The sequence below is a fragment of the Roseovarius atlanticus genome, assembly GCF_001441615.1.
Taxonomy (GTDB): domain Bacteria; phylum Pseudomonadota; class Alphaproteobacteria; order Rhodobacterales; family Rhodobacteraceae; genus Roseovarius; species Roseovarius atlanticus.
The window spans coordinates 112,188-167,828 of record NZ_LAXJ01000009.1 but is presented as its reverse complement, the minus strand read 5'-3'; the positions used below and the strand labels follow the sequence as shown (position 1 = coordinate 167,828).

Here is a 55,641-nt window from a genome sequence, read left to right as displayed (position 1 = left end):
GGCCGGTGATGACCTGCAGGACGTCCCAGTGCTCGACGATCCTGCCCATCTCGTCAAAACGGAAGATATCCATGCCGGCGTAATCGTCGCTGCCCGGCCATGTCTGGTGGCAATGCAGCACCACAAGGTCGCCCTCGGCCACAGCGCGGACAAACCGCACATGCTTGCCCGGATAGTCCCGCGCCATGCGCTCGAAATAGTCGATGAACGCGTCCTTGCCGTCGGCGACATGCGGATTGTGCTGGATATAGACGTCGCCCGCGTAAGCCTCGATAGCCTCGCGCGGGCGGCATTGATTGAACATCAGGTCGTAAAAGGCCATCGCGTTGGCCTTGTTGCGATCCGTCCGGCCGCTCACTCGGCGGCGACCGCCTTGGGATCGGCCAGCGTGACGATATCCATCATGATCGTGTTCAGCTCAAAATCCTTGGGCGTATAGACCCGCGCCACGCCCATCTCCAATAGGCGTTTGGAATCCTCCTCGGGGATGATCCCGCCGACGATCAGCGGCACGTGACCCAGTCCAGCCTCGCGCATCCGGTTCAGCAGGTCCTCGACCAGCGGCATGTGCGATCCCGACAGGATCGACAGGCCGATCACATGCGCTTCGTCCTCCAGCGCGGCGGTGACGATTTCCTCGGGCGTCAGGCGGATGCCCTCGTAAGAGATATCCATGCCACAATCGCGGGCGCGGAAGGCGATCTGCTCGGCGCCGTTCGAATGGCCGTCAAGCCCAGGCTTGCCCATCAGGAATTTCAGGCGGCGGCCCAGTTTCTTGCTGACCGCATCGACCGCCTCGCGGATATCGTCGAGGCCCTCGGTCCGGTTCGACGGGCTGCCGGACACCCCGGTGGGACCGCGATACTGGCCGTGGATCTGGCGCATCTGTTCGGCCCATTCGCCGGTCGTGACGCCCGCCTTGGCCGCCGCGATGGAGGCCGGCATGATGTTCTCGTTTTTTGAGGCCGCCTCGCGCAGCGCCGCCAGCGCGGTTTTCACGGCCTCGTCGTCGCGCTCTTCGCGCCAGGCGTTCAGGCGGTCGATCTGTTCGGCCTCGGTGGCGGGGTCGACGCGCATGATGCCGCCATCCCCGGATTGCAGGGGGCTGGGTTCCGTCGTGGTGAACTTGTTGACGCCAACCACCGTGGTCTCGCCCGCCTCGATCCGGCCCAGACGGTCGGCGTTGCTGTCCACCAGCCGCGCCTTCATGTATTCGATCGCGCCGATGGCGCCGCCCATGCCGTCCAGCATCTCCAGCTCGTGCCGCGCGCCTTCCTTCAGGGCCTCGACCTTGGCGTCGACGGCGGGGTTGCCATCGAAAAGGTCGTCGAATTCGAGGAGGTCGGTCTCGTAGGCCAGGATCTGCTGCATTCGCATCGACCATTGCTGATCCCACGGGCGCGGCAGGCCCAACGCCTCGTTCCAGGCGGGCAACTGTACCGCCCGGGCGCGGGCCTTTTTCGACAGCGTCACCGCCAGCATCTCGATCAGGATGCGGTAAACGTTGTTTTCCGGCTGCTGCTCGGTCAGACCGAGGCTGTTGACCTGCACGCCATAGCGAAAGCGGCGGAACTTGGGGTTCTCGATGCCATAGCGGTCGCGCAGGATCTCGTCCCACAGGTCGGCGAAGGCGCGCATCTTGCACATCTCTGTGACGAACCGGATGCCCGCGTTGACGAAGAAGCTGATCCGCCCCGCCAGGGCCGGGAAATCCTCCGCGGGCACGCGCGGTTTCAGTTCGTCCAGCACGGCACAGGCGGTGGCCAGCGCAAAGGCCAGCTCCTGCTGCGGCGTGGCGCCGGCCTCCTGTAGGTGGTAGGAACACACGTTCATCGGGTTCCACTTGGGGATGTGGGTGTAACAGTATTCGGCCACGTCCCCGATCATTTTCAGGCTGGGTTTCGGCGGGCAGATATAGGTGCCGCGGGAAAGGTATTCCTTGATCAGGTCGTTCTGCACCGTGCCTTGCAGGGCGCTGACATCCGCGCCCTGTTCCTCGGCCACGGCGATATAGAGCGCCAGCAGCCAGGGTGCCGTCGCATTGATGGTCATCGAGGTGTTCATCTGATCCAGCGGGATCTGGTCGAAAAGCGTGCGCATGTCGCCCAGGTGGCAGACCGGCACGCCGACCTTGCCGACCTCGCCGCGGCTGAGCACATGATCGCTGTCATAGCCCGTCTGCGTGGGCAGGTCGAACGCCACGCTGAGGCCCGTCTGCCCCTTGGCGAGGTTGCCGCGGTAAAGCGCGTTCGATGCCTTGGCGGTGGAGTGGCCCGCGTAGGTGCGGATCAGCCACGGATGATCGGCTTGGCGATCGGACGCATCAACCTTTTTGTCTCTGGTGTGCTCTTGCTGCATCTGCGACATCGGGCGGCCTCGTGAATCGGTTTGCGAAATTTTCTTTCAACAGCGGCAAACTATTCGGAATTATGTGACGCTGTCAATTCGCTGCGTTGCGGCAATTCGGGGCGGGGTGGGTTTGAGAGGCCCCGTCGAACTGAAACGGCAGGTCTTTATCTCTCGCGCGGAATCAAGGCCGAAGGCCGCCGCGCGATCGTCCGCTGACCGAAAGGCGATTGCACGCAATCGCCGAAAGGGGGGCCGCCCCCCGGTCTGGCGATCGGTTACCGTAAGCGCTTCAGTTTGAAGCTCCTCGGAGGTGGCGGGGATAAAGTGCTTTGAACTTCTGTTGGTTCGCCAGCCCGCGGTCTGGTAATCGCGCGGCCCCCCCAACCCGTTTTCCTTTGTACCCCTTCACGCGGGCTGGCATTGTGCGGGCAATGACGCAAACGGTCGAACTTCCCCTCTGGCTGCTGGTGCTGATCCTGCTTTTTGCGGCGGTCACCTTTGCCTCGCATTTCCTGTTCCCCTCGGTGCGCTGGTTCTTCCGCCGCCGGATGGAGCGTGTGGTCAATCGCCTGAACCAGCGGCTGGAGCGCAAGATCGAGCCGTTCAAGCTGGCGCGGCGCTATGACATGATCCAGCGGCTGATCTACGATCCCGAGGTCAGCAAGGCCATCGCCGAGCACGCGCGGGAAAACGGCATCCCCGAGAACGTGGCGTTCGAGAAGGCCAAGCGCTACGCGCGGGAGATCGTGCCCAGCTTTTCCGCCACCGCCTATTTCGGCATTGCGATCCGGCTGGCAAAGCTGTTGAGCACCGCGCTTTACCGCGTGCGGATGGGGCGGTTCGACGCCGAGGGGATCGGCAGGATCGACCCCGACGCCACGGTGATCTTCGTGATGAACCACCGCTCGAACATGGATTACGTGCTGGTCACGTGGCTGGCCGCCGAGCAGTCGGCGCTCAGCTACGCGGTGGGTGAATGGGCGCGGGTCTGGCCGCTCAGCCGGCTCATCCGAACCATGGGCGCCTATTTCATCCGGCGCCGGTCTCTCAACGCGCTCTATCGCCGTGTTCTGGCGCGCTACGTGGGCATGGCGACCGACGGCGGCGTCACGCAGGCAGTGTTCCCCGAGGGCGGGCTGAGCCTCGATGGCGCGCTGGCCAAGCCCAAGCTGGGCATCCTGAAATACATCATCGAGGAACGCGAGCCGGACGGGCGCGACGTGGTCTTCGTGCCGGTCGCCGTCAATTACGACCGGGTGTTCGAGGACCGCATCCTGGTGGCCGCGGGCAAGGCGGGCAAGCGCCGTTTTGGCGCGCGGATCAGCGTCGTGGCGGGCTTCGTGCTGAAGCAATTATGGCTGTGGATCACGCGCCGCTATCACCGCCACGGCTATGCCGCCGTCAGTTTCGGCGCGCCGGTGTCCCTGTCGGCGTTTCAGCGCGAACACCCCGGGGCTCCGGTCGAGAGGTTGGGCGAGCGCCTGATGGCGCGGATCGGGCAGGAGGTGCCGGTGCTGCCGGTGCCGATGGTCGCCCACGCCTTGCTGGCGGCCGGAACGCCGCTGCCCGAGGCCGAGCTGAGAGAGGTGCTGGCCGGGATGACCGACAGCCTGGGCCAGGCCCATATCCACATCCCGCGCGAGGATCTGGCCTATTCCGTCGAGGTCGGCCTGCGCATCCTGCGCAAGCGCGGGCTGGTCCGCGACACCGCGGAGGGTATCGAGATCGTGCCCGAAGAGCGTGACCTGCTGGTCTACTACGCCAATTCCATCCGGCAGTTTTTCGCAGATGCGGCGCAAAACGGCTGATTTTTCTGCGACTGCTGGGTTATAAAATTTCAAAAAACAACAAGTCGGCATTGCATTGTTGCGCGATGAAAGATATTTCAGTGCGGACACGCGCGATTCTGCATCGCGGCAAACGCTTATGAAGGAGGCCCCGATGGCTCTGGACACCGACACCGGAATCGCGCCCTACGACGCGCCCGAGAAAGACCTCTACGAAATCGGCGAGCTGCCGCCCCTGGGATATGTGCCGAAGCAGATGTATGCCTGGGCGATCCGCCGCGAACGGCATGGCGAGCCCGACAAGTCCTTCCAGGTCGAGGTGGTGGACACGCCGACGCTCGACAGCAACGAGGTGCTGGTGTTGGTGATGGCCGCCGGCGTCAACTACAACGGCATCTGGGCCGGCCTGGGCGAGCCGATCAGCCCCTTCGACGGGCATGGCGCGGATTATCACATCGCGGGCTCCGACGCGTCGGGCGTCGTGTGGGCGGTGGGCGACAAGGTGAAGAACTGGAAAGTGGGCGACGAGGTCGTGATCCACTGCAACCAGGACGACGGCAACGACGTGCACTGCAACGGCGGCGACCCGATGTTCTCGCCCACGCAGCGCATCTGGGGCTACGAGACGCCCGACGGCTCCTTCGCGCAGTTCACGAACGTGCAGGCTCAGCAGCTGATGCCGCGCCCCAAGCACCTGAGCTGGGAGGAAAGCGCCTGTTACACCCTGACGCTCGCCACCGCCTACCGGATGCTATTTGGCCACCACCCGCATGAGCTGAAGCCCGGCCAGAACGTGCTGGTCTGGGGCGCCTCGGGGGGCCTCGGCTCCTTCGCGATCCAGCTGGCCAACACCGTGGGCGCCAACGCGATCGGCGTGATCTCGGACGAGGACAAGCGCGATTTCGTGATGAGCCTCGGGGCCAAGGGCGTGATCAACCGTAAGGATTTCAACTGCTGGGGCCAGCTGCCCAAGGTGAACAGCCCGGAATACAAGGACTGGTTCACCGAGGCGCGCAAGTTCGGCAAGGCGATCTGGGACATCACCGGCAAGGGCAACAACGTCGACATCGTTTTCGAGCATCCCGGCGAGGCGACCTTCCCGGTCTCCACCCTGGTCTGCAAGAAAGGCGGCATGGTCGTGATCTGTGCCGGCACCACCGGCTTCAACTGCACCTTCGACGTGCGTTACATGTGGATGCACCAGAAGCGCCTTCAGGGCAGCCATTTCGCCCATCTGCAACAGGCCTCGTCGGCCAATCAGCTGGTGATTGAGCGCCGCATCGACCCCTGCATGTCCGAGGTGTTCCCGTGGGAGGAAATCCCCGGCGCGCACATGAAGATGCTGCGCAACGAGCACAAGCCGGGCAACATGGCGGTGCTGGTGCAATCGCCGCGCACCGGCCTGCGCACGGTCGAGGACGTGCTGGACGCCGGCAAGAAAGGTTAAAGACTTCTCCCTGACGGGCCGGTCCGGCCCGCATCTGGCCCGCGAATCGATACCCCGGTTCGCGGGCTTTTTTGCGTGTCGGGCTGCACATTCAAGGAAATCAGGCGATTGGAATTTCGTGCCTCGCTGTTTCTGGGGAGTGAAAAACCGCGAATACGGCCAGAATCGCAAACGTGTTAGAGTTGTGTTAACTTTTCGTTAACCACTCCCGGAGGAGGCTGTGATGCAGAACGAGTGGATACTGGATGTCCTGGCCGATCTCAGGACCTTCGCTCGTCAGAACGGTCTTGGGGAACTCGCCGAACAGATCGACGACACGAGACTCGTCGCAGCGGCGGAGCTGGCATCGAAATCGGCGCCGGCGCGGGAAGGGACGATTGGGTATGAACGTTCAACCGCCGCGGCGGCTCGAACCGATATTGGAAGACCTCGAACGCGCCCGTGACCCGGCGGATTTGCAAGACGTCGCCACACGCCTGCGCGACCTGTTTCACATCGATCATCTGGTTTATCACTGGGTCAGCGCGGCGGGCGATCAATACGGCTGCGGCACCTATGATCCGGCCTGGGTGGCGCGCTATGTCGAAAAGGACTATCTGCGCATAGACCCTGTTATCAAGGGCTGTTACCAGCGGTTCCACCCGGTCGACTGGAAGCGGCTGGACTGGTCCGGCAAACCCGCGCAGGCGTTTCTGAAAGAGGCGCTGGAGCATGGCCTGGGCAACCAGGGCTACTCGATCCCGTTGCGGGGGCCGAACGGACAATTCGCGCTCTTTACGGTGAACCATCGCTGTGACGACGACGCCTGGGCCGCCTTCACCGAGGCGCACCGCCGCGAATTGATCCTGTGCGCCCACACGTTCAACCAGAAAGCGCTGGAATTCGAGCCCGACCGCGCGCCCGCGCCCGCCCGCCAGCTCAGCCCGCGCGAAGTCGATGCGCTGACCCTGCTGGCGCTGGGCTATGGCCGGGCGCAGGTGGCCGACACGCTGTCGATCTCGGAGCACACGCTGCGTGTCTATATCGAATCCGCGCGCTTCAAGCTGAGCGCGATCAACACCGTGCACGCGGTGGCCCGCGCCATCAGCCAGGGGCTGATCGTGATCTGACACGGGGCCGGTGAACGCAACGCGCGGTACACGCACGAGCGCTTAACGAATTGTCGAGAATTTTCCTCTTATCGTCACGACAGAGGGGAATTCGACCATGCTGCGCTACCTTTACGCCGATCAATTGAGCCGTTTCGCAAAGCTGTCCGACGGCATGTTCCGCGACCGGGCCGACCAGTTCGGAACCCGGCTCGGCTGGAACGTCCGCGTCGATGCTGAAGGGTTCGAGCGGGATGAATACGACGCCCTCAACCCGCTTTACGTGATCTGGGAAGGGGCCGATGGCCGCCACAAGGGCTCGATGCGGTTCCTGCCCACCACCGGCCGGACGATGATCAACGAGCATTTCACCGGCATTCTGGGCGGCGGCACGATCGTCAGCCCGCATATATGGGAATGCACCCGGTTCTGCCTGGCGCGCGGCGCCGAAAGCCGAGTCGCCGCCGCGCTGATGCTGGGCGGGGGCGAGTTGATGCGCCATTTCGGGGTGCAGCATTTCGCGGGCGTGTTCGACGCTCGCATGGTGCGGATCTACCGCATGATCGGCTCCTCGCCCGAGGTTCTGGGCAGCACGGGCGCGGGCCGCGACCGGATCAGCGTAGGCTTGTGGGAATTCACAGATGCCGCCCGCGCGCAGGTGGCCCGCCGCGCCGGCGTGACACCGCAACTGAGCGAACAATGGTTCCGCCGCAGCTTTGGCGACGAACGCCAGCCTTTCGCGCAATCGGCCTGAGCGGGGCGCAACGGAATTTGCGCAAATTCCGGGCCGGAAAATTGCAATTTTCCGATCCGATTTCTTGCAAGAAATCGGCCCCCGCGCTGGCGCAGGAAGGGGCGCGGCTGTAGGGTCGCGCCATGTCCCAGACCGCGCTCACCTATTCCGACGACCAGGCCGAGGCCCATGACCGCATCGCCGCCGCGCTGCGCGAGGTGGGCGTCGATCTGGACGAGGGGATGCTGACCCCACCGCGCGAGGGGAAATCCCGCGTGATGGCCGTGGTGGGCAAGGCCGGCTCGGGCAAGACGCTGCTGCTGGCCGCGCTCTACCGCGCGCTGGAAGAGGCGGGTGTCGACGTCGTGTCGGGCGACTGGGAAGGCCGCCGCCGTCGCGACCGGCGCACTCTGGCCATCCTCGCCCCCACCAACAAGGCCGCCAGCGTTTTGCGGATGCGCGGCGTGCCCGCCACCACGATCCACCGCATCCTCTATACCCCCGTCTACGACCCCGAATACGAGCGCATCGCCGAATGGCTGGCCGGCAATGGCGACAAGCCCGAGATCGAGGGCCTGACCGAAGAGGCGCTGGAACGCGCGCGGCTGTTCTATGGCACCCACAAGTCCATCCCCGGGGCGTTGGCCGCCGCCGGTCTCAGGGGCAGCGATTTCATCACCGGCTGGAAGCGCCGTGAGGAGCCCTTGGATATCGGCTTTATCGACGAGGCCTCGATGCTCGATGAAAAGCAGTACGAGGATTTGCAGGAGATCTTCCCGACGCTCCTGCTCTTCGGTGACCCTGCGCAGCTGGCCCCCGTGAACCAGTCCGGCGCGATGGTCTTCGACGGGCTGCCCGCGCCGGCCAAGCTGACGCTCAACCGCATCCACCGGCAGGATGCCGACAACCCGATCCTCGACCTGGCCCACGCCTTGGGCGACCCCGAGGTGGGGTTTCAGGATTTCGAGAGGCTGGTCGAACAGAAGGCGGCGCAGGACGAGCGCGTGCAATGGGCGCAAAGGGTCGAGGTGGACCTGATGGCGCGCAGCCCCGTGCTTGTCTGGCGCAACGCCACGCGCATCCGCTTGATCAACGCCTTCCGCGCCGTGCATGGCGCGCCCGAAACCGAGCTTCTGGAAGGTGAGCCGCTCATTTGCGACGGGCTGGAACTGCCGCTCAAGCACCGCAAGAAACGGCTGGACCTCGAGGCGCGCGGCCTGATCAAGGGTGCGCAAGTGATCTATCTGGGCGCGGGCCGCAAGCCGGGCTTTTCCCGCCTGCACGTCATGGGGGCCGAGGACCCCCGCGTCAGTGCCGCCAGCATCGTCAAGATCGAGAAACCCGACGAGGAAGAGCCCTTCATCCCCTTCGCCGCCCGCATGGGCGCCACGTTTCTGCATGGCGCGGCGGTCACGATCCACAAGGCGCAAGGCTCGCAATGGCCCGATGTGCAGGTCTTCGCGCCCGACATCTACGCCGCCGCCCGCATGGGCCGGACCGAGGCGGGGCAACCGCTGTGGAAGCGTCTGGCCTACGTCGCCATCACCCGCGCCGAGGAGCGGCTGCACTGGGTGGTGCGCAACCGCCTGTCCAAACCCACAGGGGCCTTGCGCATCGACGACCTGCGCGCCGCCCCCGCGCCCCTGGAGCTGGAAGCGGAGGAAGAGGCATGAAATCCATCCTGATCACCGGCGCAAGCTCCGGCATCGGGCGGGCCACCACCGAGGTCTTTCTTGACGCAGGCTGGCGCGTGGGGGTGCTCGCCCGCCGCGCCGACCGGCTGGAAGAGGTGGCCGAGGGCCGCGCTGCCGTGGTTCTGCCCGCCGACGTGACCGACCCAGAGGCCATGGAAAGCGCGTTCGAGACGTTTCTGGCAAAGGCAGGGCGTCTGGATGTGGTCTTCAACAACGCCGGAATCTTCGGCCCCGCAACCACACCCGACGCGGTCAGCGTGGCCGAGTTCGACGAGGTCATGGCCGTCAACCTGCGCGGCATGTTCATCACCGCCCGGCTGGCCTTTGCCGCCATGCGTGCTCAGACGCCCCAGGGCGGGCGGATCATCAACAACGGCTCGCTCTCGGCTTACGTGCCGCGCCCCGGCTCGATCTGCTATACCACATCGAAACACGCGATCACCGGCATGACCCGGTCGCTGTCGCTGGATGGCCGTCCCTATGACATCGCTTGCGGGCAGATCGACATCGGCAACGCCGAAAGCGAACTGGTGGCGGGGCTGAAACAGGCCAATCCCGAGATGCACACGATGGACGTGGAAAACGCCGCCCGGTCGGTGTTGCACATGGCCGAAATGCCGCCCGAGGCAAACGTCCAGTTCCTGACGGTGATGGCGACGAAGATGCCCTATATCGGCCGGGGGTAGGGGCCGCGCGATTGCCAGACCGCGGGATGGCGAGCCGACACGTGTTCATGGCGCTTTATGGAAGCCGCATCCGTAAGACCTCTGATCGGCGCGCCACTGTCACCAAATCGCCAGCCCGTCCGGGCGGTCTGGCGATCGCGCGGCGGCGCGGCTTGGCCGCGCCTTGATTCCGCGCGGGGCCTCGGTAATCAACAACCTTTCACCCCCTAGATCCCAAGGCAGCTCCGGCATGACAGCGGCACCACCCAGCCGCCAGACCGGCACGATCCACAAATCCCTTGCCTCAACGCCCGTTTGCCGCAACTCTGAACGCATGACATTCCAACCCACCTCTCCGTTCCCGCCGCACGGCAGCGCGCAACAGGTGGCCTTCCACCGCACCGAGCTTGCCGCGATTCTGTCGGTCTATGGCCGCATGGTCGCCGCCGGCGAATGGCGCGACTACGGCATTTCCAGCCTACGGGACGTGGCCGTCTTCTCGGTTTTCCGCCGCACCGCCGAGAACCCGCTCTACCGGATCGAGAAACGCCCCAAGCTGCGCAGCCGGCAGGGGCAATACGCGGTGATCGGCATGGACGGGCAGGTGCTGAAACGCGGGCACGATCTGCGCACGGTCTTGCGCGTGCTGGAACGCAAGCTTATCCGCGCGGTGGACTGACCCAACAGGACACCACGCGATGACGACCTTGCCCGATTTCCGGCTGGAAACCCATTTCGCCAAGTGGGAATTCAAGGCCCGCCACCACATGACCGCCTCGGATGCCGAGAGCATGTCCCTTCCCGAACTGCTGGCCATGGCCAGCCCCGAAGACCGCGAGGGCTTCGAGAATATGTGGCTGGGCTATACCGAAACCTTCGGCGCGCCGGACCTGCGCGCGGCTATCGCGGCCACCTACGCAGACCAGAGCGCTGACAACATCCTCTGCTTTGCCGGGGCCAGCGAGGGCATCTTCGCAGCCAACACCGTGCTGCTGGATGCGGACAGCCACGCCATCGTGGTCACGCCCAACTATCAGTCGCATGAAAGCCTGCCCCTGGCGATCTGCGAGGCGACAGGCGTGCCGCTCGACCCGTATGACAACTGGTCGCTCGACATCGACCGGGTGCGCGAAGCGATCCGCCCCAACACCCGCCTGCTGACCATCAACTTCCCGCACAACCCCACGGGCGCGATCCTGCCGCGCGACCGCTATGACGCGCTGATCACGCTTTGCCGACAGCACGGTATCTGGATCCTGCATGACGAAATCTTCAACGGCCTTGGCCCCTCGGACGCGGACCATCTGCCGTTCATTGCCGATGTCTATGAACGCGGCTTGTCGCTGGGCGTGATGTCGAAATCCTACGGCCTGCCGGGGCTGCGCGTCGGCTGGATCGCCTGCCAGGACCGCGAGGTGCTCAGCCGGATGGAGCGGATGAAGCATTACCTGTCGATCTGCAATTCCGGCCCCAGCGAGCGGCTGGCGCTGATCGCGCTGAAGAACCGCGCGAAAATCCTGGCGCGCAACTGCGCCATCGTGGACGAGAACCTGCCCAAATGGGACGCGTTCTTTGCCCGTCATCCCGACCTTTTTGAATGGCAGCGCCCCGACGGCGCCTGCATGGGTTTCCCGCGCTATCTGGGCACCGACGGGGTCGAGGAATTCGCGCGCAAGTTGGTGGAACAGGCCGGCGTGCTGCTTTTGCCCAGCACGATCTATCGCTCCGACCTTGGCCCGACGCCCATTGACCGCTTCCGCCTTGGGTTCGGGCGGCGCGGACTGGACGACGGTCTGGCGGCGATGGAGGCGCACCTGGCGCGCGCCGGCTGATCGGCGCCCCACAAAATTCGTACGAATTTTGTGGGGCCTACCGCAAATCGTGCACCAGGCGCGGCAACATCCGGCCCGGCATCACCTCGGACGGGGCACTGCCCGCCGCGCGGCAGCCCATGGCGGTATAGAACGGCACCGCGCCGGGATCCGACTCGACGATCATTTCCGTGGCGCCCATGTCACGGGCCGTTTGGACCGCCCATGTGAACAGCCGCCGCCCCGTTCCCGCGCCCATATGCGCGGGGTCGACGAAGAGCTTTTGCAGGTAACAGCCCTCTTGCCTGTTCGAAACCTGAACCATGCCCAGAAATGTTCCACCCTCGACCTCGGTGATCGTCGGCGTGTCCTGCAATTCCGCCGCGGTCAGCGTCAGCACGGGGACGCAGGCGGCCATGAATTCCGCGTCATAACCCCAATAGGCCTTGGACCGCAGGCAAAGCGCCGTGAGGTCGTCGAGGTCTCGCAAGGAAGGGCGGCGCAATTCAGGCATGATGCAGTATATACCAAAAACGGGCGGGGATCACCCCGCCCGTTCATCAACATCATGCCCAGCCGTCTCAGTCGTATTTCGGACCCAGCGCCGTCAGGCCTTTGAGGATGTCGATGGCATAGGCCAGTTGGTAGTCCTCTTCCCGCAGCTTGGCGGCTTCCTCGGCCTTCTCGCGGTCTTCCTCGATCTGGCGGACCTCGTCCTCGCTCAGGCTGTCATTGTCCAGACGCCCGCGCAGGTCGGCCTCGGACCGGTCAAAGCGGTTGGCGGGGTTTTCCTCTTCGTCCTCTTCGCTTTCCTCGGCGCGGCGCGGCTGTTCCACGATGATGTCCGGGCTGACACCCAACGCCTGGATCGAGCGTCCCGACGGCGTGTAATACCGCGCCGTGGTCAGGCGCATCGCGCCGTCGCCGCGCAGGGGCATCACCGTCTGGACCGACCCCTTGCCGAAACTCTTGGTGCCCACCACGATGGCGCGGCGGTGATCCTGCAACGCACCGGCGACAATCTCGGAGGCCGAGGCAGACCCACCGTTGATCAGAACGACGATGGGCTTGCCCTCGGCCAGGTCGCCCGGCTTGGCGTTGAACCGCTCGCCATCCTCGGGCGCACGACCCCGTGTGCTGACGATCTCGCCCTTTTCAAGGAAGGCGTCGCTGACCTGGATCGCCTGGTTCAGCAGGCCGCCGGGGTTGTTGCGCAGGTCCAGCACGATGCCGCTGATATTGTCGATGCCGCCGGCCTCTTCGATCTGTTCGGCCAGCCCGCTTTCCAGGTTGCGGAAGGTCTGGTCGTTGAACGTGGTCACCCGCAGAACGACGCTCTGCTGCTCGGTGCGCACGCGCACGGCGGTCAGCTTGATCGTGTCGCGCACGATGGACACGTCGAACGGCTCCGCCTCGCCTTCGCGGACCACGGTGATGACGATCTCGCTGCCCACTGGGCCGCGCATCAGTTCCACCGCTTCGTCCAGGGTCAGGCCCAGCACGCTTTCGCTGTCCACATGGGTGATGAAATCTCCGGCCTCGATGCCGGCCGTTTCGGCCGGTGTGCCGTCGATGGGCGACACCACCTTCACGAATCCGTCTTCCTGGGTCACCTCGATGCCAAGCCCGCCGAACTCGCCGCGGGTCTGTACGCGCATGTCGGCGGCGTCATCGGGGCTGAGATAGCTGGAATGCGGGTCGAGCGAGGTCAACATGCCGTTGATGGCCGCCTCGATCAGCTCGCCTTCGTCCACTTCCTCGACATATTGCGAGCGGATGCGCTCGAAAATATCGCCAAAAAGATCAAGCTGTTCGTAGACATTCGTCGTCTTGGCCGCCTCCTGCGCCAGCAGGGGCGCCGCGACCTGGGTTGTCACGACCGCGCCGGTCAGGCTGCCGACGAGGGCGGCGATCAGAAACTTCTTCATCGGGTTGCTCATCCTTCGTTTGTCTCGAACCAGGTCTCCGGATCGACGGGTTCGTTGTCTTCTCGCACTTCTATATAAAGGGTTTGGCTTCGGGACGCACCCGCATCTTTGCCATTCTCGATCAAGAGCGCGTTAGTGTCGCGCCCATCCGCGCCCTCGGGGGCGCCCATCAGGCCGATGGGGCTGCCGCCCGGCAGAACCTCGCCGATGTCGCCATAGACCACGTCAAGCCCGGCGAACACCATCAACAGTCCCGCCTGCGGCTCCAGGATCACCACGTTGCCGTAATCCAGAAGCTCGCCGCGATAGCGCAGCGTGGCGGGCGCGGGCGTGGTCACCAGGGCGCGCGGGCGGGTGGCCATCACGATGCCCGGGCGCACGATCCCGGCGGCATCGGCCTCTCCGGCGCGGCGCAGGATGCGCCCCTCGACCGGCAGGCGCAGGCTGCCCTTGCGCGCGTCGATCCCGGGCAGAGATCCCGGCACCTCGTCCACCGCGATCTGGCTCAGCCCGCTGGCGAACCCTTCCAGCGTTTCGGTCGAGGCCACCAGCAGCGCGGTCTTGACCGGGTCCTCGTTGAACCGGCGGGGCAGGTCGGTGCGGTCGGCAATCGCCTGGCTCAGCGCGGTGCGGGCGTCCTGCGCGCCTTTCAGCCCCTCGCGCAGGGTGTCCAGGGCGCTTTCCTGAAGCGTCCGCAACACGGTGACCTCCTCCAGCTCGGCACGCAGCGCGGCGGCACGGGTTTCCAGCGCCGGTGTCACGTCGGATATGATCATGCCCGACCGCGCCGTACCGATCGGCCCCGAGGGATGCAACAACAGCACCGGTCCCTCGGATTGCGCCATGCTTTGCAACACGCCCAGCAGGCTGGCGATCTCGTCTTCGCGCGATTGCAGGCGGCGCGACAGCGCCTCTTCCTGAATGGCGGCGCGGCGCAGCCCTTCGCGCATCGCTTCCAGCCCGTCCTCATAGGCGCCCACCACCTCGGTCAGCGCCTTGACGCGGTTGGCCGCCCCATCGGCCGCCTCCATCAGCGCGGCGGCGCGGTTCAGGCGGTCCGACGCCGCGCGCGCATCGGCGCCCGGGTCCTGCGCAGTGGCCGGGGCAGCGGCCAGCAAGGCCAGCGATAAAAGCCCCGCGCGGATCATCGCAGCAGGCTCTGCCCGGTCATCTCGTCGGGCTTGGGCAGGCCCATCAGGTCCAGCACCGTGGGTGCCAGATCGGCCAGCCGCCCGTGGCGCAAGGTGGACCCCTCGGGCGCGCCCTTGACGATCACCGGCACCGGGTTGGTGGTGTGCGCGGTATGCGGCCCGCCGGTGACGGGGTCGATCATGGTCTCGCAATTGCCATGGTCGGCGGTCACGATGATGGCGCCGCCCGCGTCGTCCAGCGCCGCCAGCACGCGGCCCAGCCCCGCATCCACCGCCTCGCAGGCCCGGATCGCGGCGCCCAGGTCGCCGGTATGGCCCACCATGTCGGGGTTGGCATAGTTCACCACGATGAAATCGTATCCTTCGCCGATGGCCTCCACCAGGTGGTCGGTCACCTCGCCCGCCGACATCTCGGGCTGCAGGTCATAAGTGGCCACCTTGGGCGAGGCCGCCATGTAGCGCGCCTCGCCGTCCTCGGGCGTCTCGCGTCCCCCGGCCAGAAAGAACGTCACATGCGGGTACTTCTCGGTCTCGGCGGTGTGGAACTGGCGCTTGCCGTGTTTCGCCAGCCACGCGCTCAGCGTGTTCTCGGGCTGCTCGTCGGGAAAGATGCAGTCCATGTAGGCGCTGTGCCGGCGCGAATATTCGGTGAACCCGCTGACGGCGGAAAAGGCCGGGCGCCTGCCGGTCTCGAAATCGTCGAACTCGGGGTCGGCGAAGGCGGCCAGGATCTCGCGCGCCCGGTCGGCGCGGAAATTCAGGCACAACAGACCGTCGCCGTCCTTCATGCCGTCATAATCCCCCAGCACGCGCGGCTTGATGAACTCGTCGGTGCGGCCCTTGGCATAGGCCTCGTCGATGCCGCAGGCGGCGGTGTCGGCGGTGTACCCCTCGCCATGGGCCAGCGCCTCGTAGGCCAGCTGCACCCGGTCCCAGCGGTTGTCGCGGTCCATCGCGTAATACCGCCCCGAAACGGTGGCGATCCGAGCCCCCATGGGCAGCGCCGCGCGCAACGCCTCCAGGTATACCTTGGCCGAGGTCGGCGCCACGTCGCGCCCGTCGGTGAAGGCATGAATGGCCACCGGCACACCCCGTGCCGTCAGCGCGTTGGCCGCCGCGATCATGTGCCCGATATGGCTGTGCACCCCGCCATCCGACAGCACGCCCAGCAGGTGCGCGGTGCCCCCCGCGGCCTCGACCTTGTCGGCAAAACGAACGAACCCGGGCAGCGCGCCGAAGGTGCCGGTCTCTATCGCCCGGTCGATGCGCCGCAGATCCATCTCGATCACGCGGCCTGCGCCGATATTCAGGTGCCCGACCTCGGAATTGCCCATCTGCCCCTCGGGCAGGCCGACATCATGGCCATGCGTGATCAGCGTGGCATTCGGACAGGTTTCCATCAGCCGGTCGAAATGCGGCGTCGCGGCCAGCGCGGGCGCGTTCGCCTCGCGCTCCTCGCTCAGCCCCCAACCGTCGAGAATACACAGAACTACCGGTCTTGGCGCGCTCAATCCTGCCTCCTGAATCTTAGGCCGCTTCTAACCCGTCTGAACCGGGTGGTGAACCGCTTTCTTGCCCGCTTCCTCTGGCCCGAAATATCCCGGGGAGTTTGAGGGGCAGCGCCCCTCATCAATGCTATGAAGCGTGGCGCAGCCACTCCTTCGGATCACGCGCGGTGATACGGCGCCCCCGCCAGGATCGAGGCCGCGCGGTAAAGCTGCTCGGCCAGCATCACCCGGGCCAGCATGTGCGGCCAGACCATCTTGCCGAAGGACAGCGTGACCTCCGCCCGGTCCCGCAGCGCGGGCGCGATCCCGTCGGCGCCGCCGATCACGAAGGCCACGTCGCCCCGGCCCGTGTCGCGCCAGCCGGCCAGTTGTTGGGAAAATTCAGGAGATGTCAGCAGCTTGCCGCGCTCGTCCAGCGCCACGATCACCGCCCCCTTGGGCAAGGCGCGCTCCAGCAGCTGCGCCTTGGCCTCCACGCCGCCGCCCTTGCGGTCCTCGACCTCGTGCATCTCTGCCGGGCCAAGCCCCAGGCTGCGTCCGGTCCGGTCGAACCGGACCAGGTAATCATCAAGCAAGGCGCGTTCCGGGCCGGTCTTCATCCGGCCCACCGCGCAGATATGGACGCGCATTCAGCTCTTGGCGGCCTGGGCTGCCCCGTGACCCTGAAGCCACATCTTTTCAAGCTGATAGAAGTCCCGCACCTCGGGGCGGAAGACATGGACGATCACGTCGCCCGTGTCGATCAGCACCCAGTCGCCCGCGTCCTTGCCCTCGACCTTGGTCAGCACGCCCATTTCGGTTTTCAGCCGCTCCGAAAGCTTTTCGGCGATGGCCGTCACCTGGCGCGAGGACCGGCCCGAGCAGATCACCATGTAATCGCCGATCGCGGATTTGCCGCGAAGGTCGATCTGGACGATCTCTTCGGCCTTGTCTTCGTCGAGTGCGGAAAGGATGCGCGCAAGCTGTGCGTCACTGCTTGTCGCCATGTCGGACGCGCTCAAACCCGCGCCCCGTTCAGCGGCCGGAGCCGCGTCGATTGTAAGAGACAGGACATTGTCCTCCTTCTACTACGCACCGATCCGCCCCGGTGCCGAGCGTGACACGAAAATAGCAACTGGCGTGTCACAATTCAATGAAGGCTTTCCCGAAGCGCACGGGCCTGTGGCCCTCGCGCCCCGGAAAACGGCAGCGTCCCGCCACGTACACCCGACTGTGTAGGACACCGCGCCCTTACCAGCCTTCCTCGGTGTGGATGCGGTCGCCGGGAACGCCCAGCTCCTTCACCGCGTCGCGCATCGCGTCGACATAGCCTTGCGGCCCGCAGATATAGACCTGACCGGACAGATTCGCGTGAGCCTCCAGGAACGCCTTGTCGACCTTGCCATGATGCAGCCCGGACACGTCCTCGTCCGACAGCACATGATCGACCTTCAGGCCGTCCATCCCCTGCCATTCGTCGCGCAGGATGATGTCCTTCTCCTTGCTGTTGGAAAAGATCAGCTGACAGCCGTCCAGATCACCCTCTTTCGCCCGCTTCCGCAGGATCGCGATGAAAGGCGTGACGCCCGCACCCGCAGCCAGGAACAACCCCGGCCCCTCATCGGTGATCGCGCCGAAGGGTCCGTCCAGCGTGACGTGCTCGCCCGGCGCCAGGTCTGGCAACTTCTCGGTCACGCCATCATGCGACGGGTAGCTCTTGATCGTGAATTCCAAGTGACTGTCCGCGGGCAGCGATGTGAAGGTGAAGGGCCGCCCCTCGTCCTTCCATCCTTCGCGGCAGATCGCCAATTCCGCGGCCTGTCCCGGCTCGAAGTCAAAGCCTTTGGGACGGTCGAAGACATAGCGATGCGTGTCGTGGGTGACGCTTTCCTGCGATTGCAGGGTCAGTGTATGGGCCATCAGATTTCTCCTTTTGGCCCGGTAACGCCCCGTTCAGCCGCCCTGTTCCTCTGCCGTGCCGTCCTGCGGCGCTTTGCCCGGGTTGCCCCGGTCCAGCGCCCGCGTGCCCAGCTCCGAGCCTTCCAGCACCTTGACCTCGCGTTGCGGGAAGGGAATGGAAATGCCGTGTTCCTGGAACGCGTCCCACAGAGCCAGATAGACGTTGCCGCGAATGTTGGTCAGCCCGCCCGTCGGGTCGCTGATCCAGAACCGCAGGATGTAATCCACGCTGCTGTCGCCGAAGCCCACGATGTGGCACACCGGCGCCTTGAAGGACAGCACACGCTCCACGCCCTTGGCGGCCTCGATCGCCACCTTGCGCACCTGGTGCGGGTCGTCGCCATAGGCGGTGCCGAAATAGATATCCAGCCGCACGAACTCGTTGGAATGCGACCAGTTCACCACCTGCCCGGTGATCAGGTCCTCGTTCGGGATCAGGTATTCCTTGCCGTCCCGCGTGGTGATCGAGATATAGCGGGCGCCAAGGCTGTTGATCCAGCCGAAGGTCTCGCCCAGGCTGATGACGTCGCCGGGCTTGATCGACTTGTCCAGAAGGATGATCACCCCCGACACCAGGTTCGACACCACCTTCTGCAGGCCGAAACCAAGGCCCACACCGATGGCCCCCGACAGCACCGCAAGCCCGGTCAGGTCCACCCCCACGGCCCGCAGCCCGATGAAGAACGCCGCGCCATAGAGCAGGATCTGGATGACCTTTACCGCCAAGACCTGCATCGACGGCGAGATGTCCTTGTTCGACCGGATGCGCGAGGCCGAGGTGGTCGAGACGAACCGCGCCAGGAACATCAGGAGCGCGATCACCGCGATGGCCTGCAGCACCATCCAGACCGACAGGCGCATCTCGCCCATGTTGACCGCCGCGCTGTCGAGGATCTGGATCGTATCCTCGGTCAGGCCGAGGATCGACAGGGTCACCCACGTCCAGGCCGCGTAGCGCACTATGCCGCGCAGAAAGGCGTTGCCGATAAGACGCGTGATTATCGCGATGAACAGCCACGCGGTGGCAAGGCTCGCCATGACGCCGATCAGGTAGGACCGGCTGGGCCAGGTCACCTCCTGCATGACCAGGTAGACCGGCCATATGAGCAGCACCATGAAGATCAGCCGCAGCCGCCGGTGCATCATCACCAGAAAGCGCATCCGCCACTTGGGCCAACCTTCGCGCGTGCGCATCCAGTTATGCAAATGCGGGCCAAAGATCCGCGCCAGTACCGTCGCGGCGACCCACAGCCCAAGGATGATCCCCACTTGGTAAAGGCTCCATGGCCGCAGCAGGCCCGCCACGAACAGCTGCGCCTGTTCCCACAGCCCGATGGCGATGGTCTGCGCCTGCTCGATCGCGTCATTGGCCAGGTCCGGCGTCGCCTCGGCGGGCGAGCTCATTCCGGCGTCTTCGCCGGTGGCGGTGTCTGTGGCGGCATCCTCTTCCATGGCAATACCTTACACGCCCCCCGCGTGTGGACAAGTCGCGCTGGACAGTCGCCGCATGGCCTCTAAGCTGTTGTGAACATTCGGCGCGGCCCCGTCGCCGCCCCGAAACGCGTCAAAGAAGGAGGAGCCGCGCCCATGTCCACGCTACTTGTCACCCACGAGGACGGTCTCAACCACGTCACGCCCGACGGCCACCCCGAACGCGTGGCGCGGCTGGAACACCTGTGGCCCGCGCTCGACGGCAAGGACGTGATCCGGGCCGAGGCGCCGCTGGCGACCGATGCGGACCTGACGCTGTGTCATCCGCAGGATTACGTCAGCATGGTGCGCGAGGCGATTCCCGCGCAGGGCTTCAACCAGCTTGACGGCGACACGTGGCTGTCGCCCGGCTCGTTCGACTGCGCCTCGCGGGCCGTGGGCGGCACAATGCTGGCGGTGGACAAGGTGCTGGATGGCGAGGTCGGCAACGCCTTCGTCGCCATGCGCCCGCCGGGCCACCACGCCGAAACGGCGACGCCGATGGGCTTTTGCCTGTTCGGCACGGTGGCCATTGCCGCGAAACACGCGCTGGAACGGCACGGGTTGTCCCGCGTCGCGGTGGTGGATTTCGACGTGCATCACGGCAACGGCTCACAGGACCTCTTGCGCGGCGAGGCGCGCGCGCTTTTCATCTCGTCCCACCAGATGCCGCTCTGGCCCGGCTCGGGCGGCGCGCATGAAACCGGCGATCACGACAACGTGCTGAACGTGCCCTTGGCACCGGGCACGGCCGGGCAGGGCTTCCGGCAGGAATACGAAGGCCAGGTCTTTCCCCGGCTCGAAGAGTTCAAGCCCGAGCTGATCCTGATCTCGGCAGGCTTCGACGCCCATGCCGACGACCCGCTGGCCAACCTGAACCTGCGCGAAGACGATTTCGCCTGGGTCACGCGCCGCCTGTGCGAAATCGCGGCAGAGCAGTGCCAGGGGCGCGTGGTCTCCAGCCTCGAAGGCGGCTATGATTTGCGCGCGCTGGCCGCCAGCGGCGCGGTGCACGTCGACGAGTTGATCCGGGCGGCGGGCTGAGCAGCGGGCCGCCCTGCCGTGACGTAAATTAACGGTTTCACCGAAACTTCATGGAAAATGCCGCGCTGCGGCATTATCTTCGCATCAGGGAGGACACCTCTGCCCGGGCCCGGCCCGCGCCAAGGAGTCCAAGACCATGAATGCCGACGTCACTCATGATAAGATACTGATTCAGCCAGATATTCGCCGCCTGTGGCCGGCGGACAAGCGGCTTTTGCTGGACCATTTCGCAAGGCTCGACCGCGAAACCCGCCGCCTGCGCTTCGGCGCCAGCGTGACCGAAGACTTCGTCGCCGGGTATGCCGAAACCCTGCTTGGCCTCGACAGCGTCGTCTACGGTGCCTTCGTCGACGGCGACCTGCACGGCGTCGGCGAATTGCGGATGCTTCTGAACAGCTGGCCCGTGCGCGCAGAAATCGCGCTCAGCGTCGATCCCGACTGGCAACACGAGGGCATCGGCGACGCGCTTTTCGTACGGATGCTGGCGGCGGCGCAGAACCGGGGCGTGCGCTCGCTCTACATGATGTGCCTGCGCGAAAACGAACGGATGCAGCGCCTTGCGCGCCGTCACGACGCCACGCTGACCTTCGACATCGGCGAGGTCGAGGCCACGCTCGACCCGCCCTGGCCCACGGCCCTGTCGCTGGCCGAGGAGATGGTTGGCGAAACCCGCACCTACCTGCACGCGGTCCTGCGTCCACCGTTCTGATAAAACGCCGGAGCCCCAGAAAATTCGTACGAATTTTCTGGGGCTCAGATTATTCGCAGAATAATCTGCGCGACCCCCGGCGCCCTCACTCCGCCGCGTATCTCTGTCGCGCGGCACTTTCCTGCAACAGCCAATGCGCCACGATGGCGCTCTCGTGGCGCGGCTCCTCTCCTTGCCGCCGCAAAAGGTAATAGCCCGAGCGCGTGCGCACATGCTCGGCCCCCATGGGCCGGATCAGGTCACTCGACTCTAGGTGATGATCCACCAGGTGCCCCCAACCCAGCGCGATGCCAAGCCCGTCCCGCGCCGCCTGGATCGCCAGCGGATAGGTGTTGACCGACGCCGAGGGGCGCACCGTGTCGGGGTCGGCCCCCTTCCGGTCCAGCCAGGTGCGCCAGTTCAGCCATTCGGTGTGGTTGTTCCTGACCTCGATCAGGTCATGCCGGCGCAGCGCCTCGATGCTGTCGATCCGCGCCCGCCCTTGCAGGTAGCCCGGCGCGCAGACCGGAAACACCGTCTCGCCGAACAGCCGCGTCGCCTCGTACCCCGGCCAGTCGCCCTCGCCGCGCAGGATCGCCAGGTCCATGTCCTCGGCCAGGCATTCTGCATCCACGTCCGACGAGGTCAGCGCGATGGTGATGTTGCAATTCGCCTCGTGAAACGCCCGCAGCCGCGGCATCAGCCACAGCGACGAGACCGAGTTGGTCGCCGCCAGCCGCACCGTGCTTTTCTCCAACTCCGCGCACATATCCTCGGACACCCGCACCAGCGTCTTCAGCGCCGGCGTGATCCCCGATAGCAGCTTACGCCCCATATCCGTCAGCCGCACCGATCTGTGTCCGCGCACGAACAGCGCGCATTGGTAATGCTGCTCCAGCAACCGGATCTTGCGGCTGATGGCGGTTTCCGAGACGTTCAGTTCCTTGCCCGCCGCGGCAAAGCTCTCCAGTTCCGCGGCCACCTCGAAGGCCAGCAGGTAGTCAAGGCGCGGCAACACGGCGCGATTGCGCAGCATCCTTCACACTCCTCAAACTCGGGACAATGCGCAAACCCTATCCGCGCCCGCCCGGCTTTGCCAAACATTATTAGAGGCATTGCACAAAAAGTTTATAATCAGAACTTCCCCCGGTCTTTGCGATACTGCGCCCGCTAACACAGGGCCGGCACGCAGAATCAGGCCCGACAGCCAACTGGGAGTTACCATGAAAATCAAAGCATTGATGTCCGCGACGGCCATCGCCCTGGCTTCGGCCTCGGCCGGTTTCGCCGCCGAGGACAGTTCCGAACCCATCGTCATCCCGCTGCACAACTGGTCCAGCCAGATCGTGATGAGCCACGCGGTGGGCCAGATCTTCGAGGAAATGGGCAACAACGTCGAATTCGTCACCACCGACAGCCAGGCGGTCTACGAATCGATCCGCCTTGGCGACGTGACGCTGGAACTGGAAGTCTGGGAAGGTGCGTTCGGAGCCTCTTTCCGCGAGGCGCTGTCCAAGGGCGGCCTGCACGACGCGGGCGACCACGATGCCGTCACGCGCGAGGACTGGTGGTACCCGATGTGGACCAAGGACGCCTGCCCAGGCCTGCCCGATTGGAAGGCGCTCAATGACTGTGCCGAACTCTTCGCCACACCCGAGACCGGCGACAAGGGCCTGTTCCTCGATGGTCCCGTCGACTGGCTCAAGCACGGCAAGGAACGCGCCGAGGCGCTGGACCTGAACTATGTCGTGAAGAACGCGGGCTCCGCCGCCGCGCTCTGGGCGCATATCGCGTCGGCCGAAGAAGACAAGACCCCGATCCTGGTCTTCAACTGGACGCCCAACTTCGCCGAGGCCGTCTGGCCCGGTGAATTCGTCGAGTTTCCGGCCTGGGAAGACGGCTGCGACACCGACCCCGCCAAGGGCCCGAACCCCGACGCGCTTTACGATTGCGGCAACCCCGCCGACGGCTACCTGAAAAAGGCTGCCTGGGACGGGATGAAGGACAAGTGGCCGAACGCCTACGAGGTGCTGACCAAGATCTCGTTCACCAACGCGCAGATCGCCGAGATGGCCAAGCTGGTCGACATCGAGGATTACGAGCCCGAGGAAGCCGCCGAAATCTGGCTGGAAGACAACGAGGACGTCTGGAAAGGCTGGCTGCCCGGCGGCGGCACCTGACCTTTTCGCCTTTCCCTGTCCGGCGTTTGTACCGGGCAGGGCCTTGCCGGCGGTCCGCACCGCCGGCGCCAATTCAAGGACACGCCGCCTCATGACCACCGACAGCCCCGTCATTTCCTGCCGCAACGCGTGGAAGCTTTTCGGCCCCAACCCGCGCCAATACCTCAAGTCGATGCCCGCCGGGCACGGCTATGAGGATATTCGTGCCGACGGCTATATCGCCGGGGTCAAGGATGTCTCGGTCGAGGTCGCCAAGGGCGAGATGCTGGTCATCATGGGGCTTTCCGGTTCCGGCAAGTCGACGCTTGTGCGTTGCTTTTCCCGCCTGCACGACATCACCGGCGGCACGATCGAGGTCGAGGGGCAGGACATCATGGCCCTCCCCGAGAAAGAGCTGATCGAACTCAGACGCTCGAAAATGGGCATGGTGTTCCAGTCCTTCGGTCTGCTGCCGCACCGCACGGTTCTGGAAAACGTGGCGTTCCCGCTGGAAATGCGCGGACAGGACCGGCACGCGCGCCGCGAGCGCGCATTGGAAGTGATCAAGTTGGTGGGTCTGGAAGGCCGCGAGGAGTATTTCCCGCGCGAGCTTTCGGGCGGCCAGCAACAGCGTGTCGGCATCGCGCGCAGCCTCGCCATCGAACCCGACATCTGGTTCCTGGACGAGCCGTTCTCGGCGCTCGACCCGCTGATCCGGCGCGAGATGCAGGATGAATTCCTGCGCCTTCAGGCGATGCTGGGCAAGACCATCGTCTTCATCACCCACGATTTCGACGAGGCGCTGCGCCTTGCCGATCGCATCGCCATCATGAAGGACGGCGCGATCGAGCAATGCGACACGCCCGACCAGATCGTGATGGACCCGCAGACCGAGTACGTGCGCAAGTTCACCGAGGATGTGGACAAGGCCCATGTCGTGCACGCCAGCGTTCTGGCGAAACCCGTCAACGGCCACGCCGTCGAGGGCGACCCTATCGCAGGCGACCGCACCATTCACCAGATCGCGCGCCAATTGGTCAGCGACCCGCGCGAGCATCTGCCCGTGGCGGGCAAAGACGGCAAGATCATGGGCATAATGGCCCGGCAAGAGGCGCTGGAGGTGCTTCTGGGGGACAGCGCCAATGGCTGACGTCGCCACCAACGCCACCCGCACGTCCCTGTCGATGCGCCAGCCCGGCGCCACCCGCGACCCCGTGCTGGTGGCGCTTTTGCTGGCCGCCATCATCCTTTGCGCGGCCAAGCCCGTTCTGCCCGATTTCCTGGTCCGCCTGCCAGAGGCATGGATTCCCCCGCTGGCCCAGTGGCTCGACGCGTTCTTCGACGTCATCACCGGCGACATGCAGGAGGGGCGCTTCGGCCTGATCTACATCACCCGCTGGTTCGCCGAAGGCCCGCTCGATTTCCTGCTGGGCGTCACCGCCAACCTGCTGGAGGGCAAGTACCGCTGGCCCTACATGTCCGACCCCATCCCGTGGGCCGCCGTGGCGGGGCTGGCCGCCGTGATCGGCTATTACCTAGGCGGCTGGAAACTGTCGCTCTTGGCCGGGGGCACCTTTGTCTGGACCGCCTTCATGGGCCAGTGGGAGCTGACGATGCAGACACTTTCGGTGCTGCTGGTCGCCGCGCCCCTGGGCTTTTTCGTGGGCCTCGTCATCGGCATCGCGGCGTGGAAATACAAGTGGTTCGACAACGCGATCAAGCCCATCCTCGCGGTGATGCAGACGCTGCCTTTCTACACCTACCTGCTTCCGGCGGTGATCTTCTTCAAGGTCGGCCCCACCGCGGGGGCCATCGCCACCACCATCTATGCCACCCCGCCGATGATCCTTATGACGACCGTGGGCCTGAAAAAGGTCTCGCCCGAGATCGTCGAGGCCGGCAAGATGTCCGGCGCCACCCGCTGGCAGATGCTGACCAAGGTGTTCATCCCCTCGGCCCGCACGGAAATCCTCGTGGGCGTGAACCAGGTCATCATGCTCTGCCTTGCAATGGTCGTCCTGACCGCCTTCATCGGGATGCCCGGGCTGGGCGGCAAGCTGCTCGCCATGATGAACTCCCTCAAACTGGGTCGCTCCTTCGAGATCGGGATCACCATCGTGCTGGTCGCCATCACCCTCGACCGCCTTTCCAAGGCCTGGGTGCGCAAGCTGCCCGAGCATCACCCCAAGGACACGCCCTTCTACATCCGCTACAAGTACACCGTCCTGTCGGTCGTGGTCTTCGCCGGGCTGTACCTCTTGGCCCAACCCATCGAGATCCTGAACGAGGTGGGCCGCCGCCAGTCGCTGTCCATGGGGCGCGAGATCGACGGCGTGTTCGAGGCGTTCCTCAACCTCGATTCCGTTCAGGCGATCACCGGCACGATCCGCTATGTCCTGAACGTCTGGGTCCTGATCCCCTTCCGCGACGCGCTTTTGTGGATCCCCACCTCGGCCTTCATCCTGCTGGTGGTAGCTTTCGCCTATGGCGTGGGCGGCAAGAAACCGGCGATCTATGCCGCGATCTTTTTCTCCATCGTCGCCTTCTCCGGCTGGTGGGATCGGTCGGTCATCACGCTATACTCGGTGCTTTCGGCCATGGCGATCTCGATGTTGATCGGCATTCCCATCGGCATCCTCGCCGCGCGGTCGGAAAAATGGTCCGAACGGATGCTGCTGGCCTGCGACACCGCGCAGACCTTCCCCAGCTTCATCTACCTGCTGCCCGCGATCATGCTTTTCGGGATCACCGACACCACCGTGGTGCTGTCCATCGTGATCTTCACCATGGTTCCGCTCACCCGCTACACCATCGAGGGGCTGCGCAGCGTGCCCGCCGAGATGACCGAGGCCGCCGACATGGCCGGCTGCTCGCGCTGGCAGAAACTGACCTCGGTGCAACTGCCGCTCGCGATGCCCACCATGGCCGTCGGCTTCAACCAGGGCATCATGTTCGCCTTCTTCATGGTCATCATCGCGGCCTTCATCGGCACGCAGGACCTGGGCCAGGAGCTTCAGCGCACGCTGGCGGGCACCGATCTGGGGAAAAACTTCGTCCTCGGGATCAATGTCTCGCTCATGGCGCTCACGTTCGACATGGCGATCCTCAGCTGGGCCAACCGCCGCAAAAAGGCGTTGGGCCTCGATTGATGGCACAATTCACGAGTGATAAAAGGCACATCCATGACCGTTAAGCCTGTCTTTGAGACCCCCTATGAACGCGCCGGCGTTATCACGCCCGGCCTGCCCATCCTGCCCCACGGCACCGAACGGCACCCCATCCCCGGCGGCGGCTCGCGCGCCGTGCCGATCTATCGCGGCGACGAGATTTCCGTGCTGGATTTCCAGGGACTGCAACCCGGCGAGATGGTGTTTTTCACCCCCGACGGCAAATCCGACCCCGGCCGCCTTGGCGCGTCCAGCCATGGACGCCCCGATGGCGTGCTTTCAGTTCTCGACAACGGCTCGGTCTCGGGCCGTCGCGTCGCTTCGGCGCTCGACCGCGCGGGCTTCAAGCTGGGCGATGCGCAATGCATCAAGATCTTCGCAGACGGCTCCCGCGCGGGCGAAATGGCCACCTTCCACGCCGACAGCGACGGCCTGCTGATCGTCGCCGCCCCCGGCGGCCCGATGGACCCGGGCACGCAGGCCCCGCCCACCGACCTGATCCTCTATATCCGCCGCGCCGATCCCGGCATCGCCAAGGGCGGGCATATGCCGCCCGACCCGCTGGCCGATCCGATCCACGACATCAACATCCAGCCGGGGCAGGCGAAATCCTATCACGTCCAGAAAGGCCAGTTCATCCAGGTGCTGGACGTGCAGGGCCGCGAATGCTCGGACTTTCAGGCGTTTTCCCTGCGATCGCTCGACAAGGGGCTCGACCGGGAAATCGACCCGACCACGACGCGCAGCCTGATGGGCTCGCTCTATCCCCAGCCGGGCATCTTCGCCAAATACTGGAACGTCGATCAGGAACCGCTGGTCGAGATCGTGCAGGACACTTGCGGCCGCCACGACACGTTCGGCCTGGCCTGCACCGCGCGCTATTACGAGGATCTGGGCTATCCCGGCCACGTCAACTGTTCCGACAACATGAACCGCGATCTGGAGCAATACGGCATCCGCCCCCGCGCCGGCTGGCCCGCGATCAACTTCTTCTTCAACACCATGCTGGACGAGACGAACGCGCTGGGCATGGACGACCCGTGGTCGCGCCCGGGCGATTACGTGCTTCTGCGCGCGCTCACCGACCTTGTCTGCGTCTCCACCGCCTGTCCCTGCGACGTGGACGAGGCGAACGGCTGGAATCCCACCGACATTCAGGTCCGCACCTATTCCGAGACCAACAGCTTCAGCCGCTCTGTCGGCTACAGAAAATCAGCGGAGGCGCCTTTGGAACACACCAAGGAAACCGGGTTCCACAACTGCTTTGCCAAGCACACAAGGGACTTTGTCGAGTATAACGGGTACTGGCTCCCGAATTCCTTCCCGTCGGTCGGCACGATCGGTGAATACTGGGCCTGCCGCGAGAAGGCCGCGATCATGGACCTGTCGCCCCTGCGCAAATATGAGGTCACCGGCCCCGACGCCGAGGAGCTGATTCAGTATTGCGTCACCCGCAACGTCAAGAAGCTGGCCGTGGGACAGCTGGTCTATACCGCCATCTGCTACGAACACGGCGGCATGATCGACGACGGCACGCTCTTTCGCATGGGTGAAAATTCCTTCCGCTGGATCGGCGGCAACGACACGTCCGGCCTGTGGATTCGCGAACAGGCCGAGAAACTGGGCCTCAATGCCTGGGTGCGCAATTCCACCGATCAGCTGCATAACGTGGCCGTGCAGGGGCCGCTCAGCCGGGATATCCTGAAAGAGATCATCTGGACCGCCCCGGCGAACCCCACGCTGGAGGAATTGGGCATGTTCCGCTTCACCCCCGCGCGCCTCAATGATTTCGACGGCACGGCGGTGGTCGTGGGCCGTGCCGGCTATTCCGGCGAACTGGGCTACGAGATCTTCTGCCATCCCAAGGACGCCGAAGAGGTGTTCGACACGATCTGGACCGTGGGCGAGCCGATGGGGCTGAAGCCGCTGGGCTTGGCGGCGCTCGACATGATCCGGATCGAGGCCGGCCTGATCTTTGCAGGCTCCGAGTTCGACGACCAGACCGACCCGTTCGAGGCCGGCATCGGCTTTACCGTGCCGCTGAAATCCAAGAACGACGATTTCATCGGGCGCGCCGCGCTGGAAGAACGCAAGGCGCATCCGCATCGCAAGATGGTCGGGCTGGAACTCGAAGGCGGCCGCGTCGCCAGCCCGGGCGATTGCGTGCGCATCGGCAAGGCGCAGGTGGGCGAGGTGACCTCGGCGGTGAAATCCCCCATCCTCGGCAAAAACATCGCGCTGGCCCGCGTGGACGTCACCCACGCCGAGCCGGGAACGGATATCGAGGTGGGGCAATTGGACGGGTTGCAGAAACGCCTCAAGGCCAAGGTCGTGCCCTATCCCCATTTCGACCCGACCAAGGAACGGGTGAAGGGCAATTACGCTTAGGGCGGTTTTACCCCGCCACCGGGGCCGGGATGAATCCCGGCCTACGTCCACCCCGTCCCGGGCCTGTCCAGGCACCGCGTCCGCGTAGGGTGGGTGAAAACCCACGCGCCCCGCCGCACGCCCTGTTAATTCCGGTCCCCGGACCACCACACCGATCCCATACCACCCAAATACCGACGCGATACCGACACGGATTTTCGCAAAACGACATTCTTAACCTTTTGATTCGCCTACGCAAACCGCCCCTGGCAGAACCACCCCGACGACATCGTCCCGCCATGGGCGTAATACAGCCACAACCGCTCCCCCCTGCCGGTGACCACTTGCCAATAATCCCTGACCCCCGACCGCCAGTTCGGATCGTCCAGCCACCATTCCGGCGCGATCCGCTCCGGCCCCTTGGCCTCGGCCAGCTCATGCGCCCGCCCGCGCCACCGAAAGGTGGCGGGCAGGTGCGGTGCGTCCGGCGCGGTTACCGGCTCCGGCGACCACATCAGCAGGGGGCGCGGCGTGGCGGGACGGGGCCACTCCACGGCGGGTTCCGACCACGCGGCGGCCAGGATTTGTGACGTCTTTTCAGGGATATGGCTGCTGGCCGGGTGCAGGCGGGTAATGGCCTCCAGCCCGATCCGCCCGCCGACGCGACCGATCAGATCCTCCACGGCGGTATCCCGCGCCAGCCGGTCGCGGGCCGCGGCGGTGGCGTCCAGGTGACCGGCGGCGGTGCGGTGCTGGATGGGCTCGCTCACGGCAGCCACCAGCCGCAAAGCGTCGATGCCAAAGCCCGCGTCGATCTCGTCCAGCCGCATGGCCAGCAGGGGGCGGATGCGGTCGGGCTCATCCGTCGCCCGCGCCAGCCCGGCCTCGATCCAGCCCATGGTGCCGTCGGCCCGCCACGCCTCCAGCCGGACCTTGCGCACGCCTTGTCCCTGATCCGCCAAAAGCTGGCACAGACGCGGCACCAGCCGCTCCAGCCCGGCCTGCAAATCGTCAATCAAACCAATGGGTTCTGGCAGGGTCAGCCGCGTCGCCAGCCGGGGCTTCACCCGCGCCGGAGAGACGGGTTCCGGCGCCGCCCCCACCGCCTGATCCATCCGCAAGAGCAGCCCCCGGCCAAAGCGCCGGGCCAGCGGCCCGCGGGGCTGGTTCAAGAGGTCGCCCACTTTGCGCAGGCCCAGCCGGTTGAGGGCGGCGATCTGGTCTTCCTCCAGCCGCAGGGCTGCAATCGGCAGGGGCGACAGGAACGTGCGCGCCTGCCCGGGTGGCGCGATGGAAAACGGCCTTGTATTAGAGCGGCTTACGCCCGCCACAGGCGCCGCGCCGCCGCGTTCCCAGTGCCGCCGCTTGGCCGCGCGGGACCGGGTCGCGCGGGCCTCCTGATCGATGGCGTCACCGCTGCGATTCGCGCCCGGCACAGCTCTGGCATAGCGCGCCAGCGCCCAGGCCGCGCCCACGGTGCCGGCCAGCCCGCAACGCGTGGTCAACCCGGAAAACGCAGCTTCCTCAATGACTTGACATGTCATTGCCTCTTCACCGCCGAAAAGATGCGCGCAGCCCGTGATGTCCACCAGCAACGCATCGGGCGGCTGCGTCGCCACCCACGGGCTCAGCCGTTCGGCCCACCGCCCGAGGCTGGCCAGAAACGCCGCCTCCTGGTGCGGGTTTTGCAGTTTCGTCACCAGCGTCGCGCACATCGCATGGGCATCGCGCAAGGGCTGGCCCACCCGCAGCCCTGCCGCCTCGGCCGCCTCGGACAGCGAACACAGCACCTGCATCTGCCCGGTGTCGCGAACCACGGCAAAGGGCACGTCCGAATCCAGCCCGGTCCGCCGCAGCAGCCGTTCGGCCCCCAGCCGGGGGAACCAGACAGAAAGGATACGCCGTTCGGGCATGGCAGCGGGACCGGATCAGCAGCAGATAATTGTTCTTGATTTGTTCCAAATTAGGGCGTCCCGGCACCGGAGTCGAGTCCGCAATGCCGCGCGAAGGGCCAAGACAGTTGACGCGGCCAGTGCCGCAAGGCTTAAACGGTGCACCATGGCCCAATCGCTCGATACCGTCTTTGCCGCACTGGCCGACCCGACCCGCCGCAGGATCCTGTCGATGTTGCTGGAGGATGACATGGCTGTAACGGACGTGGCCGAACCGTTCGAGATGTCGCTGGCCGCCGTCTCGAAGCACCTTGGCATCCTGACCCGCGCAGGCCTGATCAGCCAGGAACGGCGGGGCCGGGTGGTGTGGTGCAAGCTGGAGCCGGATGCCCTGCGCGACGCGAGCATCTGGATGCAGAGCTTCGGCCAGTTCGAGGCGGTGCATCTGGATGCGTTCGAGCAGTTCCTGGCGAAAGAGTTTCGCGATGATGGATGACGCGGCGCCCGGCGCGGGCCTGGATCCGCGCGTGTTGCCGGAGCCTTATGTCGAGACGGTCGAAAAGGCGCTGGTGACGCCGATGTCGGAAGGGCGGGAGCTGGCCTGCGGGGTGTTTCGTTCCAACGGGAATTTCGTTGAGCAGTCGCGCACGCTTTATTCGGCAAATCGCTTCACCGCGCAGCCGGATTTGCCGGAGTCGGCGGAGGTCTTGTCCGGGCGGCACCTGTTCATCGGGATCGGGCGGCATCATTTCGGGCATTTCCTGCTGGAATGCATATCGCGGATGTGGCCCTTGGGGCAGCGCAGATATGACGGATTGGTCCTGATCCCCATGCATGGCATTGATTTTGGGGCGGTTTTCCAGCGGCGGCTGAAGGCGTTCGTGGACCTTTTGAGCGGTGGATTGCCAATGCATTTCGTCGAAACCCCAGTCCGGGTCGAGGTGCTGGACGTGCCGACGCAAGGCATGGGGCACCGTGACTGGATCACCGGCACGCCGGAGTTTCGCCGCTTCATTCGCGGGCAGCTTCAGGCGGCGGTGACGCCCGAGGGGGACGAGAAGGTCTATCTGTCACGGTCGCTGCTGAAACGCCCGGGCCAGATGGTGGACCAGGAAGAGCGGATCGAGCGGCTGATGCGCAAGGCGGGCTACACGGTCCTGCATCCGCAACGCCACAGCCTGCCGGAGCAATGCGCCCGCTATGCCGCCGCGTGGCAGATCGTGGGACCCGACGGCTCGGCCTTTCACCTGGCGCCGTTCGTGATGCGGCCCGGCACCAAGGTGGGCCTGATCCAGCGTCGCTGGCGGCAGGGGGCGTTCGATGCGCTGGCCAACCAGATCGAGGCTTTCTGCGACGTGGACCTTGTGAAAATGAACGCGCTGTTGCGCCGGGACGACGGACGGATGTCAGAGGACGTGCCGCCGCCCATGGATTATCGCCGCCTTGTGCGGAAACTGGAGGCGGGCGGGTTTCTCTGACTAAAAGGAGGAACCGTGCGATGAAATGGACTGTCACCACCCTGATGCTGGCCCTTTGGACTGCCCCCGCCGTGGCCCAGAATGCCTGTGTCGCGCCGCTTCCCGTGGGTGACCCATGCATGATCGGACACTGGGTTGGTGAGAACACGGCGCCGGCACGCATCCGGGACGCTTTGCAGGGGATGGTGCCTGACCGCGTGATCCGTGAAATCGCGGCGGGCGCGTCGCCCGCGCTGGGGATCTCGATCTACGAGGACGGGTTCTATCACACGCTGCCGTTCCACCATGCCACGGAGTTTACCGATACATTCATCGAAACGGGGGATGTGGTGGACGTGCGGATGGACCTGGCTGCGCCGACACAGGTGGGGTTCATTAACGGCGACGCTGGGCGGATCACGTTCTGCGACGCAGGCTCGGCCCCGGCGCTGTTTTCGATGACGGCCAATGGCGATGGCATGACCGCACCGGTGATGGGCGGAGCGCGGTACGCGCCGACGATCACCTATACTTGCACCGGCGACACGATGACGATGGATGTGCAACTGCCGGCGCCGATCGGCACGGTGCAGTATTTCCTGCGTCGTGTTCCCGAGGAGGCGTTCGGCGACGAGTTCCGGCGGCTTTACGAGGCGGCGCGGGATCTGGCAGAGTAGCTATTCGTCCTTCAAGAGCAGGACCAGCGCCACGATCGTCAGTCCGACACCCACAAGGATCAGGGGCGGGGGCAGGCCGTGACCCAAAGCTGCCTGCCAGCAGATCACCCATGTGGGCGTAAGGTAGGTATAGGCCATGACCTTAGCGCTGGGCAGGCGCAGCGAGGCATATTGCAGCAGCACGAAGGTGATCGCCGTGGCCGCGACGGCGGTGTAGAGAATCGTGATCCAGACGATGGTGGGCAGGCCGGGCCAGTCGGTGCCGCGCATGTCGGACCATCCCGCCAGCGCGATCAGCCCGGCGGCGGCGACCATGGCGCCGAAGGAGAAGACGATGGGCCGCTCGCCACGGTTCAGCTTGCGCACCAGCGGTGTATAGAAGGCGTGGGCAATGCAGCCAAAAAAGAAGATGACCTCACCCTGGCCCATCTCGAACCGCAAGAGCGCCTGAAGATCGGCATCGAAGATCACCCAGAGCGCTCCCGCCGCCCCGATGGCCAGCGCCACGCCCATGCGCGGGGTCATGACCTGCCGCAGAAGGATATAGCCGAATAGCCCCGACATGATGGGCGTCAGGGTAAAGACCGCCGCCGCGCTGACCGGGGCGGCGGTTTTCAGCGCCTCGAACATCATCACGAAATAAAGCCCCATCGACCCGCCGAGCAGCAGGTAGCGCCAGGGCGCTTGCCACGTGGTGCGGGGGATGCCGACGGTCGCCCAGGCCGCGCTGCCCAGAAGGACCGAGGCAAGGATGAACCGCACGGCGTTGAGCGCGGTAGGCGCGATATGAGGCGCGGCCATCGAGCCAAGCGCGAAGGACCCGGCGATCAGCCCGGAAAAGGCCAGCATCGCGGCATGGCCGCGCAGCCGGTCGCTCATTCGGTCTGCCATGCCTTGGCGCGGTCCTTGAGGAACCGCAGGAAGGCCTGAACCTTGGTGGTGCGGTGCAGGTCCATGTGGGTCACCAGCCAGATCGGAACGGACCAGTCCTCGCGCGGCGGCAGCACTTCGGTCAGGCCGCCGATCTGGTTGGCAAGCAGCGTGCTGAGAAAGCCGATGCCCGCGCCCTCGGTGATCGCGCGGCGCTGGGCGTGCACGTCCTGGCTGCGAAAAATGATGCGCTCTTCGGGAACGGCCTGTCGAAGCCACAGGTTGAAGGGCGCGCGGTTCTTGGGATCGTCGGCGCTAATGAACCAGTGCTGGTCGAACGCGGCCTCGGAGGCGGGAAGCCCGTGCTTGTCGACATAGGATTGCGCGGCGTAAAGCGTGTGCGCCTGGGTATAGAAGGGCTGCACCACGTTATCGGGCTGATCGGGAGCGCGGCCGGCGCGGATGGCCACGTGCGCCTCGCCGTATTCCAGGCGAAACAGGCGGTCGCCGGTCAGGTAGCGCAGGATGATGTCGGGATAGTCCTGCCGGAATTCGGTGAGGACCGGCACCAGAAGGTGGCTGAAGCCACCCAGCGAGGTCACGACCATCTCGCCCGACACATCGTTGCCGCGTCCCTTGATGCGGCCCGCCAGCTGGCTGAACTGGTCGTCGGTGGCCTGGGCCACGCGCAACAGATCCTCGCCCGCCTCGGTGGTGGAATAGCCACGGGCGTGGCGTTGGAAAAGCTTGACGCCCAACCGCTCCTCCAGCGCGTCGATATGGCGGATGACGGTGGCGTGGTGCACGCCAAGCGCGTCCGCCGCACCGCTGACCGTTCCAACCCGCGCCACGTGAAAGGCAGTGCGGACTTCATCCCAGCTGTCCATGAGGGGCCTCGCTCGTTTGTGCGAAATCAAACATTACTGGCGAGGCAGTATCAACTTCGTTGAAATAAGCGCAAGCCAAGAATGGCAGCCGGGCCGGGGCGTTGGTTGGGACTCAGGTGCTGTGGCGCGGGCTTATCCGCACCAGAAGCGCACGATGGTATTGTCGCTGTCCAGATCGACGTTCAGCCGCTTGGGATTGTATTCCATCGTCACGATCCCGCCGGGCGGAATGATGCGCACGGGCTGGTCCAATGCGGACTGGTCGAAGGTGTCAATCGGCTGGCCCACAAGGGCGGCGTGGTCGGCGGCCATGCAGATGTCGGGGCCCTCCTCTTCGGCGCGCGAAGGCACGCCATCGTCGGTAACGGCCGGCCCGCAGGCCGCAAGGGTCGCCAGTGCCGCTATTGCCAAAAACCGCATCTTTCATGTCTCCTTCGCGTCGTCCGGGGCAGCATTGGCCAAAGCGTAAGGCCTGTGCAACCCCCAAGACCATGCGTGCAAATAATTGGCGTCTTTTTCGGCGACGACGGTCTTGCACAGAAATCTGTGCAGCGCTGCACCTTGCATTGCCGCTGCGGTCGGTTAGCTCTTTGCAGGAACAGCAAGACAAAGCGAGAGCCCGTTATGACCGACGATACCTACACCCCGCCCGAAGTCTGGACCTGGGACGCCGAGAACGGCGGCACCTTCGCCTCGACCAACCGGCCCATCGCCGGGGCGACGCATGACAAGGACCTGCCGGTGGGCGAGCATCCCTTCCAGCTTTACTCGATGGGCACGCCCAACGGGGTGAAGGTGACGGTGATGTTCGAGGAGCTTCTGGCCGAGGGGCATGACGCGGAATACGACGCCTGGCTCATCCGGATCGGCGATGGCGATCAGTTCGGCTCGGGTTTTGTCGAGGTGAACCCCAACTCCAAGATCCCCGCGATGGTGGACCGCTCGGGGTCCGAGCCGATCAACGTGTTCGAATCCGGCTCTATCCTGATCCACCTGGCGGAGAAGTTCGGGGCGTTCCTGCCAAAGTCCGGCCCGCAACGGACCGAGGTGATGAACTGGCTGATGTGGCAGATGGGCAGCGCGCCTTATCTGGGCGGCGGCTTTGGCCATTTCTACGCCTACGCGCCTGAGAAGTACGAGTATCCGATCAACCGCTTCGCGATGGAAACCAAGCGGCAGTTGGACGTGCTGGACCAGCGGCTGGCGGATCGGCCCTATATCGCAGGTCAGGATTACAGCATCGCCGACATGGCGATCTGGCCATGGTACGGCAATCTGGCGCTGGGGCGGCAATACAATGCGGCCAAGTTCCTGAGCGTCCATGAATACAAGAACGTGGTGGCCTGGGCCGAGAAGATCCTGGACCGTCCGACCGTACAGCGCGGACGCATGGTGAACCGTACGATGGGTGAACCGCACGAGCAGTTGTGGGAACGTCACGACGCGTCGGATTTCCAGACCAAGACCCAGGACAAGATCGGCGACAAGGGCTGAGAGCCCGGGAATATTCGCAGAATATTCTTGTGATCCGGGGCCGGATTTTCTTCTGCGAAGAAAATTCGGCTCGCGGCTGCGCGCTTGCCGGATGTGCGACACTGGCTTAGCCTGAGCGAGACGCATCGCAGAAAAGGTACGCCGCCGTGATCGACCGGCTGATTGACCGTTGGCAGGAACGCCATGCCGACGCTCTTCTGGCGCAGGCGCGGCGCGAGGTCGATCATTCGAAGCCCAGGATAACCCCGAGGCTGGCGGTCGGTTGGGTTCTGTCCGTGGTGTTTCTTGCGACACCGTTCATCGTCATGGGGGCCGGCGTTGTTCTGATCGCGGTCACCTTTCCCCGCGTATTGCCGATCCTTGTGGGTCTGATCCTGATAGGGTTCGGCGTTACGCTGTTGCCACCCAAGGCCAGAAACACCGATCAGACGCTGCGCAGGGCCGATCTGCCGGCGCTTTTTGCGCTGCTGGACCGGATTGCCGAGCGTCTGGGCACGACGCCGCCCGACGGCGTACATGTCAACATCGCGTTCAACGCCTATATGGGGCAATTCCCGATCACGCGCTGGGGGCGGCGGCAGGAGTGGATCCTGGGCCTGGGCTTGCCGCTTTGGATGGCGCTGACACCGCAGGAACGTATCGGCCTGCTGGCGCACGAGATGGCGCACAAGGTGAACGACGATCCGATGCGGCAGGGCGTGTTCCTGCGCGCGATTTCCGTGCTGGAGAACTGGCGGGATACGTTCGAGTTGGAACAAGAGGGGCTGTTCGGCGGCGCGACGCTGGTGCAAGGGGTCGCGGCTGTCATCATCGAAACGTTCGAGCGCCTGCTGCGTGGGATGTCTTTCTTTGAATCCCAGCGAGCGGAGTACCGTGCGGACGCCGCCGCTGCGCGCACGGCGGGGGCCGCGAGTGAGATTTCCTCGCTGGAAAAGATCATGTGCGCCATTCTGGCCGAGCGCAGCATCATCGATCTTTACCCCTACAAGGAGGATCGCGGCGGTCGTATCTTCGATCACATGGGGGCCGCGGTGTCCGATGCGCCGACGGACCTGAAAGTGCGCCTGATGGCCGATGCGGCGCGGGAAAAACGCCGGGTCGACAATTCGCACCCGCCCACGGCGCTGCGGGCCGAGTTCGTCGCGTCATTGTCGCCGTTCGATGACGCGCCGCTGGACGCGGAGGATGTGGATTTCGCGGCGATAGATGCAGAGCTTCAGCCGATCAAGGACGCTCTGGGCGCCAGGCTGATGGAGGACCTTTACGAGTTCGAGGTCAACCGCTGAGCAGGGCGCGGGAAATTCGGAGGATTTTCTTCTGCGAAGAAAATGGCACCCGGCACAATCGGCTTTCGCCCAAGGGGCGGATAGGGCAGGGTGCGCCCTGAAAAAGGAGTTGCCATGCCCGACCGTTCAAACCTGCTTGCCGTCCTGATCGACGCCGACAACGTACCGTCGAAATACGCGGATGCGATCCTGAAGGAAGTCACCAGCTATGGCGAGCCGGGGCTGCGGCGGGTCTATGGCGACTGGTCCAGCCAACAGCTGAGCGGGTGGACCAAGACGGCGCAGAACCTGGGGCTGGTGCAACACCAGCAGACGGCGAATACCAAGGGCAAGAACGCATCCGATATCGGGCTGGTGATCGACGCGATGGACATCCTGCACGCAGGGCATTTCGACGGGTTCGTGCTGGTCTCGTCGGACAGCGATTTCACCCGGCTGGCCAGCCGCATCCGCGAACAGGGCCTGACGGTGATCGGCATCGGCGAGGCCAAGGCGCCCGATGCGCTGAAGAACGCCTGCAACCGGTTCGTGGCGATCGAGAACATCTATCAGGAGGTGGGATCGTCCGCGCGCACCAAGTCCAAGGCGGGGCTGGATTCCAAGTCCGCGGCCAACGCGCGCAACCTGATCTTCGACGCGATGGAGAAGATCGACCAGGAAGGCGAATGGTACCCGTTGGGCCGGATTGGCCAGCAGATACAGGCGGACAAGCCGGATTTCGACACGCGGACCTATGGCGAGAAAAAGCTGAGCGATCTCGTGGGCAAGCTGAAAGTGTTTGAGACGAAATCGGGGCCGGGCAACCAGATGCTGGTGCGCCGGGTCGACTAGACTAGAACGCGCCCATTTCCAGGCCGGCACCCAAAGCTTGCCCCAGTTCGCGGCACGGGGCGAGGTCATCCTCGGACAGGTGTTTGTCGGCCAGGATCTGCTCTGGTGTCTGGGCGTGGGTGCAGATGATGAAAGGCTCCTGCACCGCCTTCAGCCGCCAGCCCTGGGCGATGCGGGCGATCTGTTTCTGGGCGTTGGTGCCGTCGGACCCGGCACAGACCATCTGGGCATAGGGGCGCCCCTCGATCCGGCCCAACACGGGGTAATAGCAGCGGTCGAAGAAGTCCTTCATCATACCGGCGATGGCGGCCAGGTTTTCCGGCGCGCAGAAGATATAGCCATCGGCGCGCAGCAGATCGTCCGGCCCGGTCTCTTCGGCGGTCTGTAGCGTTGTTGTGGTTTCGTCCCGCGCGGCGTCTGCGGCGGCCTCCGCCATTTGGCGGCTGCCGCCGGTCTTGGAGTGATACACGATCAGAAGTTCGGCCATTGGCCCGAGGCCTAGTTCATCAGCCCGGCATGGCGCAAGCCGTCATCGACCATCGCCTTGGTCTCGTCGCTGAGGTCGGTCAGCGGCGAGCGCACCTCGTCACTGCACAGACCCAGCCGCGACAGGGCGTATTTCGCGCCCACGAGGCCAGGCTCGGTGAAGATCGCCTTGTGCAGCGGCATCAGCCGGTCCTGGATTTCCAGCGCCTTGGCGTAGTCGCCGGCTAGCGTGGCGTTCTGGACCTCGGCCACCATGCGGGGGGCGACGTTGCCGGTGACGGTGATCACGCCGACGCCGCCCTGGGCGTTGAAGCCGTGCGCGGTCGCGTCCTCGCCCGAGATCTGGCAGAAATCCTTGCCGCAGGTCATGCGCTGATGGCTGACGCGGGCCAGATCGCCGGTGGCGTCCTTGACGCCGACGATGCGCGGCAGCTTGGCCAGCTCGCCCATCGTGTCGGGCAGCATGTCCACCATGGACCGGCCGGGAATGTTGTAGATGATGATCGGCAGGTTGCAGCAATCGTGCAGCGCGGTGAAATGAGCGATCAGGCCACGCTGGGTGGGCTTGTTGTAATAGGGCGTCACCACGAGGGCCGCATCCGCGCCCACCTCTTCGGCGTGCTGGATGAAGCGGATCGATTCGAGCGTGTTGTTGCTGCCAGCGCCCGCGATCACCGGAATGCGGCCGTTGACGGCGCGCACCACTTCGGACACGACGGTTTCATGCTCGGTATGGCTGAGCGTGGGGCTTTCGCCGGTGGTGCCGACGGGCACGAGGCCGTGGCTGCCCTCGGCAATATGCCATTCCACAAGTTTCTTGAGCGTATCGAGATCCAGCTCGCCGTTCTTGAACGGCGTGACCAAGGCAGGAAATGATCCTTTGAACATGATACGCTCCTCTTTATGTCTTAGCCCCAAGGGCTGGTGGATGACCGCGGTGGAACACGCAATCGTGCCGCGGCGTTGCCCAGCTTGTGAATGGACGATCCGTCCCCTTGAAACTAGGCTGGCTGTGTCTATCGTCGCTGGCCCGGGAAAATGCAAGAGATGTTCAGCGTTTCAAGACTTGTCGTGGCCTTGATGGCCTTGCTGTGGCCACTGCCGGTGGTGGCCCAATCGGAGGACGTGGACCAGGCGGAGCCTGCCGCCGAAGCCGTACCCGAGGCGGGTACAGAGGAGGTGGAGCAAACCGTGATGGTGGCTCCCGCGCCGCGCGTGCCGCCGCGTCCGCTGTCGAGCGCATTCGACGCGATGCTGGCAGGGCGCTGGACGACAGCGGCGCAGCTTGCGGAACGAGCCGGGCCAGCGGGAGTGACGCTGATCGAATGGCACCGGTTGCGGGCGGGCGAGGGCACGCCGGGCGAGATCCTGGCGTTTCTGAAGGATCACGCAGATTGGCCGGGGCTGGATTATCTGCACACGCAGGCCGAGGTGGCGATGATCGACGCCTCGCCGGAAGAGATTATCACATTTTACGAGGACCGGGTGCCGCACTCGGGCCTTGGCGCGCTGTCATACGCCCGCGCGTTGCAGAAGGCCGACCGGCCCGGTGATGCCGATGTGGCGATCGTGCTGGCATGGCGGACGCTGGATTTGTCGACCGCCGAGCATCAGGCGTTTCTGCGCGCGCGGCCCGAGCTGTTGAAGCCGCATCACGCGGCGCGGCTGGACATGGCGCTGTGGCGGGGGCTGCGGGACGTGCAGCAGATGCTGCCGCTGGTCGATGAGGACACGCGCGAAATCGCCGAGACCCGGCTGATGATCGAGGCGGATGCGGACGGTGCCGACAAGCGACTGGCGCTGCTGCCCGAAGCGGCGCAGAGCAATCCGCACATCGCCTATGCGCTTTACAACCGCCATATCCGAAAAGACCGTCCCGACGAGGCGATCAAGCTGATCTTGCGCCAAAGCCGGCTGGAGGGGAACGGATTGGGCGATGCCGAGCGCTGGGCCGGCTGGCGGCGGGAACTGGCGCGCGACCGGATGCGCGATGGGGCGGCGCGCACCGCCTATGACCTGGCGTCGGTGCACGGGCTGGTGGAAGGCTCGCATTTCGCCGACCTGGAGTGGCTGGCGGGGTTCATCGCGCTGACCGACCTGGGCGATCCGGACCTGGCGATTTTCCATTTCCAGCGGTTCATGGACGGCGTCGAGACTCCGATTTCGCTGGGCCGGGCCGGATACTGGCTGGGCCGGGCGCAGGAGGCGGCGGGCAACGAGGCGGCGGCCAAGATCGCGTATGAGCTGGGCGCGCTGCACCAGACCAGCTTTTACGGGCTGCTGGCCGCCGAGCGCGGCGGGTTCCCGTTCGACCGGGCGCTGAACGGGCGACAGAGCTTTCCCGACTGGCGCGAGGCGGAGTTTGCGCAAGGAGAGGTGTTTCAGGCCGGGGTGCTGGCGCTGGCCAACGGGCGCGTGTCACTGGCCGAACGGTTCTTCACTCATCTGGCCGATACGCTGGACCTGCAACCTTTGAGACAGCTGGGGCAGGCGATGGACGATGTGGGCTCGCCGCACCTTCAGGTGATGGTGGGCAAGGCGGCCGCGCAGCGCGGGATCACCCTGTCCGCGCCCTATTACCCGTTGCACCCGATGCACGAGCTGGACCTGCCAGTGCCGATGGAGCTGGCGTTGGCGATCGCGCGGCGCGAAAGCGAGTTCGACCAGGGCGTGGCCAGCGGCGCGGGCGCGATGGGCCTGATGCAGCTGATGCCGGGCACCGCTGCCGAGGTGGCGCGGCGGCTGGGCGAGACCGACCATACGCGGTCGCGTGTGTTCGACGACTGGGCCTATAACGCCCGCCTGGGGTCGGCCTATCTGGCGCAGATGGCATCGCAGTTCGAAGGAAACGTCATCATGATGGCGGCGGCCTACAACGCCGGGCCCGCGCGCCCGCCGCGCTGGATGACGCAGTTCGGCGACCCGCGGCAAGAGGGTGGCGATATCATCGACTGGATCGAGCATATTCCCTTCAACGAGACGCGGAATTACGTCATGCGCGTGGCCGAGAGCCTGCCGGTCTATCGGGCGCGGCTGGGGAAAGAGCCGCACCCGGTGCCGTTTTCGCAGGAACTTGTCGGCAGCACGCTTTCACCGACGGTGGATTGATGCGATGACGCCTGGCGCAGGGCGGTATCCGTTCCGACCCGCGGTCTGCGCGGATCAGTGGTTGGAGTGGTCCATGCTTTCGCCGTCTTCCGGGCGGACTTCGACATTGAACGTGACCTCGACCTCGCCGGCGTTTTCAAATATCAGCGTCGCCGGAATTTTCTGGCCGTCTTCGAACGGCGCCTCCAGCCCCATAAACATCACGTGATACCCGCCGGGGGCGAGTTCGACTGTTTCGCCAGCCGGAATAGGCAAATTGTCGACATGCATCATTCTGGCGACGCCGTCGGATTCCTCGGTGGTGTGGACCTCGACTTTGGGGAAGTCGGCACGCACCTCGAGCAGTACGTCGTCTGTGTCGCCAGTGTTGGTAATGGTGAGAAAACCGGCGCCGGCCTTGGCCATTTTGGGCGTCTCGAACGCCATTGGGTGCATGATTTCCAGATTGCCCACCGTGTAATCATGCGCGGTGGCGATGCCCGTCGAAAGGATCAGGGCGGATGCAAGGATAAGAAGGGTTTTCATGTCGGTTTCCTGTGGTGTGGTGGCGCGGGCCATCGGCCGCGTGCCGGATGTGGTGTGAAAACGCGCCGGGCCGAAGCCCGCCTGCGTGGATCGCCTGGGGAAGTGGCACCACGGCGGTGCCCGCACTGGATCAGGCCGACAGGGGCGGGGCGCGGGCGGCGTTCTGAACCGGTGCGCCGGGAACAGGCCGAGATCTGTGGGTCTGCACGAGCGCGAGCGCGCCCGGCAGCTGCAACGGCGTTGGCCGAGTCTGGTCCACGGCCAGGTCGAAGGCGGTCACGCCGAAGAACGGGCACGGATCGGCCAGCAGGCCGGTTTCGCCGTCGTTTTTCACCGGCAGGCCGGTTTCCATCGAGACATAGACGATCTGCCCGCCAGAGCAGAGCGCCATCACCCCCGGCTCCGGCGCGGCGAGGATCGTGGGCTGGGCCACGACGCGGATCGCGATGAACAGCGCGAGCAGCACAGTGAGGGCCGCCTTGCAGATCGCCGTCATGTCTCGCGCCATGTGCATGAGGTGTTTCCTTGCCGTTCAGCCGCGTTGATACAGTGGGATCGCCGCTTGGAAAAGCCCGGTGAAATGCCGCACTAGCCGCGCAACCGCTGGCGCCAGAGCGTGAAAAGCCCCGCAGCCACGATTAGCCCCGCGCCAAGCGCCACGTTGAGGCGTATGGTTTCGGAAAAGACCAGGATGCCGATGGTGCTGGCAAAGACCAGTTGCAGGTAGGCGAAGGGCTGCACCGCGCTGGCCTCAGCCACCTCGTAGCACTTGATGAGCGTGTAGTGCCCCGCCGCACCGGTGACGCAAAGCGCGGCCATCCAGAGCCAGTTGTAGGCCGACATCGGCTCCCAGAACCATAGGCCGACGGCGGTCATGGCCACCGAGCCCACGGTGCCGGTCCAGAAAAAGCTGGTCGCGGCGCTGTCGCGTCGGCCGACGTAGCGTGTGAGCAGACCGTAGAGTGCGAACATCAGGGCCGCGATCAGCGGCACGATCGCCTCGGGCTGGAAGACGCCGAAGCCCGGTTGCAGGATGATGATGACGCCGACGAAGCCCACGCCAATGGCCGCCCAGCGGCGCCAGCCGACGCTTTCGCCCAGCACCGGGCCGGAGAGAGCGGCGATCAGCAGCGGGTAGCAGGCGAAGACGGCGTGGCTTTCGACCAACCCCAAGAGGGTGAAGCCGAAGATCATCACGCAGATCTCGGCCACCAGCAGCACGGCGCGAAAGCCTTGTACCAGTGGCTGATCCGTGCGGGCGGCGGCGCGCAGGCCGCCGGCGGTGCGGCTGGCCACGGTCATCACGAAGGCCGCGAAGAACCAGTAGCGGATCATCACGATCATCAGCACGTTGTATTCCCGCGCCAGATATTGCGAGATGCCGTCCTGCACCGAGAAGATGAAGGTGGTCGTCACCATCATCAGGATGCCGAGACGGGTGTTCTGCTCTGCCATGGTCAGATCTTCCTTGCGCGGGTCATGTGCCGCTTGCGCCCGTATCCCGGAACGCGGGCAACTTCAAACCCGGCGGCTTGCAATCCGCGCCGGACAAAGCCCGCCGCGGTATAGGTGGCGGCGGTGCCGCCCGGTATGGTGTGCTCGCCCACTTGCCGCATCAGGGCCTCTTCCCACAGCTCGGGGTTCTTTGCCGGAGAAAAGCCGTCGAGGAACCAGGCGTCGGCCATCCCGTCCCAGCCGGGCAGGGTGGCGCGGGCGTCGCCAATCATGATGCGCAGGGCGAAATCGGGGCCGGTCAGAGGCTCGTTGAAGGGTCCGCCGCGTTCCAGTTCGAGCGCCTCGAACGGCAAGTCGTAAAAGACCGAAAGCGCGCGCGCGATTTGTGCGGGCTCCATCGGGAACGCCTCGAAACTGGTGAAATGCAGGGTGCCGGGCACGCCCGCCGCGCGCCATGCCTGAAGTGCGGTCAGGAAGTTCAGCCCGGTGCCGAAACCCAGCTCGGCCACGTGAAACCCGTCGCGGAACCGGGCGGGCAGGTCGTTGCCGTCCAGAAAGACGTGGCGCGTTTCGGCCAGGCCGTTTTCCAGGCTGAAATACGGATCGTCGAACCGGGTGGAGACGGGCACGTCGCCGTCGCGCCATTCCAGTTCTGCCTGCTGGTCCTGCATCGCGCCTTCCGGTACTCAGGGAAAATCCCGGCGACCATGCCGTCGGGCAGGGGAAATGACAATGGCAGACGTCACCATCTACGGCGCCGGGATCTTCGGCCTTTCCATCGCCTTCACCTGCCAGTCGCGGGGTGCGAAGGTGCGGGTGATCGACCCCGGCGGCGTGGGCGCGGGGGCGTCGGGTGGCGTGGTGGGTGCGTTGGCGCCGCACGTGCCCGAGAACTGGAACGAGAAGAAGGCGTTTCAGCTGGACAGCCTGCTGATGGCCGAGGCGTTCTGGGCCGAGGTGGCGCAGGTGTCAGGCCTGCCCTCGGGCTATGCGCGGACGGGCCGGGTGCAGCCGGTGGCGGACGAGGCCGGACTCGCTCTGGCACGGCAGCGGGAAATCACGGCAGGTGAATTATGGGGCGAGTGCGCAACATGGCAGGTGGTGACGGCGGATACGGTGGCTCATGCGCCGGTCACGCCTACGGGGTTGCTGATATTTGACACGCTGTCGGCGCGGTTGCATCCGCGTGAAGGTTGCCGGGCACTGGCGGCGGCCATCTTGGCGCGAGGCGGAGAGATCCTGGCCGAAGGCAAAGCGACGGGCCGTGTGGTCCATGCCACGGGCGTTGCCGGATTTGCCGAGTTGTCCCACAAGCTGGGCGCGCCGGTGGGCAATGGGGTGAAAGGTCAGGGCGCGGTGCTGGATTTCGCGGCGCCGGACGCGCCGCAGGTCTTTGCCGACACGCTGCACGTGATCTTTCATCGCAACGGGACGACCGCCGTGGGATCGACCTCGGAGAGAGAGTATGACAGCGCGACGGACACGGACGCGCAACTGGACGAGGTGCTGGCCCGTGCCCGCGCGGCGGTGCCGGCATTGCGGGACGCGCAGGTCGTCGAACGGTGGGCCGGAGTGCGGCCAAGGGCGCGGTCGCGGGCGCCAATGCTGGGGGTGCATCCGCTTTACCCGGATGAGTTCATCGCAAATGGCGGCTTCAAGATCGGGTTCGGCATGGCCCCTAAGGTGGCGCAGGTGATGGCGGACCTCGTACTGGACGGGCGGGACACGATTCCGGCGGTGTTCAGGCCCGAGGCGTCTTTGCCGAAACCGGGCTGATCAGCCCGCCTGCGCGGACATGCATTGCCGGCCGTCGGGGCCGCGCACCCAGCATTTTCCGTCCTCGCCCCAGCAGAGTTCTGCTGTCTCAAAGTGCATCAGGGGGCTGGTCGCGCGGAAGCTGAAGCGTTTCAGCCCGCCCAGCTCGGCAGCGGCCATCTGCATCAGGTGATGCGCCAGCAGGGGGCCGTGGACGACGAGGCCGTCATAGCCTTCGACGTTGCGGGCATACGCGTCATCGTAGTGGATGCGGTGGCCGTTGAAGGTGAGCGCGGAGTAGCGGAAGAGAAGCGTGCTGTCGAAGCTGACCGTGCGGGTTTTCACCGCGCCGTCGGGAGCGCGGGGCGGTTGCGGTTTTTGGCCCGTCTCATCCTCGCGATAGACGAGGTCCTGATGCTCGGTGATGCAACAGGTGTCGTCTTGCCAGATTTCGTGGCGCAGGGTGACGAAGGCCAGTGGGCCGCTGCGGCCCTGTTTGTGCTGGGCCTTTTCGCGGGTGGTGCGGCGCGTGGCGGGCTGGCCCGCGCGGAAGGGGGCGTGGAATTCCAGTTGCCCGCCGGCCCACATGCGCCGGGGCAGGCCCATGTCGGGGATGACGCCGCCCAGTTTCGGATGCCCGTCGCGGCCAAGGTCGTCGGGCACCTGCGGGTCCCAGAAATAGATCTGGTGAAAGAAGGGCGGTAGGGCGTCGCCAGCCTGCACGGTCGGGGTTTCACCCAGTGTTGCCTGAAGCGCGCGGGCGCGGGCCGGGTCGATTGGATCGTGAAGGGTTTGCGTGGCGTCTGTCATGTTGGCCTGCCATCCGGTTTCGGCGTATGTCTATGCTGGCGCCGCGTGAAAAGACAATGCCTGCGACGAAAGGAATTCCCATGCCGCCCCGAGTGACATCGCTGGACCATTTGGTGCTGACCGTGGCAGATATCGATGTGACGGTGGCGTTCTACACCGATGTTCTGGGCATGAGCGCGGAGGCTTTCACCCCTGCCGACGGGTCGCGGCGGTGGGCGCTGAAATTCGGGGCGCAGAAGGTCAACCTGCACAAGGCGGGGGCGGAGTTCGAGCCGAAGGCGGCATATCCCGCGCCCGGGACGGCGGACCTGTGTTTCCTGAGCGTTGTGCCGCTGGCTGACTGGCAGGCGCATCTGGCCGTGCAGGGCGTGACGGTCGAGGAAGGGCCGGTGCCGCGGACCGGGGCGACGGGGCCGCTGACCTCGATCTACATACGCGACCCGGATGGTAACCTGATCGAGATTTCCAACGCCGGTTGAGCGCCTAGTCCGGCTCGGCAAAGCTTTCGGCGCAGAAACGGTGGATTTCCAGCGTGTCGCTCCAGTGATCCTTGGGCAGGCCCGCCTTGACCTTCAATGCTCTCAGGAATTCGGCGGGGTCGGGCAGGCTCTCCCAGACCATCGGCAGGAAGATGCCGCGTTTGGCCCCGTCGCGCAGGATCAGACCGTCGCGGTGGGGCGTCAGTTGTGACAGAAGGTCGGACGCGCCTGAAAACGTCATTGGCGCGGAGGGGGACAGAACGGCTATCTTGAGGCGCAGGCCGGGGACTTCTTCGGCGGTCACGGGCGCGAAGCGCGGGTCGGCGGAGGCGGCCTTGACCGTGTTTTCGGACATATCGCGGACAAGGGGTCGATGTGCTGTGAGCGAGCCGATGCAGCCGCGCAGGCGTCCGTCCTGTTGCAGGGTGATGAAGCTGGCGGCGTGGCCGCGCAGTGCCTGGGGGAAGCTGGTTTCATCCAACTTTGGAGGTTTGCCGCGCTTGGTGAAGGACTCCAGCGTCTGGCGGGCGGCCCTGAGCAGCATCTCGCGGTGGCGCGGGATGATGACCTCGTCGGTGGTGTCGAATAGCGCCCACGCGCCGTAGCCAACGGTACGCGACGTGTCGCCGGTGACATCCGCGCTGGAGGCCATGGCCAGACGGGCGACGCGCAGGCCCGCGCCCGTGGCCGAGGCGAGAAAGCCAGTGATGGCGGCGGCGCCGCAGGCATGGCGGGAGGTCAGCGTCGTGCCCTGGGCGGTTTCCAGCAGCTTTGCGGTCTCCGCATCCTTGGCGTCCGCCGCGTCGCGGGGCAGGAAATGGCTGAGATCGCTGGACAGGACGAAAAGCGGCTGGCCGTCAGCGGTGAGGTGGTCAATGGCTGCGGCAACCTGCTCTTGCGGCGCATTGCCGATAACGAGCGGCACCACCTTGGCGCGGGGATGCAGGCGGTGCAGGAAAGCAAGCTGCGTTTCGATCCCGTGCTCGCGGTCATGGGCGGGATCCTCGACATGGGCCAGCCCGGCCTGCACGAGGCTGTTGGCGGCGGGCCGGTCGATCATCACGTCGAAGCCGGGCATCGCGTAGCCTTTTTGCGAGGGCAGGGCGATGCCGTCGAAAGCGTGCGCATGAGACGGCGACAGGACGACGATCGTCGAGGGCCGCCCACGGGCAGTGGCGCGCCACGCCACGCCGGTCAGCCAGCCGGAAAAGCGATAGCCCGCATGGGGCGAGATGATCGCAAGGGGCACCGAGCCTTCGGGCCGCCAGCTGCTGGTGCCACGGGTGATGCAGCTTTCGACCTCGGACCAGAGCACTTGCGCGTCTGCCGGATAGAAGGTTCCGGCAGTGGCGGGCTGGCGCATGAGGAGGTCGGGTTCACTGTTCATTTGAGGGTCGCATCCCTATCTTGTCGTCAGGATCATGGAGGAAAACGACCGGCGATGCACCCCGCGCGATTCTGGGAGACTGAAAGCGATGGCCGGCTGCGCTGCACCTTGTGCCCGCGCTTTTGCACCTTGCGGGACGGGCAGCGCGGCATGTGTTTCGTGCGGATGCGGCAGGGCGACCGGATGGTGCTGGACACCTACGGGCGCTCGACCGGGTTCTGCATCGACCCGATCGAGAAAAAGCCGCTGAATCATTTCCTGCCCGGTACGCCGGTGCTGAGCTTCGGCACGGCGGGGTGCAACCTGGCGTGCAAGTTCTGCCAGAACCACGAGATATCCAAAAGCCGCGAGGTCGATAGACTGGCGCATGAGGCGGCACCGGAAAAGATTGCCCAAGTGGCGCGGGCAGAAGGCTGTGCCTCGGTGGCGTTCACGTATAATGACCCGGTGATCTTTCACGAATATGCGCTGGACACCGCCGCTGCCTGTCGCGAGGCGGGTATCAAAAGCGTGGCGGTGACGGCGGGGTATGTCTGCGACGCACCACGGGCAGAGTTCTTCGGTGCGATGGATGCGGCGAATATCGACCTCAAGGGATTTACCGAAAGGTTCTATCGCAAGCTGACCGGGTCAGGGATCGCACCGGTGCTGGAGACGATCGATTATGCGGTGAACGAGACCGAGTGCTGGGTCGAGCTGACGACGCTGCTGATCCCCGGCGAGAATGACAGCGCGGCGGAGCTGGAGGCGCTGTCGTCCTGGGTGATGGAGACCTGCGGGCCGGACGTGCCGCTACACTTTACGGCCTTTCATCCCGATCACCGGATGCTGTCGCACGCGCGCACGCCGCTGGAGACCTTGCTGCGGGCGCGGGACGTGGCACATCAGGCGGGGCTGCGGCATGTCTATATCGGCAACGCGCATCACCCCGATGCGCAGTCGAGCTATTGCGCCGGGTGCGGGGACCGCGTGATCGGGCGGGACTGGCACGCGCTGTCGGACTGGAAGCTGGACGATTTCGGCGGCTGCGTCACCTGCGGCACGCGTTTTCCCGGTGTGATAGACGGCCCGCCGGGGGAATGGGGGCGCAAGCGGCTGCCGCTGCGCATGGCGTGAGAATGCCAAAAGGCCCCGGGTGGCGCGCCACCCGGGGTCAGGTTGCCTGGCAGGCGGAGGAAAATCTTACCAGTCCGTCGGGCCCTTCTCGGCGAAGGCATGGACGAGGAAGTCGATGAAGGCGCGGACCTTGGGCTGTGTAAAGCGGCCCGGGGGATAGACCGCGTAAATGCCTTGGGTCTCCATCGGCAGGTCCGGGATCACGTCGACCACGTGCCCGTCCTTCATCGCATTGGCGTAAAGAAAGCTTGGCAGGTAGGCGATGCCGAGACCCGAGATGGCGGCATTGAGCAGCGACTGACCGTCATTGACCGACAGGCCGCCCGCGGTGCGGACCTGGCGCTTTTCGCCCGAGGGCGCGGTCAGCTTCCAGACCGAGCCGTTGGACTGGCTGGAATAGTGCAGAAGCTTGTGTTCATTCAGATCGTCGATCTTGCCGGGGCGGCCGTGCTTTTGCAGGTAGGCCGGGCTGGCGATCATGCGCTTGGTGGTCTCGGTCAGCTTGCGGGCACGCAGCGTGCTGTCTTCCAGCTCGCCGATGCGGATTGCCATGTCAAAGCCTTCCGAGATCAACTCCACATAGCGGTTGTTGAGCACCATGTTGACGGTGATATCCGGGAAATCGTCAAGGAACCGGCCAAGGATCGGGCTGAGATGGTTCACGCCAAAGTCGGTGGCCACCGAGATGCGCAAAAGGCCCGAGGGATCGGACTGCATCGAACTGACCAGCGCGTCGGCCTCGCCTGCGTCGTTCAGAACCCGCAGGGCACGGTCGTAATAGGCCAGGCCGATTTCCGTCGGGCTGACCCGGCGGGTGGTCCGGTTCAGCAGGCGCGCGCCCAGACGTGCCTCAAGCGACGAGACGTGCTTGGATACGGCGGACTTGGAGATGCCCATCTTGCGCGCCGCGTCGGTGAACCCACCCTGGTCCACGACGGTCGCAAAGGCCTCCATTTCGGTAAGGCGATCCATTCTCGATACCCTCGTCGTTTCTTGTTGAGTTGAAGGTATCGCGGGAAATTCAGGCACAACTGCGGCGCGGGCCAGACAATATCTTGGTTTTGTGGTGGATCGTTCGTGGCCCGGAAACGGCTTTCGCATGATGCACCGGCGCATGTAGTCTTGTCGCGGCGACGGCGCGGCCCATGTCTAGAAGCGTCGCAGGGCCGTTCACGAGACGCGGGCCCCTGCGGGATCCGAACAAGGGAGAGCTCTCATGAAACTGTTTACCAAGACCGCTGCCGCTCTGGCGCTGACCGCCTCGATGGCCTTTGCCCAAAGCACACCGGCCCCGGAGGGCGCCGAGGTCTATTTCGTCAACCTCGAGGACGGTGCGACCGTGTCGGCCCCTGTGAAGGTCGTCTTCGGCCTGAGCGGTATGGGTGTGGCGCCTGCCGGTACCGAGAAAGAGAATACCGGGCATCATCACATCCTGGTTGACCGTGCGCCCCTGGGCGAAGGCCCCGATGGCGAAGAAGAGCTGCAGAACGCACTTCCGGCGGATGAAAACCATGTTCATTTCGGCGGCGGCCAGACCGAGGTCGAACTGGATCTGGAGCCGGGCGAGCACACGCTGCAACTGGTGCTGGGCGACATGAACCACGTGCCGCATGACCCGCCGGTCACGTCGGAGCAGATCACGATCACGGTCGAGTAACCTCGGTCAGATCCACTTCAGCTTTCGCAGAATCCAGATCGCGCCAAAGGTCAGGACAACCAGCCCGATGCACAGGGCCGCGAAAGCCCAGGGGGTGTCCACGCCGGGCATCCCCGCCACGTTCACGCCGAACAGCCCGGTGATGAAGCCCAGCGGCAGGAACACGGCGGCCACGATCGACAGGATATAGCCGTTGCGGTTCTGCCGCTGGTCGGCTTGCGTGGCGTGATGGTCCTGCACGGCGTCCATCCGGCCGATCATCGATTCCAGTTCCTCGACCGCCAGCTTTGCCAGGTTGCCCAATTCGCGCAGGCGGGCACGGGCATCGGAGGTGACAAGCTCGCTGTCGGTGCCGACGAGGGCGATCAGCGCGTCGCGCTGCGGGGCGAGGTATCGGCGCAGGCGGATCGCCATGCGTTGTTCTTCGGCCAGATCCTCTGGCGGGTCTTCGTCGTCATCCTCGACGCTGTCTTCCATGTCGTCCACGCGGCGACTGAGGTCGAAAACCGTGTCCTGAACGCGGGTCATTAGCCGCTGTGCGAGGTCATGGACAAAGGCGATGGGGCTGGCGGGGGCGGTTCCGGCGGCCGCGTCCTCGCGAATGGCATCGATGGCGAAGACCCGGCGCTTGCGCACCGTCACGACCAGGCGGTCGGTCACCCACATGCGCACGGCAACCATTTGATCGGCGGGGCCGTCTGCGTTGAGGTTGACGCCGCGCAGGTTCAGCATCAGTCCATCGCCGTAGCGATCGCAGCGCGGTCGGGTCTCGGCGGCCAGAAGTGCTGTGGCCGGAATTGCGGGGACATGCGCCTCGAGCCAGTCCGGAAGATCGGGTTCGGCAAGGTCGAAATGCCACCAGGCATAGCCCTCGTCCGGGATGGTTTCCGAGGCAGGGCGGGCGGTGCCATCGGGGGCGATATCAAAGGCGCAAACTGGCATGGCTGGAACCTAGAGCCGGGAAATACCGGCGGCAAGGCCTATAGAGACGCCGCCAGCCGGGTGCCCTGGTCGATAGCGCGCTTGGCGTCGAGTTCGGCGGCCACGTCCGCGCCGCCGATCACGTGACAGGCGATGCCCTTGGCCTCGAGCGCGTCGGCAAGGCTGCGTTCGCTGACCTGTCCGGCGCACAGCACGATGGTGTCGACCTCCAGCGTGCGCGGGTCTTCGCGAGCTTCGCCGTTCGAGACAACAAGGCCTGTGGGGTCTATGCGTTCGTAATTGATGCCGCCGACCATCTCGACATTCTTCATTCTTAGCGACGCGCGGTGGATCCAGCCGGTGGTTTTGCCCAGCCGCTTGCCCACGCGCTCGGACTTGCGCTGCAACAGAGTGACGGCGCGGGCGGGTGCGTCGGGCTGCGGGCCTTCGGGGGCAAGCCCGCCGGGGGTTTGCGCGGGGTCGCCGACGCCCCATTCCTCTTTCCATTCCTTTAGGTTCTCGGTCGGGCTTTCGCCCTCGTGCACCAGAAACTCGGCCACATCGAACCCGATGCCGCCGGCGCCGATGATGGCCACGCGCTTGCCCGCCGGCTTCTTGTGCTTCAGCACGTCGATATAGCTGAGCGTGTTGTCGCCATCCTGGCCTTCGATTTCCGGGTCGCGGGGCAGTACGCCGGTGGCGATGACCACCTCGTCAAAGCCAATCAGGTCGTCGGCCTGCACATCATGGCCCAGTGTCACGGTCACGCCGGTTTCCTTCAGCATGGTATCGTACCATTCGACAAGGCCGAAGAATTCCTCCTTGCCGGGGATCTGCTTGGCCATGTTGAGCTGGCCGCCGATCTGCGTGTCGCGGTCGAAGAGCGTCACGTCATGGCCGCGCTGGGCTGCCGTGATCGCGGTGGAAAGCCCCGCGGGACCGGCACCGACCACGGCCACGGTCTTGGGGGTGTCGGCCGGCGTGATCGGCAACTCGGTTTCATAGCAGGCGCGCGGGTTCACGAGGCAGGTCGAGATTTTGCCCGAAAATGTGTGGTCCAAGCAGGCCTGGTTGCAGGCGATGCAGGGCGCGATTGTGTCGGCGCGGCCTTCGACGGCCTTCTTGACGAACTCCGCATCGGCCAGGAAGGGGCGGGCCATCGACACCATGTCGGCGCAGCCGTCGGCCAGCACGTCCTCGGCCACTTGCGGCGTGTTGATCCGGTTCGAGGTGATGACCGGGATGCCCACGTGCCCCATCAGCTTTTTCGTGACCCAGGTGAAGGCCGCGCGCGGCACGGATGTGACGATGGTGGGCACGCGCGCCTCGTGCCAGCCGATGCCGGTGTTGATGATGCTGGCCCCTGCCTTTTCGACCTCCTTCGCCAGTTGCAGCACCTCGTCGAAAGTCGAGCCTTCGGGCACGAGGTCGATCATCGACAGGCGGTAGATCAGGACGAAATCGGAGCCGACCGCCTCTCGCACGCGGCGCACGATTTCCAGCGGCAGACGCATCCGGTTTTCGTAGGACCCGCCCCAGCGATCCTCGCGCTTGTTGGTGTGGCGCACGAGGAACTGGTTAATGAAATACCCCTCGGAGCCCATGATCTCGACCCCGTCATAGCCGGCCTCGCGGGCGCGGGCGGCGGCGGTGACGATATCGGCGATCTGTTTCTCGATGCCGTCTTCGTCCAGCTCTTTCGGCGGAAAGGGCGAGATGGGCGACTTGATGGGCGAGGGGGCGACGCATTCATTGCCGTAGGCATAGCGGCCCGCATGAAGGATCTGCATGGCGATCAGGCTGCCGGCCTCGTGCACCCGGTCTGTGACCACCTTGTGGTTGGCGATGTCCTGATCGTTGAAGAGCCCCGCCGCGCCGGGAAAGACCCCGCCCTCGCGATTGGGCGCCATGCCGCCGGTGACCATCAGGGACACACCGCCACGGGCGCGGGCGGCATAGAATTCGGCCACGCGATTCCAGTCCTTGGTCTCTTCCAGGCCGGTGTGCATCGAGCCCATCAGCACGCGGTTCTTCAGCGTGACGTGGCCCAGATCGAGCGGGGCGAGCAGGTGCGGGTATTGGGTCATGTGCGGCCTCCCGGGGGACGTTCGGATCAAAACGTAGGTTGACGCGCACCATGGTCACGTCAGCCGCGATTGTCACGTCCGACGCTGCGTTAGGCGGCGGAACGGGTCACCCGGATGTGATGCCAGGTGCGGGGGCGAGTGGTTGACGACAGTGTGTGATCCTGTCCAAACTTCGCGCCAACCAAATATGCAAGGAGACCGCCTATGCTGACCCGACGCAACCTTCTCGCCGGTGCCGCCGGTCTGGTGGCCACGGCCCCGCTCGCCGGTCTGGCGCAATCCGGCCCGGCCATTCACGTGATGAAAGATCCCAACTGTGGCTGCTGCGGCGCGTGGATGGAGATTTTGCAAGGCGACGGCTTTGCCGTGACCAGCGAGGATGCGTTCGGCACGATCCTGTCGCGCTACAAGATCGACAATGGCATTCCGCAGCAGATGATCTCGTGCCACACGGCCAAGGTCGACGGGTACATGATCGAAGGTCACGTGCCGCCCGCCGATATCCGCCGCCTGCTGGACGAGCGCCCCGACGCGGTGGGCCTTGCGGTGCCGGGGATGCCCTACGGCTCGCCGGGGATGGGACCGGAGGACCGGCGCGAGGCCTATGACGTGCACCTGATCCTGCGGGGCGGCAGCACCGAGGTCTTTTCCAGCTACGACGCGGCGGCCTGAACCACCGGGCTCAGGCGCTGGCCGCCCAATCCCAGTACATCTCGCGCACGCGGCGGGTGACCGGGCCGATCTGGTAATTGGTGTCGTCAAACGCCGTGACCGGTGTGACCTTCATCATGTTGCCCGACAGGAAGACCTCGTCGGCGTCGTGGAAATCCTCGAAGGACAGGACGCATTCATGCACGGTGAAGCCATCGGCGCGCAGGTTTTCGATATGCCGCGCGCGGGTGATCCCGGCCAGGAAGGTGCCGTTGGGCACGGGCGTGAAGACCTCGCCATCCTTGACGGCAAAGGCGTTTGCAGTGGCGGCCTCGGCCACGTTGCCAAGCGCGTCGGCCACCAGCGCGTTGGTGAAGCCCTTGGATTTCGCCTCGGCCAACATCCGGGCGTTATTGGGGTAAAGGCAGGCAGCCTTGGCGTTGACCACCGCGTCCTCAAGCACCGGGCGGCGAAAGCGCGTGCGGGTGATGGTGGCGGAATGCTCGGGCGGGGCCATCGGGATTTCTTCGAGGCTGATGGCAAATCCGGTCGCGCCGCCTTCTTTGGGCACGATGGCCGACATGCCGCCTTCAATCGCCCAGTACATGGGGCGGATGTACACCGCCGCGTCGGAAGCGTAGGCTTTCAGGCCCTCTTGGACTATCTCGACCATATCGTCGGTCGTGACGCTGGGCGTGACCATCAGCGCCTCGGCCGAGGCGTTCACCCGGGCGCAGTGCCGGTCGAGGTCTGGGGTCAGGCCATGGGCGAAGCGGGCGCCGTCAAAGACGTTGGAGCCCAACCACATGCCATGAT

At 65.2% G+C, this 55,641-nt stretch carries 53 protein-coding genes (2 of these 53 running past the window's edge); 26 read left to right on the top strand and 27 right to left on the bottom strand.

The annotated features are described in order from the left end of the window. Nucleotides 1-322 carry the 5' portion of a nuclear transport factor 2 family protein gene (locus XM53_RS10965; protein ID WP_057793362.1) on the bottom strand. Its footprint begins 29 nt before the window's first position, so only the first 322 of its 351 coding nucleotides appear in the window; the start codon lies at nt 320-322; its stop codon lies beyond the left edge, outside the window. Between the two features lie 32 nt (nt 323-354). After that, nucleotides 355-2,367 (bottom strand): methylmalonyl-CoA mutase family protein, encoded by a 2,013-nt coding sequence (locus XM53_RS10960; RefSeq protein ID WP_201455407.1) that lies wholly within the window; start codon nt 2,365-2,367, stop codon nt 355-357. Nucleotides 2,368-2,780: 413 nt separating this feature from the next. Here XM53_RS10960 and XM53_RS10955 point away from each other — a divergent pair, with 413 nt between their 5' ends. From XM53_RS10955 to XM53_RS10920, 8 genes are all read left to right on the top strand, one after another. Continuing rightward, entirely contained in the window at nt 2,781-4,157 is a 1,377-nt protein-coding gene (locus tag XM53_RS10955; RefSeq protein WP_057793216.1) for a 1-acyl-sn-glycerol-3-phosphate acyltransferase, read from the top strand. A 133-nt stretch (nt 4,158-4,290) separates the two neighbouring features. After that, the gene (ccrA, locus tag XM53_RS10950; protein ID WP_057793214.1) at nt 4,291-5,583 is read left to right on the top strand and encodes a crotonyl-CoA carboxylase/reductase; all 1,293 of its coding nucleotides are present in this window, start codon (nt 4,291-4,293) and stop codon (nt 5,581-5,583) included. A 383-nt stretch (nt 5,584-5,966) separates the two neighbouring features. Continuing rightward, on the top strand, nt 5,967-6,692 hold the full coding sequence (locus XM53_RS10945) for a helix-turn-helix transcriptional regulator (RefSeq protein ID WP_057793212.1): 726 nt from the start codon (nt 5,967-5,969) through the stop codon (nt 6,690-6,692). A gap of 97 nt (nt 6,693-6,789) precedes the next feature. Continuing rightward, a complete protein-coding gene (locus XM53_RS10940) occupies nt 6,790-7,425 on the top strand; it encodes an acyl-homoserine-lactone synthase (protein WP_057793210.1) in 636 nt (211 codons plus the stop codon). 122 nt (nt 7,426-7,547) lie between these two features. Further along, on the top strand, nt 7,548-9,077 hold the full coding sequence (locus XM53_RS10935) for an AAA family ATPase (RefSeq protein WP_057793208.1): 1,530 nt from the start codon (nt 7,548-7,550) through the stop codon (nt 9,075-9,077). Next, entirely contained in the window at nt 9,074-9,784 is a 711-nt protein-coding gene (locus XM53_RS10930; RefSeq protein WP_057793206.1) for an SDR family oxidoreductase, read from the top strand. The genes XM53_RS10935 and XM53_RS10930 overlap by 4 nt, the downstream gene beginning before the upstream one ends. Before the next feature lie 313 nt (nt 9,785-10,097). Beyond that, nucleotides 10,098-10,442 carry a DUF2794 domain-containing protein gene (locus tag XM53_RS10925; RefSeq protein WP_057793359.1) on the top strand — a complete coding sequence of 115 codons (345 nt, stop codon included), beginning with the start codon at nt 10,098-10,100 and terminating at the stop codon, nt 10,440-10,442. Nucleotides 10,443-10,461: 19 nt separating this feature from the next. Next, the gene (locus tag XM53_RS10920) at nt 10,462-11,595 is read left to right on the top strand and encodes an aminotransferase class I/II-fold pyridoxal phosphate-dependent enzyme (protein WP_057793204.1); all 1,134 of its coding nucleotides are present in this window, start codon (nt 10,462-10,464) and stop codon (nt 11,593-11,595) included. A 37-nt stretch (nt 11,596-11,632) separates the two neighbouring features. On the opposite strand, the gene XM53_RS10915 is transcribed toward XM53_RS10920, so the two are convergent. The 8 genes from XM53_RS10915 to XM53_RS10880 form a co-directional block, all read right to left on the bottom strand. Next, a complete protein-coding gene (locus tag XM53_RS10915; protein WP_082630937.1) occupies nt 11,633-12,088 on the bottom strand; it encodes a GNAT family N-acetyltransferase in 456 nt (151 codons plus the stop codon). Nucleotides 12,089-12,155: 67 nt separating this feature from the next. Next, nucleotides 12,156-13,502, bottom strand: coding sequence for a S41 family peptidase (locus tag XM53_RS10910; RefSeq protein WP_057793200.1), 1,347 nt, complete (start codon nt 13,500-13,502; stop codon nt 12,156-12,158). Between the two features lie 8 nt (nt 13,503-13,510). Continuing rightward, nucleotides 13,511-14,650 carry a murein hydrolase activator EnvC family protein gene (locus tag XM53_RS10905; protein ID WP_057793198.1) on the bottom strand — a complete coding sequence of 380 codons (1,140 nt, stop codon included), beginning with the start codon at nt 14,648-14,650 and terminating at the stop codon, nt 13,511-13,513. After that, on the bottom strand, nt 14,647-16,164 hold the full coding sequence (gene gpmI, locus XM53_RS10900) for a 2,3-bisphosphoglycerate-independent phosphoglycerate mutase (RefSeq protein ID WP_057793195.1): 1,518 nt from the start codon (nt 16,162-16,164) through the stop codon (nt 14,647-14,649). The genes XM53_RS10905 and gpmI overlap by 4 nt, the downstream gene beginning before the upstream one ends. A gap of 155 nt (nt 16,165-16,319) precedes the next feature. Beyond that, complete coding sequence (gene rlmH, locus XM53_RS10895; RefSeq protein ID WP_057793194.1) at nt 16,320-16,790, bottom strand: 23S rRNA (pseudouridine(1915)-N(3))-methyltransferase RlmH; 471 nt, start codon at nt 16,788-16,790, stop codon at nt 16,320-16,322. After that, on the bottom strand, nt 16,791-17,147 hold the full coding sequence (rsfS, locus tag XM53_RS10890) for a ribosome silencing factor (RefSeq protein ID WP_057793357.1): 357 nt from the start codon (nt 17,145-17,147) through the stop codon (nt 16,791-16,793). A 244-nt stretch (nt 17,148-17,391) separates the two neighbouring features. Then, on the bottom strand, nt 17,392-18,060 hold the full coding sequence (locus tag XM53_RS10885) for an FAD-binding oxidoreductase (protein ID WP_057793192.1): 669 nt from the start codon (nt 18,058-18,060) through the stop codon (nt 17,392-17,394). A 33-nt stretch (nt 18,061-18,093) separates the two neighbouring features. After that, nucleotides 18,094-19,503 (bottom strand): mechanosensitive ion channel family protein, encoded by a 1,410-nt coding sequence (locus XM53_RS10880; protein ID WP_057793355.1) that lies wholly within the window; start codon nt 19,501-19,503, stop codon nt 18,094-18,096. A gap of 183 nt (nt 19,504-19,686) precedes the next feature. On the opposite strand from XM53_RS10880, the gene XM53_RS10875 reads away from it, so the two are divergent. Both XM53_RS10875 and XM53_RS10870 read left to right on the top strand, forming a co-directional pair. Beyond that, nucleotides 19,687-20,613, top strand: coding sequence for a histone deacetylase family protein (locus XM53_RS10875; RefSeq protein ID WP_057793190.1), 927 nt, complete (start codon nt 19,687-19,689; stop codon nt 20,611-20,613). Between the two features lie 136 nt (nt 20,614-20,749). After that, nucleotides 20,750-21,322, top strand: coding sequence for a GNAT family N-acetyltransferase (locus XM53_RS10870; protein WP_057793188.1), 573 nt, complete (start codon nt 20,750-20,752; stop codon nt 21,320-21,322). Between the two features lie 85 nt (nt 21,323-21,407). Here the strand turns inward: XM53_RS10870 and XM53_RS10865 are convergent, their stop codons facing one another. Continuing rightward, nucleotides 21,408-22,337, bottom strand: coding sequence for a LysR substrate-binding domain-containing protein (locus XM53_RS10865; protein WP_057793186.1), 930 nt, complete (start codon nt 22,335-22,337; stop codon nt 21,408-21,410). 187 nt (nt 22,338-22,524) lie between these two features. Here XM53_RS10865 and XM53_RS10860 point away from each other — a divergent pair, with 187 nt between their 5' ends. The 4 genes from XM53_RS10860 (at nt 22,525) to XM53_RS10845 (ending at nt 29,015) form a co-directional block, all read left to right on the top strand. Continuing rightward, nucleotides 22,525-23,481, top strand: coding sequence for an ABC transporter substrate-binding protein (locus tag XM53_RS10860; RefSeq protein WP_057793184.1), 957 nt, complete (start codon nt 22,525-22,527; stop codon nt 23,479-23,481). 91 nt (nt 23,482-23,572) lie between these two features. Then, nucleotides 23,573-24,610, top strand: a complete 1,038-nt coding sequence (locus XM53_RS10855) for a quaternary amine ABC transporter ATP-binding protein (protein WP_057793182.1) — start codon at nt 23,573-23,575, stop codon at nt 24,608-24,610. Continuing rightward, a complete protein-coding gene (locus XM53_RS10850; protein ID WP_057793180.1) occupies nt 24,603-26,609 on the top strand; it encodes an ABC transporter permease in 2,007 nt (668 codons plus the stop codon). The genes XM53_RS10855 and XM53_RS10850 overlap by 8 nt, the downstream gene beginning before the upstream one ends. Nucleotides 26,610-26,642: 33 nt before the next feature. Next, nucleotides 26,643-29,015 (top strand): DUF1989 domain-containing protein, encoded by a 2,373-nt coding sequence (locus tag XM53_RS10845; protein WP_057793178.1) that lies wholly within the window; start codon nt 26,643-26,645, stop codon nt 29,013-29,015. Between the two features lie 230 nt (nt 29,016-29,245). On the opposite strand, the gene XM53_RS10840 is transcribed toward XM53_RS10845, so the two are convergent. Continuing rightward, nucleotides 29,246-30,907: a DUF6504 family protein gene (locus tag XM53_RS10840; protein ID WP_057793176.1), complete on the bottom strand. Its 1,662-nt coding sequence runs from the start codon at nt 30,905-30,907 to the stop codon at nt 29,246-29,248. A gap of 145 nt (nt 30,908-31,052) precedes the next feature. Between XM53_RS10840 and XM53_RS10835 the strand changes: the two genes are divergently transcribed. The 3 genes from XM53_RS10835 to XM53_RS10825 are packed head-to-tail and all read left to right on the top strand — an operon-like array spanning nt 31,053 to nt 33,020. Next, nucleotides 31,053-31,382 (top strand): ArsR/SmtB family transcription factor, encoded by a 330-nt coding sequence (locus tag XM53_RS10835; RefSeq protein WP_057793175.1) that lies wholly within the window; start codon nt 31,053-31,055, stop codon nt 31,380-31,382. Then, nucleotides 31,372-32,364: a glycosyltransferase family 61 protein gene (locus XM53_RS10830; protein WP_057793173.1), complete on the top strand. Its 993-nt coding sequence runs from the start codon at nt 31,372-31,374 to the stop codon at nt 32,362-32,364. The genes XM53_RS10835 and XM53_RS10830 overlap by 11 nt, the downstream gene beginning before the upstream one ends. 20 nt (nt 32,365-32,384) lie before the next feature. Further along, entirely contained in the window at nt 32,385-33,020 is a 636-nt protein-coding gene (locus XM53_RS10825; RefSeq protein ID WP_057793171.1) for a hypothetical protein, read from the top strand. On the opposite strand, the gene XM53_RS10820 is transcribed toward XM53_RS10825, so the two are convergent. The 3 genes from XM53_RS10820 to XM53_RS10810 form a co-directional block, all read right to left on the bottom strand. Beyond that, the gene (locus XM53_RS10820; protein WP_057793170.1) at nt 33,021-33,899 is read right to left on the bottom strand and encodes a DMT family transporter; all 879 of its coding nucleotides are present in this window, start codon (nt 33,897-33,899) and stop codon (nt 33,021-33,023) included. Further along, entirely contained in the window at nt 33,896-34,777 is an 882-nt protein-coding gene (locus XM53_RS10815) for a LysR family transcriptional regulator (RefSeq protein ID WP_057793168.1), read from the bottom strand. Before XM53_RS10815 ends, XM53_RS10820 begins: the two co-directional genes overlap by 4 nt. Nucleotides 34,778-34,909: 132 nt before the next feature. After that, nucleotides 34,910-35,197: an I78 family peptidase inhibitor gene (locus XM53_RS10810; protein WP_057793166.1), complete on the bottom strand. Its 288-nt coding sequence runs from the start codon at nt 35,195-35,197 to the stop codon at nt 34,910-34,912. A 204-nt stretch (nt 35,198-35,401) separates the two neighbouring features. Here XM53_RS10810 and yghU point away from each other — a divergent pair, with 204 nt between their 5' ends. The 3 genes from yghU to XM53_RS10795 all read left to right on the top strand — a co-directional run bounded on the left by yghU (nt 35,402) and on the right by XM53_RS10795 (nt 38,388). Then, nucleotides 35,402-36,271 carry a glutathione-dependent disulfide-bond oxidoreductase gene (yghU, locus tag XM53_RS10805; protein ID WP_057793163.1) on the top strand — a complete coding sequence of 290 codons (870 nt, stop codon included), beginning with the start codon at nt 35,402-35,404 and terminating at the stop codon, nt 36,269-36,271. 146 nt (nt 36,272-36,417) lie between these two features. Beyond that, nucleotides 36,418-37,557, top strand: a complete 1,140-nt coding sequence (locus XM53_RS10800) for a M48 family metallopeptidase (RefSeq protein ID WP_057793161.1) — start codon at nt 36,418-36,420, stop codon at nt 37,555-37,557. A gap of 114 nt (nt 37,558-37,671) precedes the next feature. Beyond that, a complete protein-coding gene (locus XM53_RS10795; RefSeq protein ID WP_057793159.1) occupies nt 37,672-38,388 on the top strand; it encodes an NYN domain-containing protein in 717 nt (238 codons plus the stop codon). A gap of 1 nt (nt 38,389) precedes the next feature. On the opposite strand, the gene XM53_RS10790 is transcribed toward XM53_RS10795, so the two are convergent. Both XM53_RS10790 and dapA read right to left on the bottom strand, forming a co-directional pair. After that, nucleotides 38,390-38,875 (bottom strand): flavodoxin family protein, encoded by a 486-nt coding sequence (locus XM53_RS10790; protein ID WP_057793157.1) that lies wholly within the window; start codon nt 38,873-38,875, stop codon nt 38,390-38,392. 11 nt (nt 38,876-38,886) lie between these two features. After that, nucleotides 38,887-39,762, bottom strand: coding sequence for a 4-hydroxy-tetrahydrodipicolinate synthase (dapA, locus tag XM53_RS10785; protein WP_057793155.1), 876 nt, complete (start codon nt 39,760-39,762; stop codon nt 38,887-38,889). Nucleotides 39,763-39,912: 150 nt separating this feature from the next. Here dapA and XM53_RS10780 point away from each other — a divergent pair, with 150 nt between their 5' ends. Beyond that, nucleotides 39,913-41,982, top strand: a complete 2,070-nt coding sequence (locus XM53_RS10780) for a lytic transglycosylase domain-containing protein (RefSeq protein ID WP_236544470.1) — start codon at nt 39,913-39,915, stop codon at nt 41,980-41,982. A 54-nt stretch (nt 41,983-42,036) separates the two neighbouring features. On the opposite strand, the gene XM53_RS10775 is transcribed toward XM53_RS10780, so the two are convergent. From XM53_RS10775 to mnmD, 4 genes are all read right to left on the bottom strand, one after another. Continuing rightward, a complete protein-coding gene (locus XM53_RS10775) occupies nt 42,037-42,507 on the bottom strand; it encodes a copper chaperone PCu(A)C (RefSeq protein ID WP_057793154.1) in 471 nt (156 codons plus the stop codon). A 130-nt stretch (nt 42,508-42,637) separates the two neighbouring features. After that, on the bottom strand, nt 42,638-43,021 hold the full coding sequence (locus tag XM53_RS10770; RefSeq protein WP_057793152.1) for a hypothetical protein: 384 nt from the start codon (nt 43,019-43,021) through the stop codon (nt 42,638-42,640). Between the two features lie 74 nt (nt 43,022-43,095). Beyond that, nucleotides 43,096-43,962: a DMT family transporter gene (locus XM53_RS10765; RefSeq protein WP_057793150.1), complete on the bottom strand. Its 867-nt coding sequence runs from the start codon at nt 43,960-43,962 to the stop codon at nt 43,096-43,098. Nucleotides 43,963-43,964: 2 nt separating this feature from the next. After that, nucleotides 43,965-44,633, bottom strand: coding sequence for a tRNA (5-methylaminomethyl-2-thiouridine)(34)-methyltransferase MnmD (mnmD, locus tag XM53_RS10760; protein WP_057793149.1), 669 nt, complete (start codon nt 44,631-44,633; stop codon nt 43,965-43,967). A 61-nt stretch (nt 44,634-44,694) separates the two neighbouring features. Between mnmD and XM53_RS10755 the strand changes: the two genes are divergently transcribed. Further along, the gene (locus XM53_RS10755; RefSeq protein ID WP_057793147.1) at nt 44,695-45,738 is read left to right on the top strand and encodes an NAD(P)/FAD-dependent oxidoreductase; all 1,044 of its coding nucleotides are present in this window, start codon (nt 44,695-44,697) and stop codon (nt 45,736-45,738) included. Here XM53_RS10755 and XM53_RS10750 read toward each other — a convergent pair whose 3' ends face one another. Continuing rightward, nucleotides 45,739-46,527 (bottom strand): FAS1-like dehydratase domain-containing protein, encoded by a 789-nt coding sequence (locus XM53_RS10750; RefSeq protein WP_057793145.1) that lies wholly within the window; start codon nt 46,525-46,527, stop codon nt 45,739-45,741. 80 nt (nt 46,528-46,607) lie between these two features. Between XM53_RS10750 and XM53_RS10745 the strand changes: the two genes are divergently transcribed. Further along, nucleotides 46,608-47,006: a VOC family protein gene (locus XM53_RS10745; protein WP_057793143.1), complete on the top strand. Its 399-nt coding sequence runs from the start codon at nt 46,608-46,610 to the stop codon at nt 47,004-47,006. Nucleotides 47,007-47,010: 4 nt separating this feature from the next. Here the strand turns inward: XM53_RS10745 and amrB are convergent, their stop codons facing one another. Continuing rightward, nucleotides 47,011-48,393, bottom strand: a complete 1,383-nt coding sequence (amrB, locus tag XM53_RS10740; RefSeq protein ID WP_057793141.1) for an AmmeMemoRadiSam system protein B — start codon at nt 48,391-48,393, stop codon at nt 47,011-47,013. Nucleotides 48,394-48,447: 54 nt separating this feature from the next. On the opposite strand from amrB, the gene amrS reads away from it, so the two are divergent. After that, nucleotides 48,448-49,509, top strand: a complete 1,062-nt coding sequence (amrS, locus tag XM53_RS10735) for an AmmeMemoRadiSam system radical SAM enzyme (RefSeq protein WP_057793139.1) — start codon at nt 48,448-48,450, stop codon at nt 49,507-49,509. A gap of 66 nt (nt 49,510-49,575) precedes the next feature. On the opposite strand, the gene XM53_RS10730 is transcribed toward amrS, so the two are convergent. Then, nucleotides 49,576-50,481: a LysR family transcriptional regulator gene (locus tag XM53_RS10730; RefSeq protein WP_057793137.1), complete on the bottom strand. Its 906-nt coding sequence runs from the start codon at nt 50,479-50,481 to the stop codon at nt 49,576-49,578. A 244-nt stretch (nt 50,482-50,725) separates the two neighbouring features. On the opposite strand from XM53_RS10730, the gene XM53_RS10725 reads away from it, so the two are divergent. After that, on the top strand, nt 50,726-51,166 hold the full coding sequence (locus XM53_RS10725; RefSeq protein ID WP_057793134.1) for a DUF4399 domain-containing protein: 441 nt from the start codon (nt 50,726-50,728) through the stop codon (nt 51,164-51,166). 6 nt (nt 51,167-51,172) lie between these two features. On the opposite strand, the gene XM53_RS10720 is transcribed toward XM53_RS10725, so the two are convergent. Together XM53_RS10720 and XM53_RS10715 are read right to left on the bottom strand one after the other, a co-directional pair. Continuing rightward, complete coding sequence (locus XM53_RS10720) at nt 51,173-52,108, bottom strand: zinc transporter ZntB (protein WP_057793132.1); 936 nt, start codon at nt 52,106-52,108, stop codon at nt 51,173-51,175. Nucleotides 52,109-52,146: 38 nt separating this feature from the next. Beyond that, entirely contained in the window at nt 52,147-54,174 is a 2,028-nt protein-coding gene (locus XM53_RS10715) for an NADPH-dependent 2,4-dienoyl-CoA reductase (protein ID WP_057793130.1), read from the bottom strand. Between the two features lie 204 nt (nt 54,175-54,378). On the opposite strand from XM53_RS10715, the gene XM53_RS10710 reads away from it, so the two are divergent. Continuing rightward, complete coding sequence (locus XM53_RS10710; RefSeq protein WP_057793128.1) at nt 54,379-54,846, top strand: DUF411 domain-containing protein; 468 nt, start codon at nt 54,379-54,381, stop codon at nt 54,844-54,846. A gap of 10 nt (nt 54,847-54,856) precedes the next feature. On the opposite strand, the gene XM53_RS10705 is transcribed toward XM53_RS10710, so the two are convergent. Then, nucleotides 54,857-55,641, bottom strand: partial view of a branched-chain amino acid aminotransferase gene (locus XM53_RS10705; RefSeq protein ID WP_057793127.1) — the 3' portion only. The gene runs 79 nt beyond the window's last position; only the last 785 of its 864 coding nucleotides appear in the window; its start codon lies beyond the right edge, outside the window; the stop codon is at nt 54,857-54,859.

Excerpts from the sequence above, each read along its gene's own strand:
- XM53_RS10770 (WP_057793152.1), bottom strand. The coding sequence starts at position 43,021 with ATGCACATGGCGCGAGACATGACGGCGATCTGCAAGGCGGCCCTCACT.
- XM53_RS10720 (WP_057793132.1), bottom strand. The coding sequence starts at position 52,108 with ATGCCAGTTTGCGCCTTTGATATCGCCCCCGATGGCACCGCCCGCCCT.
- XM53_RS10755 (WP_057793147.1), top strand. The coding sequence starts at position 44,695 with ATGGCAGACGTCACCATCTACGGCGCCGGGATCTTCGGCCTTTCCATC.
- ccrA (WP_057793214.1), top strand. The coding sequence starts at position 4,291 with ATGGCTCTGGACACCGACACCGGAATCGCGCCCTACGACGCGCCCGAG.
- XM53_RS10885 (WP_057793192.1), bottom strand. The coding sequence starts at position 18,060 with ATGGCCCATACACTGACCCTGCAATCGCAGGAAAGCGTCACCCACGAC.
- XM53_RS10830 (WP_057793173.1), top strand. The coding sequence starts at position 31,372 with ATGATGGATGACGCGGCGCCCGGCGCGGGCCTGGATCCGCGCGTGTTG.
- XM53_RS10820 (WP_057793170.1), bottom strand. The coding sequence starts at position 33,899 with ATGAGCGACCGGCTGCGCGGCCATGCCGCGATGCTGGCCTTTTCCGGG.
- XM53_RS10860 (WP_057793184.1), top strand. The coding sequence starts at position 22,525 with ATGAAAATCAAAGCATTGATGTCCGCGACGGCCATCGCCCTGGCTTCG.
- XM53_RS10745 (WP_057793143.1), top strand. The coding sequence starts at position 46,608 with ATGCCGCCCCGAGTGACATCGCTGGACCATTTGGTGCTGACCGTGGCA.
- amrS (WP_057793139.1), top strand. The coding sequence starts at position 48,448 with ATGCACCCCGCGCGATTCTGGGAGACTGAAAGCGATGGCCGGCTGCGC.
- XM53_RS10835 (WP_057793175.1), top strand. The coding sequence starts at position 31,053 with ATGGCCCAATCGCTCGATACCGTCTTTGCCGCACTGGCCGACCCGACC.
- XM53_RS10795 (WP_057793159.1), top strand. The coding sequence starts at position 37,672 with ATGCCCGACCGTTCAAACCTGCTTGCCGTCCTGATCGACGCCGACAAC.
- XM53_RS10790 (WP_057793157.1), bottom strand. The coding sequence starts at position 38,875 with ATGGCCGAACTTCTGATCGTGTATCACTCCAAGACCGGCGGCAGCCGC.
- XM53_RS10875 (WP_057793190.1), top strand. The coding sequence starts at position 19,687 with ATGTCCACGCTACTTGTCACCCACGAGGACGGTCTCAACCACGTCACG.
- yghU (WP_057793163.1), top strand. The coding sequence starts at position 35,402 with ATGACCGACGATACCTACACCCCGCCCGAAGTCTGGACCTGGGACGCC.
- dapA (WP_057793155.1), bottom strand. The coding sequence starts at position 39,762 with ATGTTCAAAGGATCATTTCCTGCCTTGGTCACGCCGTTCAAGAACGGC.
- mnmD (WP_057793149.1), bottom strand. The coding sequence starts at position 44,633 with ATGCAGGACCAGCAGGCAGAACTGGAATGGCGCGACGGCGACGTGCCC.
- XM53_RS10945 (WP_057793212.1), top strand. The coding sequence starts at position 5,967 with ATGAACGTTCAACCGCCGCGGCGGCTCGAACCGATATTGGAAGACCTC.
- XM53_RS10870 (WP_057793188.1), top strand. The coding sequence starts at position 20,750 with ATGAATGCCGACGTCACTCATGATAAGATACTGATTCAGCCAGATATT.
- XM53_RS10925 (WP_057793359.1), top strand. The coding sequence starts at position 10,098 with ATGACATTCCAACCCACCTCTCCGTTCCCGCCGCACGGCAGCGCGCAA.
- XM53_RS10880 (WP_057793355.1), bottom strand. The coding sequence starts at position 19,503 with ATGAGCTCGCCCGCCGAGGCGACGCCGGACCTGGCCAATGACGCGATC.
- XM53_RS10940 (WP_057793210.1), top strand. The coding sequence starts at position 6,790 with ATGCTGCGCTACCTTTACGCCGATCAATTGAGCCGTTTCGCAAAGCTG.
- XM53_RS10710 (WP_057793128.1), top strand. The coding sequence starts at position 54,379 with ATGCTGACCCGACGCAACCTTCTCGCCGGTGCCGCCGGTCTGGTGGCC.
- XM53_RS10780 (WP_236544470.1), top strand. The coding sequence starts at position 39,913 with ATGCAAGAGATGTTCAGCGTTTCAAGACTTGTCGTGGCCTTGATGGCC.
- XM53_RS10845 (WP_057793178.1), top strand. The coding sequence starts at position 26,643 with ATGACCGTTAAGCCTGTCTTTGAGACCCCCTATGAACGCGCCGGCGTT.
- XM53_RS10730 (WP_057793137.1), bottom strand. The coding sequence starts at position 50,481 with ATGGATCGCCTTACCGAAATGGAGGCCTTTGCGACCGTCGTGGACCAG.
- XM53_RS10750 (WP_057793145.1), bottom strand. The coding sequence starts at position 46,527 with ATGACAGACGCCACGCAAACCCTTCACGATCCAATCGACCCGGCCCGC.
- XM53_RS10920 (WP_057793204.1), top strand. The coding sequence starts at position 10,462 with ATGACGACCTTGCCCGATTTCCGGCTGGAAACCCATTTCGCCAAGTGG.
- XM53_RS10930 (WP_057793206.1), top strand. The coding sequence starts at position 9,074 with ATGAAATCCATCCTGATCACCGGCGCAAGCTCCGGCATCGGGCGGGCC.
- XM53_RS10915 (WP_082630937.1), bottom strand. The coding sequence starts at position 12,088 with ATGCCTGAATTGCGCCGCCCTTCCTTGCGAGACCTCGACGACCTCACG.
- XM53_RS10715 (WP_057793130.1), bottom strand. The coding sequence starts at position 54,174 with ATGACCCAATACCCGCACCTGCTCGCCCCGCTCGATCTGGGCCACGTC.
- rsfS (WP_057793357.1), bottom strand. The coding sequence starts at position 17,147 with ATGGCGACAAGCAGTGACGCACAGCTTGCGCGCATCCTTTCCGCACTC.
- XM53_RS10775 (WP_057793154.1), bottom strand. The coding sequence starts at position 42,507 with ATGAAAACCCTTCTTATCCTTGCATCCGCCCTGATCCTTTCGACGGGC.
- XM53_RS10810 (WP_057793166.1), bottom strand. The coding sequence starts at position 35,197 with ATGCGGTTTTTGGCAATAGCGGCACTGGCGACCCTTGCGGCCTGCGGG.
- XM53_RS10955 (WP_057793216.1), top strand. The coding sequence starts at position 2,781 with ATGACGCAAACGGTCGAACTTCCCCTCTGGCTGCTGGTGCTGATCCTG.
- rlmH (WP_057793194.1), bottom strand. The coding sequence starts at position 16,790 with ATGCGCGTCCATATCTGCGCGGTGGGCCGGATGAAGACCGGCCCGGAA.
- XM53_RS10865 (WP_057793186.1), bottom strand. The coding sequence starts at position 22,337 with ATGCTGCGCAATCGCGCCGTGTTGCCGCGCCTTGACTACCTGCTGGCC.
- XM53_RS10905 (WP_057793198.1), bottom strand. The coding sequence starts at position 14,650 with ATGATCCGCGCGGGGCTTTTATCGCTGGCCTTGCTGGCCGCTGCCCCG.
- XM53_RS10855 (WP_057793182.1), top strand. The coding sequence starts at position 23,573 with ATGACCACCGACAGCCCCGTCATTTCCTGCCGCAACGCGTGGAAGCTT.
- XM53_RS10850 (WP_057793180.1), top strand. The coding sequence starts at position 24,603 with ATGGCTGACGTCGCCACCAACGCCACCCGCACGTCCCTGTCGATGCGC.
- XM53_RS10935 (WP_057793208.1), top strand. The coding sequence starts at position 7,548 with ATGTCCCAGACCGCGCTCACCTATTCCGACGACCAGGCCGAGGCCCAT.
- XM53_RS10815 (WP_057793168.1), bottom strand. The coding sequence starts at position 34,777 with ATGGACAGCTGGGATGAAGTCCGCACTGCCTTTCACGTGGCGCGGGTT.
- XM53_RS10725 (WP_057793134.1), top strand. The coding sequence starts at position 50,726 with ATGAAACTGTTTACCAAGACCGCTGCCGCTCTGGCGCTGACCGCCTCG.
- XM53_RS10825 (WP_057793171.1), top strand. The coding sequence starts at position 32,385 with ATGAAATGGACTGTCACCACCCTGATGCTGGCCCTTTGGACTGCCCCC.
- XM53_RS10910 (WP_057793200.1), bottom strand. The coding sequence starts at position 13,502 with ATGAAGAAGTTTCTGATCGCCGCCCTCGTCGGCAGCCTGACCGGCGCG.
- XM53_RS10765 (WP_057793150.1), bottom strand. The coding sequence starts at position 43,962 with ATGGCAGAGCAGAACACCCGTCTCGGCATCCTGATGATGGTGACGACC.
- amrB (WP_057793141.1), bottom strand. The coding sequence starts at position 48,393 with ATGAACAGTGAACCCGACCTCCTCATGCGCCAGCCCGCCACTGCCGGA.
- XM53_RS10960 (WP_201455407.1), bottom strand. The coding sequence starts at position 2,367 with ATGTCGCAGATGCAGCAAGAGCACACCAGAGACAAAAAGGTTGATGCG.
- XM53_RS10840 (WP_057793176.1), bottom strand. The coding sequence starts at position 30,907 with ATGCCCGAACGGCGTATCCTTTCTGTCTGGTTCCCCCGGCTGGGGGCC.